The organism is Aeromonas sp. sif0611 (assembly GCF_019218845.1).
In the GTDB taxonomy this organism is placed as follows: Bacteria; Pseudomonadota; Gammaproteobacteria; order Enterobacterales; family Aeromonadaceae; genus Aeromonas; species Aeromonas media.
Genome location: NZ_JAHUWU010000013.1, coordinates 1 through 56,258, shown reverse-complemented (window position 1 = coordinate 56,258; position 56,258 = coordinate 1). Strand labels below are relative to the sequence as shown.

Annotated in this window: 51 protein-coding genes (1 of these 51 running past the window's edge); 27 read left to right on the top strand and 24 right to left on the bottom strand. The window is 61.7% G+C overall.

Going from position 1 to position 56,258, the window contains the following annotated elements:
* On the bottom strand, positions 1-1,420 hold the 5' portion of the coding sequence (gene gppA / locus KW824_RS20090; protein ID WP_005328890.1) for a guanosine-5'-triphosphate,3'-diphosphate diphosphatase. 71 nt of this gene lie to the left of the window's left edge; only the first 1,420 of its 1,491 coding nucleotides appear in the window; it begins with the start codon at positions 1,418-1,420; its stop codon lies off the left edge, out of view.
* 13 nt (positions 1,421-1,433) lie between these two features.
* Positions 1,434-2,723, bottom strand: coding sequence for an ATP-dependent RNA helicase RhlB (gene rhlB / locus KW824_RS20085; RefSeq protein ID WP_042648688.1), 1,290 nt, complete (start codon positions 2,721-2,723; stop codon positions 1,434-1,436).
* Between the two features lie 113 nt (positions 2,724-2,836).
* Between rhlB and trxA the strand changes: the two genes are divergently transcribed.
* The 5 genes from trxA to fre all read left to right on the top strand — a co-directional run bounded on the left by trxA (position 2,837) and on the right by fre (position 8,107).
* Positions 2,837-3,163, top strand: a complete 327-nt coding sequence (gene trxA / locus KW824_RS20080) for a thioredoxin TrxA (protein ID WP_025328829.1) — start codon at positions 2,837-2,839, stop codon at positions 3,161-3,163.
* Positions 3,164-3,369: 206 nt separating this feature from the next.
* Positions 3,370-4,635, top strand: a complete 1,266-nt coding sequence (gene rho / locus KW824_RS20075) for a transcription termination factor Rho (protein WP_010672370.1) — start codon at positions 3,370-3,372, stop codon at positions 4,633-4,635.
* A gap of 107 nt (positions 4,636-4,742) precedes the next feature.
* Positions 4,743-5,750: a hypothetical protein gene (locus KW824_RS20070; RefSeq protein WP_218410832.1), complete on the top strand. Its 1,008-nt coding sequence runs from the start codon at positions 4,743-4,745 to the stop codon at positions 5,748-5,750.
* Between the two features lie 33 nt (positions 5,751-5,783).
* On the top strand, positions 5,784-7,253 hold the full coding sequence (gene ubiD, locus KW824_RS20065; protein ID WP_005328898.1) for a 4-hydroxy-3-polyprenylbenzoate decarboxylase: 1,470 nt from the start codon (positions 5,784-5,786) through the stop codon (positions 7,251-7,253).
* 155 nt (positions 7,254-7,408) lie between these two features.
* On the top strand, positions 7,409-8,107 hold the full coding sequence (gene fre, locus KW824_RS20060) for an NAD(P)H-flavin reductase (RefSeq protein ID WP_218410831.1): 699 nt from the start codon (positions 7,409-7,411) through the stop codon (positions 8,105-8,107).
* Positions 8,108-8,210: 103 nt separating this feature from the next.
* Here fre and KW824_RS20055 read toward each other — a convergent pair whose 3' ends face one another.
* Positions 8,211-8,468: an accessory factor UbiK family protein gene (locus KW824_RS20055; RefSeq protein ID WP_041206692.1), complete on the bottom strand. Its 258-nt coding sequence runs from the start codon at positions 8,466-8,468 to the stop codon at positions 8,211-8,213.
* Positions 8,469-8,769: 301 nt separating this feature from the next.
* On the opposite strand from KW824_RS20055, the gene KW824_RS20050 reads away from it, so the two are divergent.
* Positions 8,770-11,187 (top strand): VolA/Pla-1 family phospholipase, encoded by a 2,418-nt coding sequence (locus KW824_RS20050; protein WP_218410830.1) that lies wholly within the window; start codon positions 8,770-8,772, stop codon positions 11,185-11,187.
* Positions 11,188-11,298: 111 nt separating this feature from the next.
* Here KW824_RS20050 and glpG read toward each other — a convergent pair whose 3' ends face one another.
* Both glpG and glpE read right to left on the bottom strand, forming a co-directional pair.
* The gene (gene glpG / locus KW824_RS20045) at positions 11,299-12,132 is read right to left on the bottom strand and encodes a rhomboid family intramembrane serine protease GlpG (RefSeq protein ID WP_218410842.1); all 834 of its coding nucleotides are present in this window, start codon (positions 12,130-12,132) and stop codon (positions 11,299-11,301) included.
* Between the two features lie 29 nt (positions 12,133-12,161).
* Positions 12,162-12,485: a thiosulfate sulfurtransferase GlpE gene (glpE, locus tag KW824_RS20040; protein ID WP_005330007.1), complete on the bottom strand. Its 324-nt coding sequence runs from the start codon at positions 12,483-12,485 to the stop codon at positions 12,162-12,164.
* A gap of 167 nt (positions 12,486-12,652) precedes the next feature.
* Between glpE and KW824_RS20035 the strand changes: the two genes are divergently transcribed.
* Positions 12,653-13,246: a LysE family translocator gene (locus tag KW824_RS20035; RefSeq protein WP_256351439.1), complete on the top strand. Its 594-nt coding sequence runs from the start codon at positions 12,653-12,655 to the stop codon at positions 13,244-13,246.
* Here KW824_RS20035 and KW824_RS20030 read toward each other — a convergent pair.
* The 6 genes from KW824_RS20030 to KW824_RS20005 all read right to left on the bottom strand — a co-directional run bounded on the left by KW824_RS20030 (position 13,225) and on the right by KW824_RS20005 (position 18,944).
* Positions 13,225-14,070, bottom strand: a complete 846-nt coding sequence (locus KW824_RS20030) for an AraC family transcriptional regulator (protein ID WP_218410829.1) — start codon at positions 14,068-14,070, stop codon at positions 13,225-13,227. The two genes, KW824_RS20035 and KW824_RS20030, sit on opposite strands and share 22 nt — an antisense overlap.
* A 2-nt stretch (positions 14,071-14,072) precedes the next feature.
* A complete protein-coding gene (locus KW824_RS20025; protein WP_005330014.1) occupies positions 14,073-14,774 on the bottom strand; it encodes an ABC transporter ATP-binding protein in 702 nt (233 codons plus the stop codon).
* Between the two features lie 10 nt (positions 14,775-14,784).
* Positions 14,785-15,570: a high-affinity branched-chain amino acid ABC transporter ATP-binding protein LivG gene (livG, locus tag KW824_RS20020; protein WP_043132444.1), complete on the bottom strand. Its 786-nt coding sequence runs from the start codon at positions 15,568-15,570 to the stop codon at positions 14,785-14,787.
* Positions 15,567-16,835, bottom strand: coding sequence for a high-affinity branched-chain amino acid ABC transporter permease LivM (locus KW824_RS20015; protein ID WP_005330027.1), 1,269 nt, complete (start codon positions 16,833-16,835; stop codon positions 15,567-15,569). Before KW824_RS20015 ends, livG begins: the two co-directional genes overlap by 4 nt.
* A complete protein-coding gene (livH, locus tag KW824_RS20010) occupies positions 16,832-17,758 on the bottom strand; it encodes a high-affinity branched-chain amino acid ABC transporter permease LivH (RefSeq protein WP_005330030.1) in 927 nt (308 codons plus the stop codon). The genes KW824_RS20015 and livH overlap by 4 nt, the downstream gene beginning before the upstream one ends.
* Before the next feature lie 64 nt (positions 17,759-17,822).
* On the bottom strand, positions 17,823-18,944 hold the full coding sequence (locus KW824_RS20005) for a branched-chain amino acid ABC transporter substrate-binding protein (protein ID WP_041206698.1): 1,122 nt from the start codon (positions 18,942-18,944) through the stop codon (positions 17,823-17,825).
* Positions 18,945-19,379: 435 nt separating this feature from the next.
* On the opposite strand from KW824_RS20005, the gene KW824_RS20000 reads away from it, so the two are divergent.
* Positions 19,380-20,384: a substrate-binding domain-containing protein gene (locus KW824_RS20000; RefSeq protein ID WP_005330032.1), complete on the top strand. Its 1,005-nt coding sequence runs from the start codon at positions 19,380-19,382 to the stop codon at positions 20,382-20,384.
* Positions 20,385-20,456: 72 nt separating this feature from the next.
* On the opposite strand, the gene norR is transcribed toward KW824_RS20000, so the two are convergent.
* On the bottom strand, positions 20,457-21,980 hold the full coding sequence (gene norR / locus KW824_RS19995; protein ID WP_263685590.1) for a nitric oxide reductase transcriptional regulator NorR: 1,524 nt from the start codon (positions 21,978-21,980) through the stop codon (positions 20,457-20,459).
* A 171-nt stretch (positions 21,981-22,151) separates the two neighbouring features.
* Here norR and norV point away from each other — a divergent pair, with 171 nt between their 5' ends.
* The 9 genes from norV (at position 22,152) to KW824_RS19950 (ending at position 32,608) form a co-directional block, all read left to right on the top strand.
* The gene (gene norV / locus KW824_RS19990; RefSeq protein ID WP_218410828.1) at positions 22,152-23,633 is read left to right on the top strand and encodes an anaerobic nitric oxide reductase flavorubredoxin; all 1,482 of its coding nucleotides are present in this window, start codon (positions 22,152-22,154) and stop codon (positions 23,631-23,633) included.
* Positions 23,630-24,796 (top strand): NADH:flavorubredoxin reductase NorW, encoded by a 1,167-nt coding sequence (gene norW, locus KW824_RS19985; protein ID WP_218410827.1) that lies wholly within the window; start codon positions 23,630-23,632, stop codon positions 24,794-24,796. Before norV ends, norW begins: the two co-directional genes overlap by 4 nt.
* Before the next feature lie 51 nt (positions 24,797-24,847).
* Positions 24,848-25,189 carry a DUF1971 domain-containing protein gene (locus KW824_RS19980; RefSeq protein ID WP_139750861.1) on the top strand — a complete coding sequence of 114 codons (342 nt, stop codon included), beginning with the start codon at positions 24,848-24,850 and terminating at the stop codon, positions 25,187-25,189.
* Between the two features lie 117 nt (positions 25,190-25,306).
* On the top strand, positions 25,307-26,524 hold the full coding sequence (locus tag KW824_RS19975; protein ID WP_218410826.1) for a 4Fe-4S binding protein: 1,218 nt from the start codon (positions 25,307-25,309) through the stop codon (positions 26,522-26,524).
* A 139-nt stretch (positions 26,525-26,663) separates the two neighbouring features.
* Complete coding sequence (gene tnaC, locus KW824_RS19970; RefSeq protein ID WP_081805816.1) at positions 26,664-26,771, top strand: tryptophanase leader peptide; 108 nt, start codon at positions 26,664-26,666, stop codon at positions 26,769-26,771.
* A 203-nt stretch (positions 26,772-26,974) separates the two neighbouring features.
* On the top strand, positions 26,975-28,441 hold the full coding sequence (tnaA, locus tag KW824_RS19965) for a tryptophanase (RefSeq protein WP_139750935.1): 1,467 nt from the start codon (positions 26,975-26,977) through the stop codon (positions 28,439-28,441).
* A 69-nt stretch (positions 28,442-28,510) separates the two neighbouring features.
* Complete coding sequence (locus KW824_RS19960) at positions 28,511-29,725, top strand: aromatic amino acid transporter (protein ID WP_218410825.1); 1,215 nt, start codon at positions 28,511-28,513, stop codon at positions 29,723-29,725.
* 449 nt (positions 29,726-30,174) lie between these two features.
* Positions 30,175-31,398, top strand: coding sequence for an aromatic amino acid transporter (locus KW824_RS19955; RefSeq protein ID WP_218410824.1), 1,224 nt, complete (start codon positions 30,175-30,177; stop codon positions 31,396-31,398).
* Positions 31,399-32,041: 643 nt separating this feature from the next.
* Positions 32,042-32,608: a hypothetical protein gene (locus tag KW824_RS19950; protein ID WP_256351438.1), complete on the top strand. Its 567-nt coding sequence runs from the start codon at positions 32,042-32,044 to the stop codon at positions 32,606-32,608.
* A 329-nt stretch (positions 32,609-32,937) separates the two neighbouring features.
* On the opposite strand, the gene KW824_RS19945 is transcribed toward KW824_RS19950, so the two are convergent.
* The gene (locus tag KW824_RS19945; protein WP_218410823.1) at positions 32,938-33,888 is read right to left on the bottom strand and encodes a transposase; all 951 of its coding nucleotides are present in this window, start codon (positions 33,886-33,888) and stop codon (positions 32,938-32,940) included.
* A 355-nt stretch (positions 33,889-34,243) separates the two neighbouring features.
* Here KW824_RS19945 and KW824_RS19940 point away from each other — a divergent pair, with 355 nt between their 5' ends.
* Entirely contained in the window at positions 34,244-34,930 is a 687-nt protein-coding gene (locus KW824_RS19940) for a hypothetical protein (protein WP_218410822.1), read from the top strand.
* Between the two features lie 157 nt (positions 34,931-35,087).
* Here the strand turns inward: KW824_RS19940 and glyS are convergent, their stop codons facing one another.
* Together glyS and glyQ are read right to left on the bottom strand one after the other, a co-directional pair.
* The gene (gene glyS, locus KW824_RS19935; RefSeq protein WP_218410821.1) at positions 35,088-37,157 is read right to left on the bottom strand and encodes a glycine--tRNA ligase subunit beta; all 2,070 of its coding nucleotides are present in this window, start codon (positions 37,155-37,157) and stop codon (positions 35,088-35,090) included.
* 9 nt (positions 37,158-37,166) lie between these two features.
* Positions 37,167-38,096, bottom strand: a complete 930-nt coding sequence (gene glyQ / locus KW824_RS19930; protein ID WP_218410820.1) for a glycine--tRNA ligase subunit alpha — start codon at positions 38,094-38,096, stop codon at positions 37,167-37,169.
* Between the two features lie 189 nt (positions 38,097-38,285).
* Here glyQ and KW824_RS19925 point away from each other — a divergent pair, with 189 nt between their 5' ends.
* A complete protein-coding gene (locus KW824_RS19925; RefSeq protein ID WP_218410819.1) occupies positions 38,286-38,858 on the top strand; it encodes a DNA-3-methyladenine glycosylase I in 573 nt (190 codons plus the stop codon).
* A gap of 57 nt (positions 38,859-38,915) precedes the next feature.
* On the opposite strand, the gene KW824_RS19920 is transcribed toward KW824_RS19925, so the two are convergent.
* Positions 38,916-39,476, bottom strand: a complete 561-nt coding sequence (locus tag KW824_RS19920; RefSeq protein WP_218410818.1) for a cysteine hydrolase family protein — start codon at positions 39,474-39,476, stop codon at positions 38,916-38,918.
* Positions 39,477-39,789: 313 nt separating this feature from the next.
* Between KW824_RS19920 and KW824_RS19915 the strand changes: the two genes are divergently transcribed.
* From KW824_RS19915 to KW824_RS19905, 3 genes are all read left to right on the top strand, one after another.
* Entirely contained in the window at positions 39,790-40,050 is a 261-nt protein-coding gene (locus KW824_RS19915; protein ID WP_218410817.1) for a hypothetical protein, read from the top strand.
* A 121-nt stretch (positions 40,051-40,171) separates the two neighbouring features.
* On the top strand, positions 40,172-40,414 hold the full coding sequence (locus KW824_RS19910) for a hypothetical protein (protein WP_218410816.1): 243 nt from the start codon (positions 40,172-40,174) through the stop codon (positions 40,412-40,414).
* Between the two features lie 165 nt (positions 40,415-40,579).
* Positions 40,580-41,236 (top strand): OmpA family lipoprotein, encoded by a 657-nt coding sequence (locus tag KW824_RS19905; protein WP_218410815.1) that lies wholly within the window; start codon positions 40,580-40,582, stop codon positions 41,234-41,236.
* Between the two features lie 145 nt (positions 41,237-41,381).
* Here KW824_RS19905 and KW824_RS19900 read toward each other — a convergent pair whose 3' ends face one another.
* Both KW824_RS19900 and tusA read right to left on the bottom strand, forming a co-directional pair.
* Complete coding sequence (locus KW824_RS19900; RefSeq protein ID WP_139751730.1) at positions 41,382-41,726, bottom strand: RidA family protein; 345 nt, start codon at positions 41,724-41,726, stop codon at positions 41,382-41,384.
* Positions 41,727-41,747: 21 nt separating this feature from the next.
* Positions 41,748-41,993, bottom strand: a complete 246-nt coding sequence (gene tusA / locus KW824_RS19895; RefSeq protein ID WP_218410814.1) for a sulfurtransferase TusA — start codon at positions 41,991-41,993, stop codon at positions 41,748-41,750.
* Positions 41,994-42,274: 281 nt separating this feature from the next.
* On the opposite strand from tusA, the gene KW824_RS19885 reads away from it, so the two are divergent.
* On the top strand, positions 42,275-42,466 hold the full coding sequence (locus tag KW824_RS19885) for a hypothetical protein (protein ID WP_005323922.1): 192 nt from the start codon (positions 42,275-42,277) through the stop codon (positions 42,464-42,466).
* Positions 42,467-42,511: 45 nt separating this feature from the next.
* Here the strand turns inward: KW824_RS19885 and KW824_RS19880 are convergent, their stop codons facing one another.
* The 6 genes from KW824_RS19880 to KW824_RS19855 all read right to left on the bottom strand — a co-directional run bounded on the left by KW824_RS19880 (position 42,512) and on the right by KW824_RS19855 (position 51,770).
* Entirely contained in the window at positions 42,512-43,768 is a 1,257-nt protein-coding gene (locus KW824_RS19880; protein WP_218410813.1) for an ABC transporter substrate-binding protein, read from the bottom strand.
* A 5-nt stretch (positions 43,769-43,773) separates the two neighbouring features.
* Positions 43,774-45,219, bottom strand: a complete 1,446-nt coding sequence (locus KW824_RS19875; protein WP_218410812.1) for an ATP-binding protein — start codon at positions 45,217-45,219, stop codon at positions 43,774-43,776.
* A gap of 70 nt (positions 45,220-45,289) precedes the next feature.
* Positions 45,290-46,012, bottom strand: a complete 723-nt coding sequence (locus tag KW824_RS19870) for a response regulator (protein WP_005323928.1) — start codon at positions 46,010-46,012, stop codon at positions 45,290-45,292.
* A 283-nt stretch (positions 46,013-46,295) separates the two neighbouring features.
* A complete protein-coding gene (gene fadA, locus KW824_RS19865) occupies positions 46,296-47,459 on the bottom strand; it encodes an acetyl-CoA C-acyltransferase FadA (protein ID WP_041206712.1) in 1,164 nt (387 codons plus the stop codon).
* Between the two features lie 21 nt (positions 47,460-47,480).
* A complete protein-coding gene (gene fadB / locus KW824_RS19860) occupies positions 47,481-49,628 on the bottom strand; it encodes a fatty acid oxidation complex subunit alpha FadB (RefSeq protein WP_218410811.1) in 2,148 nt (715 codons plus the stop codon).
* A 204-nt stretch (positions 49,629-49,832) separates the two neighbouring features.
* Positions 49,833-51,770, bottom strand: coding sequence for an acetoacetate--CoA ligase (locus KW824_RS19855; protein ID WP_218410810.1), 1,938 nt, complete (start codon positions 51,768-51,770; stop codon positions 49,833-49,835).
* A 196-nt stretch (positions 51,771-51,966) separates the two neighbouring features.
* On the opposite strand from KW824_RS19855, the gene pepQ reads away from it, so the two are divergent.
* Genes pepQ through hemG form a run of 4 tightly spaced genes read left to right on the top strand, consistent with a single transcriptional unit; the run spans position 51,967 to position 55,932 of the window.
* Positions 51,967-53,289 (top strand): Xaa-Pro dipeptidase, encoded by a 1,323-nt coding sequence (gene pepQ, locus KW824_RS19850; RefSeq protein ID WP_218410809.1) that lies wholly within the window; start codon positions 51,967-51,969, stop codon positions 53,287-53,289.
* The gene (locus KW824_RS19845) at positions 53,289-53,906 is read left to right on the top strand and encodes a YigZ family protein (RefSeq protein ID WP_218410808.1); all 618 of its coding nucleotides are present in this window, start codon (positions 53,289-53,291) and stop codon (positions 53,904-53,906) included. The genes pepQ and KW824_RS19845 overlap by 1 nt, the downstream gene beginning before the upstream one ends.
* A 36-nt stretch (positions 53,907-53,942) precedes the next feature.
* On the top strand, positions 53,943-55,400 hold the full coding sequence (locus KW824_RS19840; RefSeq protein WP_043128965.1) for a TrkH family potassium uptake protein: 1,458 nt from the start codon (positions 53,943-53,945) through the stop codon (positions 55,398-55,400).
* Between the two features lie 7 nt (positions 55,401-55,407).
* Positions 55,408-55,932, top strand: coding sequence for a menaquinone-dependent protoporphyrinogen IX dehydrogenase (hemG, locus tag KW824_RS19835; protein ID WP_218410807.1), 525 nt, complete (start codon positions 55,408-55,410; stop codon positions 55,930-55,932).
* Positions 55,933-56,258 lie beyond the last annotated feature (326 nt).

The window sequence follows — 56,258 nt, the reverse complement described above, 5'->3', positions numbered from 1 at the left end:
CGCGCAGGTAATGTTCGTCCATCCATCCCTTGGGCAGAGTCAGAGTCAGTGACTCCTCCTCGGCCTGCAGGGTGAAGCTGGGCACAGTGCCCTGGGTGCGGCGCATGCAGAGGATCAGCGCGATGCGCAGGATGCGGGCCAGCCGGATCGCCTGGCGACCGGTGACGGCGCCCTGTTTTTCCAGGGTATCCAGCTTGAAGTCGTCCCGCTGGTTGAACAGCAGGGCCGACAGCAGCTTCTTCTGCGCGGGGGTGAAGCCCGGCATGTCGATGTTGTCGATGATGTAGGCAGCGTGTTGCGGCGCCTTCTTGTACTCGATGCAGAGGCCGATCTCGTGCAGCAGAGCCGCATAACGCAGGATCGGGCGTCCGTAACGCTTGGAGAGACGCCAGGCCGGCTGTAACTGGGTGAAAGCCAGGACGGCGGTGTCGCGCACCCGCTCGGCGTGCTCTTTATCCAGCTGATAGCGGCTGATCAGGCTGTCGGCGGTTCTGTCCCGGGCATCACAGTCGTGATTGTTGCCGAGCAGACCGTAGATCAGGCCTTCCCGCAGGGCGCCGCCCGCCAGGGTCATGCTCTCTATCCCCAAGGTCTCGAAGATGGCGATCAGGATGGCGAGGCCGGAGGGGAACACGGTCAGCCGCTCGGCCGCCAGCCCTTCCAGCTGAAGTTGATCCAGCTTGCCACAGGCGATGGCCTGACCCATCAGCTCCTGCAACTTCGGCAGGGTGACCCGCTCGCTCTTCCCTTGCGCCAGCATGATCTCCTGCAGCGCTTGCACCGTGCCTGAGGCGCCGACGCAGGTGCGCCAGCCGAGGGCACGGTAATCTTCCGCCACCTTCTCCAGCACCGCCTTGGCGGCGGCAATGGCCTGCTGGAAACGGGCCTCGGAGAGCTCACCGTCACCGAAGTGATTGTTGAGCCAGGTGACGCAGCCCATGTGCAGGCTGTTGAGCAGTTTTGCTTCGCTGTGCTCGCCGATCACCAGTTCGGTACTGGCACCGCCGATGTCGATCACCAGCCGGTTGCCTTCCCCTGCAGAGGTCCAGGAGACCCCTTCATAGATGGTCTTGGCCTCTTCCTCGCCCGAGATGATCTCGATGCTGTGGTTGAGTACCCGTTCCGCTTCGCTGAGGAACTCATCGACGTTGGTGGCGAGGCGCAAGGTGGCGGTACCCACCACCCGGATGTTGTCAGACGGAATGTCCTGCAACTGCTCGGAGAACAGGCGCAGACAGTCCCAGCCCCGCTCCATGGCGGCACGGCTGAGACGAAATTCCGGATCGAGACCGGCGGCGAGGCGAACCTTGCGCTTGACCTTGGTGACGGTGCGCAGGGCACCGGCGACCTCGCGCACCACCAGCATGTGAAAGCTGTTGGAGCCGAGGTCGATGGCGGCATAGAGAGGCGAGTTGTGCAACTGGGCCAGTCCCTCAGTTCTTGCGTGGCGGACGGCGGCGGTTGTTGCTGTTGCCACCACCCTGGCGATCCCGCATGTTGCGGTTCACCGGCTGGCGGTTGCGGAACACCCGTTTCGGGGCGGTTACGTCATCCAGCAGGGATTCACGATCGTACTTGCTGACCGGGATGGGGTGGTGGATGTACTCCTCGATGGCCGGCAGGTTGAAGGCATAGTCTTCACAGGCCAGGCTGATGGAGTGACCGCTCTTGCCGGCACGACCGGTACGACCGATGCGGTGTACATAGTCTTCGGCGTCGTCGGGCAGGTCGTAGTTGAAGACATGGGTCACGTCGGGGATGTGCAGACCACGGGCAGCCACGTCGGTGGCGACCAGGATGTCCAGCGTCCCCTTGGTGAAGTCTTCCAGGATCTTCATCCGCTTCTTCTGCGGCACGTCACCGGTCAGCAGGCCGACGCGATGGCCGTCGTTCTCCAGCCACGCATGCACGTCTTCGCAGACATGCTTGGTGTTGGCGAAGACGATGGCTTTTTCCGGCCACTCCTCTTCCATCAGGGAGAGCAACAGCAGCATCTTGTCTTCGTTGGAGGGGTAGAACAGCTCCTCCTTGATCCGCACGCCCGTCATCTGTTCCGGCTCGATCTGCACGTGTTCCGGGTGGTTCATGTGCTCGTAGGCCAGCTCCTGCACCCGCAGGGAGAGGGTGGCGGAGAACAGCATGCTCAGACGCTCGGTGGCGGGCGGCATGCGGCGGAACAGGAAGCGGATGTCCTTGATGAAGCCGAGATCGAACATGCGATCCGCTTCATCCAGCACCACGACCTGGATGTTGCCCAGATCGATCACATTGGACTTGAAGTAGTCGATGATGCGGCCCGTGGTGCCGATCAGGATGTCGACACCCTGTTCCAGCACGGCCAGCTGCTTGTCATAGCCTTCGCCACCATAGGCGAGGCCGAGCTTGAGCCCGGTGGAGGCGGACATGCCTTCTGCATCGTTGTAGATCTGGACCGCCAGCTCCCGGGTCGGGGCCATGATGATGGCGCGGGGCTGGTTGACGAGGCGCGGCCTGGTCAGCGGATGGGTCAATAGATAGTTGAAGGTCGCGGCCAGGAAGGCAAGGGTTTTGCCGGTCCCCGTCTGGGCCTGACCGGCGAGGTCATGGCCTTCTACCAGCAGCGGCAGAGACAGTGCCTGGATGGGCGTACAATAGTGAAATCCCTTTGATTCCAGACCAGCCAGAACTTCGGGTTCGAGGCCCATTTGGGCGAATTTTTCGGTCGTTAGATGTGTTTTGCTCATGGCGGTAGGTTATCAGGTTAGGCTTGCAATAATAAACAGGATCATTTCAAATAGGGCAACTATTGCCTTTGTTGAACCATCAATAAAGCCTTAATTACTGACTGGAGTTGGAGATGAGTGACAAGATTGTTCAGCTGAGCGATGCCAGCTTCGAGGCCGATGTAATCAAAGCCGACAGCCCCGTTCTGGTCGATTTCTGGGCTGAATGGTGCGGTCCGTGCAAGATGATTGCCCCGATCCTGAACGAAGTCGCCCAAGAATATGCCGGTCGCGTGACCGTGGCGAAATTGAACATCGATCATAACGCCGACACTCCGCCCAAGTATGGCATTCGCGGTATCCCGACCCTCTTGCTGTTCAAGAATGGCGAAGTGGCAGCGACCAAGGTCGGCGCCCTGTCCAAGACTCAGCTGAAAGAGTTCCTGGACGGTAACCTGTAATAATCAAGAAGGAGCGCATTGCAATAATGCGCTCCTTGTGTTTTATCACCTAGACGCTCATCCCGATTGGTGCTAGTTTATCGCTCGTTTGCTAACCTTTTTGCCTGACTCCTTGCTTAACAGCAGCCTGGCAAGTCAAATCCGATCAGCATCAATCCAGCAGACTGTCTCCTCATTTCAATCCTTGCTTACAGACTTTCACCACTATGAATCTGACTGAATTAAAGAACACTCCTGTGTCCGAGCTGGTACAGCTTGGCGAATCCATGGGGTTGGAAAATCTGGCTCGGGCGCACAAGAAAGACATCATCTTCGCGATCCTCAAGGCGCACGCCAAGGGTGGCGAGGATATCTTTGGCGACGGTGTGCTGGAAATCCTGACCGACGGCTTTGGCTTCCTGCGCAGCGCAGACGGCTCCTATCTGGCAGGCCCGGATGACATCTATGTCTCCCCGAGCCAGATCCGCCGCTTCAACCTGCGTACCGGTGATACCATCTCCGGCAAGATCCGGCCACCGAAAGAGGGTGAACGCTACTTCGCCCTGCTCAAGGTCAATGACGTCAACTACGACCGTCCGGAAAACTCCCGCAACAAGATCCTGTTCGAAAACCTGACTCCCCTGCACGCCAACGAGCGTCTGCGCATGGAGCGTGGCAACGGTTCTACCGAAGACATCACCGCTCGTGTGCTGGATCTGGCTTCCCCGATTGGTAAAGGCCAGCGTGGCCTGATCGTCGCACCGCCCAAGGCCGGTAAGACCATGCTGCTGCAGAACATCGCCCAGAGCATCGCTTACAACCACCCGGACTGCGAACTGATCGTTCTGCTCATCGACGAGCGTCCCGAAGAAGTGACCGAGATGCAGCGCATGGTGAAGGGTGAAGTGATCGCTTCCACCTTCGACGAGCCTGCCTCCCGTCACGTCCAGGTTGCCGAGATGGTGATCGAGAAGGCCAAGCGCCTGGTCGAGCACAAGAAGGACGTGGTGATCCTGCTGGACTCCATCACCCGTCTGGCGCGCGCCTACAACACCGTCATCCCGTCATCGGGCAAGGTGCTGACCGGTGGTGTGGACGCCAACGCCCTGCATCGTCCGAAGCGCTTCTTCGGTGCGGCCCGTAACGTCGAGGAAGGCGGCAGCCTGACCATCATCGCCACCGCGCTGATCGATACCGGCTCCAAGATGGATGAAGTCATCTACGAAGAGTTCAAGGGTACTGGCAACATGGAACTGCACCTCTCGCGCAAGATTGCCGAGAAGCGCGTCTACCCGGCCATCGACATCACCCGCTCCGGCACCCGCAAGGAAGAGCTGCTGACCGCGCCGGACGAGCTGCAGAAGATGTGGATACTGCGCAAGATCATTCACCCCATGGGCGAGATCGACAGCATCGAGTTCCTCATCGACAAACTGGCAGCCACCAAGACCAACGACGAATTCTTCGACTCCATGAAGCGTCAGCAGAAATAACTGCATCTTGGAATGACAGAACCGCGGCCCAGGTCGCGGTTTTTGTTTATCTATTTCACGGCTGGCTTAGTAGTATGTAGCCTCGATGTCACAAGGAAAGGGACGTCATGAAGCTGGTGTTGTTCATATGGATGGGTTGGTTGTGGCTGGTTGCCCCGGCGCATGCCGATACCCCGCCGCAATTGCAGGCTCCCCTGGTGGCGGACGAGGGACTGGAGGGGCACCGGGCGTACCTGGACGGCCGCATGGCGCTCGGGCAGTTTGATGCCATGGACTCGTTGCTCGAGACCCTGTCGGTGGGGCAGCGGGAGTATTTGCTGCATCAGTTGTTGAGCGGGCTCAAGTCCTCGAATGCCCCCAGTCCCGCCCTGCTGGCCTGGGTGCGGGCGCAGGCCGCCAAGGCGCCGCAATGGCTAGTGGAGGGGGAGGTGGACGGTTTCCTGGTCCAGCTGCCCGCCTATGATTTTGCCGCCGAGGCCCGGCTGGTGCTCAGCCACTGGCAGCAACTGGCCTGGCAGGACAACTACCGCCAACTGCTGGAGCAGAACCGCTTCGATTACAAGCAGCTCTACTACAGCCGCAACCCTGAGCTGGCCCGGCAGCAACAGGCGCTGCTGGCCGTGCTCGATGACCAGCCCGTTCCAGTGCTGCGGCGCGAGGCCGGCCGACTCGCCTCCCTCAATCTCTTCCTGCCTGACAACCAGTTGCTGCTGCACCTCATCGAACGGACGGGCGACACCGCACTGTATCTGAAGCTGTGGCGCCAGCCCGTGGATCACGACAGCCTGGCGGCCCTGCACTCCATTTCCCGCTTCCATACCGGCCAGGAGGCGAGCGATCTGCTGATCGCCGCCAGCCGCAACGGGCGGCTGATGATCCCCGCCTTGCAGCAGCTCAGCCGGCTTTCACCGCTGCCGGACGGTGCCCAGCAATATCTGCTGGCGGAGCTCGGCAAGCATCAATATGGCGGCCTGGTGGCCGGTCTCTTGTTGCAGATGGACGAGCCCAGGTTGCTGGGCCAGCTGGCAGACAGGCTTACCCGGCAGGAGCGACGTCACACCTCGTCCGTGATGCTGCCCGATACGGGTACACCGGATGCGCGGCCAGGGTTATAATGCGGAACCTCCTGATCCCGCTAGGGTACCTGCATGAAATACAAGGACTTGCGTGATTTCATCGCGCAGCTGGAACAAACCGGACAGCTCAAGCGCATCAGCCGCGAGATAGACCCCTATCTGGAGATGACCGAGATCAGCGACCGCACCCTGCGTGCGGGCGGCCCGGCCCTGCTGTTCGAGAATCCCAAAGGTTACTCCATGCCGGTGCTGACCAACCTGTTCGGCACCCCGGATCGGGTCGCCATGGGCATGGGCCAGCCCAACGTCGGTGCCTTGCGCCAGGTCGGGGTCTGGCTCTCCTACCTGAAAGAGCCAGAGCCGCCCCGCGGCCTCAAGGAGCTGATGGAGAAGCTGCCCATCTTCAAGCAGGTGCTCAACATGCCGACCAAGCGGCTCTCCTCGGCCCCCTGTCAGCAGGTGGTGCTGGAGGGGGATGCGGTGGATCTGGACCAGATCCCGATCCAGCACTGCTGGCCTGGCGATGTGGCGCCCCTGGTGACCTGGGGCCTGACCATCACCCGTGGCCCCTACAAGAAGCGCCAGAACCTCGGCATCTACCGCCAGCAGAAGATCGGCAAGAACAAGCTGATCATGCGCTGGCTGGATCACCGCGGCGGCGCCATCGATTTTCGCGAGTGGCAGGAGGCCCACCCGGGTGAGCGTTTCCCGGTGGCGGTGGCCCTCGGCGCCGACCCTGCGACCATACTCGGCGCGGTGACGCCGGTGCCTGATTCCCTCTCCGAATATGCGTTTGCCGGCCTGCTGCGCGGCAGCCGCACCGAGGTAGTGAAGGCCCTGAGCTGCGAGCTCGAGGTGCCCGCCAGCGCCGAAATCGTGCTGGAAGGCTATCTGGAACCGGGCGAGATGGCGCCCGAGGGCCCCTATGGGGATCACACCGGCTACTACAACGAGGTGGACGAGTTCCCGGTGTTCACCATCACCCACATGACCATGCGTCGTGACGCCATCTATCACAGCACCTACACCGGCCGTCCACCCGATGAGCCGGCGGTGCTCGGAGTGGCATTGAACGAGGTGTTCGTGCCGCTGCTGCAGAAGCAGTTCCCCGAAATCGTGGACTTCTACCTGCCACCGGAAGGCTGTTCCTACCGGATGGCGGTGGTGACCATCAAGAAGCGTTATCCCGGCCATGCCAAGCGGGTGATGCTGGGGGTCTGGTCCTTCCTGCGCCAGTTCATGTACACCAAGTTCGTGATCGTCTGCGACGACGACATCAACGCCCGGGACTGGAAGGACGTGATCTGGGCCATCACCACCCGGATGGACCCGGCGCGGGACACCACCCTGATCGAACACACCCCCATCGACTACCTCGACTTCGCCTCGCCGGTCTCGGGGCTCGGCTCCAAGATGGGGCTGGATGCCACCAACAAGTGGCCGGGGGAGAGCAACCGTGAGTGGGGTCAGCCCATCGTCCAGGACGAGGCGGTGAAGCAGAAGATCGACGGGATCTGGGACGAGTTGAAGATCCTCGACTGAGCGATCCACCCGGGCTGGCGGCCATACCGACGCAAAAGTGCGGTATTGCCGTGCCGAATTGGGTATGCTCGACTGACTTGACCACCAACTGGTCGCCATAAAAACAGTGAAACCATGAGCGAAGCGGGCCGGGCAGGCCCCTCACAAGGACAAGAATGCAACGTATCAAGTGCCGCGTAGAGGAACTGCGCGAATATGTCAACACCATCTGGCACGTGGCCCTGACGCCGCAGCAAGCGGTGAGCTTCAAGCCTGGCCAGTATCTGCTGGTGGTGATGAGCGATTCGGACAAGCGCCCCTTCTCCATCGCCAACTCGCCGACCCGCTCCGGTGTGCTGGAGCTGCAGATCGGTGCCACCCCGGAAAATGCCTACGCCGGTCAGGTGCTGGCCCGCATGCGCGAGCAGGGAGAAATCGAGATCGAACTGGCGGCGGGCAAGGCGTTCCTGCGTGACGAATCGCCACGCCCCCTGATCCTGATGGCAGGCGGCACCGGCTTCTCCTACGCCCGTGCCATCCTGGAGTATCTGATCGATACCGGCAGCAAGCGCCCTGTGTTCCTCTACTGGGGCGTGCGCCAGGCGCACTGGCTCTATGAGCAGGGGCAGATGCAGCAGTGGGAACGCGATTATGCGCCGCTGACCTTCATCCCCGTGGTACAGGAGCCTGAGGCGGACTGGACCGGCAAGACCGGCCTGGTGCACAAGGCCATCATGGATGACTTCGTCAGTCTGCATGACTACGACATCTATGTGGCCGGTCGCTTCGAGATGGCGGGTGCCGCTCGTGAGGAGTTCAAGGTGCTGGGTGCCGAGCCCGAGCGCATCTTCGGCGACGCCTACGAATTTATCTGAGCGCTAGCCGAGGGCGATTCACCAGTCTCTTCGGTGAGCCAGAAACAACAAACCCCAGCCAGGCTGGGGTTTGTCTTATGTGCCGACGGGACGTCGAGCCGGATTACTCGCCCTTGGCGCCGAGCTGCTGCTCGAGCTGGGCCAGCTTGGCCTCGAGGGCGGCCAGCTTCTCCCGGGTGCGCAGCAGCACCTTGGTCTGCACGTCGAACTCCTCGCGGCTGACCAGATCCAGCTTGCCCAGCTGGGCCTGCAGCACCTGACGGGTCTTCTTCTCCACCTCTTCACCCATGCTGCGAATGCCGGGCGGCAGGGCGTTGTGTATCTGTTTGGCGATCTCTTCCAGTTTTTTCGGGTCGATCATGGGGTTCTCCTTGAGCAATGGCGCCATTCTACCGACAAATCCCTCTCTTTGCCGAGATCGGGGCGGCTTTTTGCGCCACTGGCCCTGAAAGGCTCTGGTCGGGTCTGGCGATAACAGTAAGGCTGCTACCCTTTCTCGTCGGGGTTCAATTCCAGTTCCTTGATGTTGTACACAAAAAAATCAGATCAGATGACCGACCAGAGGCTTATTAATTGTTGCGTTGCTGTTAATATGACTCGGTCGGGTTTGGACCCTACCCCGTCAGGCTCATCATGGATAACAACATAAAAGAGATAAGGATATGAAAAAGAAGCTAATTTACGCGGCCGTCGTCAGTGCGCTGCTGAGCGGTTGTGGTGGCAGTGACGACAACAAAGGCGATACCTCAAGCTATCTCGATTATCTGCTGAGCGGCACCAATGCGGCGCGCCCCAGCGCCCTGGCCGCCCGTGCCAGTGACGGCACCCTGAAGTTCTCGACCGAAACGGCCGATCTCTCCAATCCAGTCTCCGCCCTCTCCACCCTGGATGGCTGGTCCACTACCCAGGCGATCCAGATAGTGCCCGTGACGGCCTCAGGCATCACGGTCAAGGCGCCGTCCGCCGCCGAATTCGGTGCCTCGGTGGCCCCGCTCTACCTGCTGGAGCTGGAGTTCGACAGCGCCGCCCTGCGCCCGAGTGGCGTAAAGAAGGTGCTGACCTACGGGGTGGACTTCGTGGTCGCCGAGTCGGCGGGCAAGCTGAACCTGGTGCCGCTCAAGCCGCTCAATCCGGCTTCCTACTACATGATAGTGGCGACCGATTCGCTCAAGGACAGCAGCGGCAACCCCCTGCGACCGGGTAGCGACTACAGCAACTACAAGACCAGCACCGGCAGCAATGCCCAGGAGCAGACCATCAGCGGCCTGATCGCGCTGCAGGAAGGGCTGTTCAAGGCTGCCACCGGCATCACCAGCGACCACGTGATCTTCTCCGACTGGTTCGGTACCCAGTCCGGTGCCGACGTGCTGGTGGCGGTGAAGGGTGCGGCCGCTTCCGTACTCAAGAGCCCGACCCTGGACGCTGCCGCCCTGTGGAAGCAGGATGCCCTGGGCAACACCAGCCTGCCCGGCACCTACACCCTGGGGGTGACGGCAAACGCCGCCTTCCTGACCCAGCTGGAAGCCGAGCAGTTCCTGCCCCAGGAGCAGAAGGATGCCATTGCCGCCGCCTTTGGCCCAGGCACCCCGCTCAACGGCCTGGCGCAGGCTGCCAAGGTTTATAGCGGCACCGTCAAGCTGCCCTACTTCCTCTCCTCCCCGGCCACCGCCGGCTCCTGGGACAAGGCCAGGACCCAGTCCTGGCACGGCGCCATCCCCAGCCTCTATGCCATCGCCAATGCGCTGAAGGCACAGGATGCCGAGGTGATCGGCGGCCTGGTGGGCGCCGGTGTGGATCCGGCCCTGCTGGGCGAGCTCATCGCCGATCCGAGCCGTCAGGCCGAGCTGCTGGCGGAGGCGAGCAAGCTGATCGGGGTGACCCTCACCTCCGGCGGCCAGCCACTGGATCCCGAGATGAACATAGGCCGCTTCAACCCGCTGCCAGCGCTGGAAGAGGTGCAGTCCGTGCCGATGCGGATCTTCGCCGCCGCGCCGCTGACAGCCATCACAGACGTGATCATCTATCAGCACGGCGTCACCTCGGTGAAGGAGAACGCCTACGCCCTGGCGCTTGGCCAGATCGGTGCCGGCGCCCAGGCGAGCAAGAACGTGGCCGTGGTGGTGATCGACCATCCGCTGCACGGTGAGCGCGGCTTCGCCCTGACCGGCAGCATGGACTCGGTCACCACGGATAAGAACCCGACCCCCTATCTGAACCTGAGCTACCTGACGGTGGCGCGCGACAACCTGAAACAGAGCGTGGCGGATCTGCTGGGCCTGCGTCTGGCGGTGGGGCTGGCCAATGCCAAGGGAGCCATCGGCACCGCAGGCAGCCTCAAGGTGCACTTCCTGGGTCACTCCCTGGGTGCCATCGCGGGCGCCAACCTGCTGGCGGTGGCCAACCAGTCCATCGGCAATCCCCAGGCCGATGCCCTGTTCAAGTTCGACACCGGCGGTCTGGCGATGCCGGGGGGCGGCATCGCCCCGCTACTGCTGAACTCGCCGACCTTTGGCCCGACCATCCAGATGAGCGTGCTCACCGGTAGCAGTGCCGCCCTGAAGACGGCCTTCACCGCCTATGCGCCGAACTGCAAGACCGCGGTGCCGACCTGCTTCGTCAACGAGTTCCTGCCGAGCCTGGATGCAACCACTCAGGCGAGCGCGGCCGGTACCCTGCAGAGCTACAGCTTTGCAGCTCAGTCGGTGCTGGATTCGGCGGATCCGATCAACCTTGGTCGCGGCATAGCGGCGGACTTCCCGCTGTTCGCCACCGAGATTGTCGGAGACGGCGCCCTGAGCCTGTCGGATCGGGTGATCCCGAACAGCATTGCCACCGCCCCCCTGGGTGGCACCGAGCCGCTGTTCAAGGTACTGGCCCTGCAACCCCTGAGCGCGACCGGCGCGGCCAACCACCACGCTGCCCGCTTCCTGGCGGGGGGACACAGCTCGCTGCTGGCACCGGACGAGAACTTCGATCCTACCGGCGCCGTCACCACCGAGATGCAGACCCAGTTCGGCAGCTTCTTCGCGAGCGATGGCGCCATGGTCAAGGTGACCGACGCCAGCCTGCTCAAGCAGTAAGCCTGTCGGCCAATAACAACGCCGCCCCTGGGGGCGGCGTTTTGTTTTCTGGCGAAACACTGTGGCAGCAGGCTGCGGCACATTGCTGGACACCCTGCCGACAACAACGCTTCAAACGGGCCTGTGATGCCTGTCCAGCCAGCCTTGCAGCAGGCCGACCAGCAGACCCACCAGATGGGCCATATTGGCGGTGGGGGTGCCTAGCATGTCGAAGAAGCCGAGTACCAGCCAGATCAGCATGAAACCCATCAGGGCCGGCGGCATGGTGAGGCCGCAGGCGGGCTGCAGTCTGGCACGCAGCCAGCTGTAGCCGAGCAGGGCATAGACCACCCCGGAGAGGCCGCCAAAGCGCGGGCCGCTCACGAAGAACTCGGCGATATTGGGCAGCGCGGCCCCGACCAGCAGCAGGATAAACAGCTTGCCGCTGCCGAGCCGCTGCTCGATTTGGCCGCCGAGATACCACCACCACAGCAGGTTGAACACCAGGTGCAGCACCGAGAAGTGGATGAAGGCCGGGGTGACGTAGCGCCAGGCCTGCCAGTCGGTGAACTGGGCCAGGGTCGGGTGGAACGCCAGCTCATCGAAGATGGGCAGGCCTATGGCATCCAGGGCATAGATGGCCAGGCAGGCGATGATGACCACCAGGGTCAGGGGGCCCGCCTGATGCAGAAAATCGGTGACCGGATCCGTCATCCCCTTGCTGTAGTCGATGCGGGCATCCGCCCGGCCGGACTGCCAGGAGGCCTCCATGTAGCGGGGGTGATTGGGCTCGGCGAGGAAGCGCTTCACCTCCTGCTGGGCCTGGGCGAGGCGCCGCTCGTCCGCCAGCCAGACCGAGACGCCGAGCTCGGACTGGGTCAGCTCGCACGGGATGCCGAGGGTCGCGAGGTAGTCCACCAGCGCCTGGGCCATGCGGGCGTCCCCTAGCACCAGCAGCTGGATCATGCCGGCCGGGGAGGAGTGGCCCCCCCCTGTCATGCGTCGCCTGCCTGGATCGGGAACTCCCTGCGCCAGGCCTCGAAGCCACCATCCAGGCTGTAGACGGCGTCATAGCCCTGTTGCAGCAGGTATTGGGCCGCCCCCTGGCTGCTGTTGCCGTGATAGCACATCACGATCACCGGGGTGTCGAAGTCCACCTCGTTCATGAAGCGAACCAGGGTGCCATTGGTGAGGTGGAAGGCGCCGACCGCGTGGGCCGTCTCGAAGGATTGGGGATCGCGAATGTCCACGAGACGGGCCTCACCGGCCTCCAGCTTCTGGTGGGCATCCTGGGCGCTGATATGGGCAAACTGGTCCATTGAGATGTCCTGCAAATAGATGATTGAGGGCCAGTTTACCGCAAGCCGGGGCCGGCGCTAAGTCCGCAATGTGCCTTGCCATGTGCCGCAGGATCGCAATTTCCTTCAATATCGGCTTGGGCGGGCCGGATAGGCTGGTGGCTCAATCCTTTGCGTGAGCATCATCCATGGAAATCAGTCTGTTGTTGTCCATGTCCGGGTTTGCCCTGGCCATGTCCATCTCCCCCGGTCCGGTCAACCTGGTCGCCCTCGGCACCGGCGCCCGTTACGGCTTCCCGGCCAGCCTGCGCCACGTGGTGGGGGCGACCCTCGGCTTCATTTTCCTGCTCTTGCTGATGGGGTTGGGCCTCGGCGGTGCCCTGTCCCGCTGGCCGGTAGCGGCGGACGCCATACACTGGGGCGGCGTGCTCTTTCTCTGTTACATGGCCTGGCAACTGCTGGTGGACAGGGGGCAACTGGAGCGGGTCGAGGGGGCGCCCCCCGCCTTCTGGTACGGGGCCCTGATGCAGTGGCTCAATCCCAAGGCCTGGCTGGCGGCCAGCATGGGCATGGGGGCCTATGGGGTCGCGGGCGGGGTGGAGCAGATCGCCCTGTTTACCGCTATTTATCTGGTGATCTGCCTCGGCTCCATCGCCTGCTGGGCCTATGCCGGCAGTTGCATGCAAGGGCTGCTGCTCGTGCCTCGCCGACTGCGCTGGTTCAACCGGGCCATGGCGCTCTTGTTGCTGCTCAGCGCCGCCTATCTGGTGCGTTCAGCCTGACGGGTGAGCTGGGTCCTGTACTGGCCCGGGGTGGCGGCGACCCGACGTTTGAACTGGCGCTGGAAGTGGGCCTGATCCGCGAAGCCGCTGGCCAGGGCGACCTCGACCAGGGGCTGCCCCTGCCTGAGCAGGGTGCGGGCGTGGCGGATGCGTCTATCCAGCAGATAGGCGTGGGGGGTCATGCCGTAATGCTGGCTGAAGGCGCGCACGAAGTGGGAGGGGGTGAGCCCGGCCACCGCGCTCAGCTGTGACAGGCTGAGGGGGCTGGCGCTGTCGTCCTGCATCAGCTCGGCAGCCCGTTGCAGGTGCTGGGGCGGGCGATCGTCCCAGCGTGCTGGGGTGAGCCTGGCCAGCAACTGGCGACTGAACAGGTGGCAGGCCACCTCGCGGGCCAGGGGATCCGGCCCTTGCACCAGCTGGTGATGGAGGTGCTGCAAACCCTGGTAGAGCAGGGGATCCCGGCTTGCCGTCATGTCGAAGGGCCTGAACTCGCTGCCAAGTCCCGCTTCCTCCTGCTGGCTGCGCAGCCAGTCGGTATCGAGGTAGAACATCAGATAGGACCAGGGCTGATCCGCGATGGGGTTGCAGGCGTGCACCTCTTCCGGGTTCATCAGCACCAGGGAGCCTGGGCCGACCTCCTGCCTGCTGCGCTGATTGAGGTAGTGGCTGTGGCCGCCGGTGATGGCACCGATGGAGAAGTGGGGGTGGCTGTGCTTGTCGTAGCAGACGTGGCGGCCATCCTGCACCGCCCGCGCCTCGATGAAGGGCAGGGCAGGGTCGTGCCAGAAACTGTGTCTGTCCGGCGCTTTCTCTGCCCTGCTCATGATCAGCCGCCGAGATAGGCCTGGCGCACTGCCGGGTTGGCGAGCAGGGCCGCCCCGGTGTCCTGCAGCACCACCCGGCCGTTTTCCAGCACATAGCCCCGATCCGCCAGCTTGAGCGCCTGGTTCGCGTTCTGCTCCACCAGGAAGATGGTCATCCCCTTCTGGCGCAGCTGCTCTATGGTGTCGAAGATCTGCTGGATGATGATGGGGGCCAGCCCCAGGGAGGGTTCGTCCAGCAGCAGCAGGCGCGGCTTGCTCATCAGGGCGCGGCCGATGGCCAGCATCTGCTGTTCGCCGCCGGACATGGTGCCAGCGCGTTGCTCCAGCCGCTCGTGCAGGCGCGGGAACAGGGTGAATACCTGATCCAGCAGGCCGTGTTGCTCGGCCTTGTCGACGAAGAAGGCACCCATCAGCAGGTTCTCCTGCACCGTCAGGCGGGCGAAGATGCGGCGCCCCTCCGGCACCACGGCGATGTCCTTGCGCATGATGCGGGCCGTGCTGAGGGTGTTGATCTGTTCCCCCTCGAACCAGATGCTGCCGCTGCTGGGCTTGGGTTCGCCGCACAGTGTCATCAGCAAGGTGGTCTTGCCGGCGCCGTTGGCGCCGATCAGGGTGACGATTTCCCCCTCTTTTACTTCGACGCTGACGTCGTGCAGCGCCTGGATCTTGCCGTAGTGGGTCGATACGTTGCGAAGTTCTAACATCTTTTTGTCCTTACGACTCGCCCAGATAGGCCTTGATCACGGCCGGATTGTTGCGGATTTCATCCGGCTTGCCGTGGGCCAGCGGGGTGCCCTGGTTCACCACGAAGATGCGGTTGGAGATCTCCATCACCAGCTTCATGTCGTGCTCGATGAGCAACACCGAGACGCCAAACTCGTCCCTCAGGTTGGAGATGAGTTCGTTGAGCTCGTCGGTCTCGTGCGGGTTGAGACCGGCGGCCGGCTCGTCCAGCATCAGCAGCTCGGGCCGGGTCGCCATGCAGCGGGCGATCTCGAGACGGCGCTGCTGGCCATAGGCCAGGTTGCCGGCGGCGCGGTTCGCGAGATCCTTGAGGCCCACCTTCTCCAACCAGAAGGCGGACTGCTCCAGCCCCTCCCGCTCGGCACGGCGGAAGGCCGGGGTCTTGAACAGGCCGGCGATGAAGCCGGTATTGAGATGCCTGTGCTGGGCCACCAGCAGGTTCTCCACCGCCGTCATCTCCTTGAACAGGCGTACATGCTGGAAGGTGCGCACTATGCCCTTGCGGGCGATGAGATGGCCGGGCAATCCCTGGATCTCCTCGCCACGGTAGCGGATGGTGCCGCCGGTCGGGCGATAGAAACCGGTCAGGCAGTTGAAGATGGTGGTCTTGCCCGCCCCGTTGGGGCCTATGATGGAGATCACCTCGCCCTTGTCCACATCCAGCTTGACGCCGTTGACCGCCAGCAAGCCGCCGAAGCGCATCGACAGATCGGAGACATCGAGCAATTTGTTGTTGGTATTGTTCAGCTTGCTCATTTGCGCAGCTCCATATGGGGTCGGCTCATGGGCAGCAGTCCCTGCGGCCGCCAAATCATCATGAACACCATCAAGAGGCCGAACATCAGCATGCGGTACTCGTTGAACTCACGGGCCAGCTCAGGCAGCACCGTCATGACGATGGCTGCCAGTACCACCCCGATCTGGGAGCCCATGCCGCCCAGCACCACAATCGCAAGGACGATGGCCGACTCGATGAAGACGAAGGACTCCGGACTGATGAAGCCCTGGCGCGAGGCGAAGAAGCTGCCGGCGAAGCCCGCGAAGCAGGCGCCTATGGTGAAGGCGGTCAGCTTGATGATGGTGGGGTTGAGCCCCAGTGACTTGCAGGCGATCTCGTCTTCCCGCAGCGCCTCCCAGGCACGGCCGAGCGGCATGCGCAGCAGGCGGTTGATGACGAACAGGGTCGCCACCACCAGCACCAGCGCCATCAGGTAGAGGAAGATCACCTTGTGGTTCGCGTTGTAGGCGATGCCGAAGAACTCGTGGAAGGTCTCGAAGCCCCCGTCCTTGACGGTACGGTTGAACTCCAGGCCGCCCAGGGTCGGCTTGGGAATGCCGGAGATCCCGTTCGGGCCGCCGGTCAGAGTGGTCATGTTGTTGAGCAGGATGCGGATGATCTCGCCAAAGCCCAGGGTGACTATGGCCAGATAGTCCCCCCGCAGCCGCAACACCGGGAAGCCGAGCAGGAAGCCGAAGGTGGCCGCCATCAGGCCGGCGATGGGCAGGCACTCCCAGAAGCTCAGGCCGAAGTAGGTATTGAGCAGGGCGTAGCTGTAGGCGCCGACCGCGTAGAAGCCGACGTAACCGAGATCCAGCAGGCCGGCGAGGCCCACCACCACGTTCAGGCCCAGGCCCAGCATGATATAGATGAGGGCCAGGGTGGCCAGATCGATGGCACCGCGCGAGGCCATGAAGGGCCAGCTGACCGCAAACAGCAGCACCAGGATGGCGGTGATGTTATAGAGCTTGGGCGCCTCCTCCGGGCTCGGCAGTACCAGCTTGGTGAAGCCGACGGAGAAGCCGCTGATGGAGGCCTGGAACAGGCGACTGATTTGGCCGCGCATCAGCTGGAACCAGAACACCAGGGCGGCGCCCCCCAGCAGCCAGGCCAGGGAGACATCGAGCCGGCTCACCACCAGCAGGCGGGAGCCATCGGTCTCCAGCTTGAAGCCAAGCAGCCAGAAGGAGAGCACCAGCAGCATCAGGCTGGCGATACAGGCATGGATAAATTGTTTTTTCATACCTTCTCGACCTCCGGACGACCCAGGATGCCGGTGGGCATAAAGAGGAGCACAAAGATGAGCAGGGCGAAGGCCATCACATCCTTGTATTCGGTGCTGAGGTAACCGGCGGTGAGCGCCTCGACCACACCGAGCAGCAGGCCGCCGATCACGGCGCCAGGAATGCTGCCGATGCCACCCAATACGGCCGCGGTAAAGGCCTTCAGGCCGGCCATGAAGCCGAGGTAGGGGTTGATGACACCGTAATACATGCCGAGCAGCACGCCCGCGACGGCGGCCAGGGCGGCCCCCAGCACGAAGGTGATGGAGATGACCACATGGGTATCTATGCCCAGCAGATTGGCCATCTTGATGTCTTCCGAACAGGCGCGGCAGGCGCGGCCCATGCGGGATCGGTTGATGAACTGGGTCAGCGCCAGCATGGTGATGAAGGTCACCACGAAGATGATGAGCTGCATGTAGGAGAGACTGGCCTGGAAGCCGTCCTCACCACCCAGGGTCCAGCCCCCGGAGATCAGGGTGGGCATGGCGATATCGCGCGAGCCCTGTGCCATCCGCATCATGTTCTGCAGGAAGATCGACATGCCGATGGCGGAGATGAGGGGGATGAGGCGGTTGCCGCCCCGCAGTGGACGATAGGCCACCCGCTCTATGGACCAGCCATAGCTGCCAGTGATGATGATGCTCACCAGGAAGGCGCCGCCCAGCAGCAGCACAGTGCTGTCGATGCCCATCATCGTGAGCCCCGCCATCACCATGAAGGCGACATAGGAACCGATCATGTAGACCTCGCCGTGGGCGAAGTTGATCATGCCGATGATGCCGTAGACCATGGTGTAGCCGATGGCGATCAACGCATAGGTGCTGCCTATGGTCAATCCGTTCAGCAACTGCTGAACCAGATAAAGAAGGTGTTCGGACATACCGCGTTCCCTGTACTTGCCCGCAAAGAAAGGAGGGGTGACTCATGTCACCCCGACCGGCAGATTATTTGACTTGAGTGGAGGTACCGTCGGCGTGCCACTGGAAGACACCGAATTCGAAGCCCTTGAGGTCACCGTTCGGTGCCCAGCTCAGGGGGCCCATGACGGTGTCGACCGGTGCGGCCTTGATGGCGGCAGCCACGGCAGCCGGATCATCCTCACCCGCCTTGGCGATGCCGGCCGCCAGGGTCTGTACCGCTGCATAGGTGGTCCAGACGAAGGGACCTGAAGAGTCCTGACCCTTGGCCTTGAACGCTTCTACGATGGAGGCGTTGGCAGGCAGCAGATCGTACTTGTTCGGCAGGGTGACCAGCAGGCCTTCGGACGCCGGGCCGCCGATGGCGGAGATGTCCTTGTTACCCACCCCTTCCGGACCCATGAACTTGGCCTTCAGACCCTTCTCGCCGGCCTGGCGCAGGATCAGCCCCAGTTCCGGGTGGTAGCCGCCGTAGTAGACGAAATCGACGTTCTCTTTCTGCAGCTTGGCGATCAGGGCGGAGAAGTCCTTGTCCCCGGCGGTGATGCCTTCAAAGGCCACTACCTTGACGCCCGCCTTGTCCAGCGCCGCCTTGACGCTGGAGGCGATGCCTTCACCGTACTGCTTCTTGTCGTGGATGACGGCCACGCGCTGGGGTTTGACCTGCTCGATGATGTACTTGGCGGCGGTCGGGCCCTGGTCGCTGTCCAGACCGATGGTGCGCATGGTCAGCTGGTAGCCACGCTCGGTGATCTTGGGGTTGGTGGACGCCGGGGTCACCATCAGCACGCCTTCATCTTCATAGATGTCGGAGGCGGGCAGGGTGTTGTCTGAGCAGAGGTGGCCGACCACGAACTTGACGCCGTCGTTGATCACCTTGTTGGCGATGGCCACGGCCTGCTTGGGATCGCAGGCGTCGTCATAGATGACGGCTTCGATCTGCTTGCCCTTGATGCCGCCCGCCTTGTTGATCTGCTCGACCGCCATCTTGCCACCGGTGAACTGCATGTCACCGTACTGGGCGACCGGGCCGGTCAGGGGGCCGGCGATGCCGATCTTGATGGTATCGGCCGCATTGGCCATGGAGACTGATCCAAACAGAGCCAAAGAAACCGCTGCCCTGACTGCCATTTTGCTCAAGTTATTCATTGATTCGTCCCTTAATCAGTGGATTGTTTCATTTTCCGTGTGTCATTCCGAGCCTGTGTCCCGCCAGCCCGGCAATAGATAAGGTTCTATCATTCCTCGCCGTGCAATAACAAGATGTTAAAGATACTAACCATGCGGGGGTGGTAAGCCATTTTATGAAACAAATGCCCTGCCGTTTCACTATTGATAGAGTTTAATTTTGTTTTTGTCGGTTAACATCTTCACAACAAGAGGTGTGTGCGGAAAAAATCAGAGTAAAAAACTGACGATATTTCATTCTGCGTCCGCTCTCATTTTGACCAAATTCCGTTTGCGCAAAAAGAAATGACCGCCTAGATTAGCCAAGATTGACAATTCACTGGCAGCTCTCGTTAAAACCAAGCCTTTATTCGGGAAATCTGCTACTGTTCCGCCTTTGTTATTCAGGAGACAGAGATGGCCACTATCAAGGATGTCGCCTCCCGGGCAGGCGTATCCATCTCCACCGTCTCACATGTACTCAATCACACCCGTCGGGTCAGCGAAGATGCAACCCAGAAAGTGCTTGAGGCGGTGGCAGAACTCAACTACGCGCCCAATTCGGTAGCGCGCAGCCTCAAGATCAATTCAACCAAGACCATCGGCATGCTGGTCACCACCAGTGCCAACCCCTTCTTCGCGGAAGTGGTGCAAGGGGTGGAAGCCTATTGCTTCGAGCAGGGTTATAGCCTGATCCTGTGCAACACCGAGAACCAGCCCCCCCGTCAGCAGCATTATCTGCGCATGTTGATGGAGAAGCGGGTCGACGGCTTGCTGGTGCTGGGGACCGACATCGACACCCCGCTGCGCGACATGCTGCGCATCCACAAGAACGTGCCTCAAGTGGTGCTGGACTGGGGAACCGAGTGTGATTTTGCCAACGTCATCAACGACAACGCCCGCATCGGTGCGCGCCTGGCCGTGCGCCATCTGCTGGAGCAAGGTCACACCAGCATCGTCTGCATCACGGGCCAGATCGACAAGCCGACCACCCAGCAACGGCTGGACGGGGTGCGTGACGCCCTGGGCGAGCAGGGGCTGACCCTGAAGGATGAGCAGATCTTCGAAGGGGATTACGAGAGCCAGAGCGGCTACGATGCCATGCAGCGGATCCTGGCCCTCACGCCTCGCCCGACGGCGGTGTTTGCCTTTGACGATCCCATGGCCATCGGTGCCATCTGCGCCGCCTGGGAAGCCGGAGTCAAGGTGCCTGACGACATCTCCATGATCGGCTACGACGACGTGGAGATGGCGCGCTTCTCCAGCCCGCCGCTCACCACCATTCGCCACCCCAAGGCCGAACTCGGCCTGCTGGCGGTGCAGCAACTGGTGAGCCGGATCCGCAACAAGGCGTTGGAAGTCGAGTCCATGACGGTCCAGCCCGAGCTGATCGTTCGCCGCTCGGTCAAGTCCCTGCGCTGATCGCCACTGCGGTTGCCTCCAAACCCCCTCCCTCGCGAGGGGGTTTTTGTTTATGGGGCTCGTCTCAGTGCCTCAGGGCTTGAGGCCGAGCCGTTTGGCGAGCCGGTGCAGGTTGCCGCCGTCCAGCTCCAGTGCCCGGGCGGTGGCGGCCCAGTTGCCCTGGTGAGCCGCCAGGGTCTGCTCGATCAGCGCGAGCTGGAAGGCGTCGGTGGCGGCCCGCAGGCCAGGGCCGCCGGGCAAGGGGGCAACTGGCGCGATGGTGGGGCTGGTGGAGGGGGGCAGAGGACCGGCCGCCAGGTTGAAGTGATGGCTGGCAAGGGTCGGGGCCTGGCTGCCCTGTTCGGCCCGCGCCAGCACGGCGGCGCGGTGGATGGCGTGCTCGAGTTCCCGCACGTTGCCGGGCCAGTCGTGGCGTTCGAGCAGTTGCAGTACACCGGGCAGGATGCGCAGCCGCTCCAGCCCCAGGCTGACCCGGCAGCGTTCGCAAAAATAGCCGGCCAGCAAGGGGATGTCGCCGGGGCGCTCCCGCAGCGCCGGGGCCTGGATCGGGAACACGCTCAGGCGGTGGTAGAGATCGGCCCTGAACTGCCCCTCCACCACCGCCTGCTTCAGATCCCGGTTGGTGGCGGCCAGGATGCGCACATTGACCTTGAGGGGGGTGTCGTCACCGATGCGTTGCAGATCGCCGTATTGCAGCACCCGCAGCAGCTTGGCCTGCAGCGGCAGAGAGAGCTCGCCGATCTCGTCGAGAAACAGGGTGCCCTTGTCCGCAAGCTCGAACTTGCCTGCCCTGTGGTGAATGGCGCCGGTGAAGGCCCCCTTCACATGGCCGAACAGCTCGCTCTCCGCCACCGATTCCGGCAGGGCGGCGCAGTTGAGATAGACAAGGGGCGCCTTGGCTCGGGGTGAACCCTGATGCACCGCCTTGGCGATCAGCTCCTTGCCGACCCCGGTCTCCCCCAAAATCAGCACGTTCAGCTCCGAGCTCGCCACCACGTCTATCTCGTGGCGCAGCCGTGCCATGGCGGGGGAGCGGCCTATCATTTCCGGCTGGCCCTCGGCATGGGGGGTCGAGGCGAGCGGCTCGCTGCTCTGGCGGGCGAGCCGCTCCAGCAGCAGGGCGTTGCTGAGGGCGGCGGCGGCCAGGGCGCCCACCAGCCGCAGCTCCTCGTCGCTGATGCCGTCGAACTGGGCCGGATTCATGCCGTCTATGGTCAGGGCGCCGATCAGCGTCTGATCCGAGAACAGCGGCAGGCCGACGCAGGCGTGCACCTTGAAGTCGTCGTGATCCGGCAGCAGGCCGTCATAAGGGTCTGGCAGGCTGCTGTCGGCGGGGAAGCGCACCACGTCGCCGGCGCGGGCGATGGCCTCCATGCGCGGGTGATCCCGCAAGGCGAAGCGGCGACCCAGCACGTCCTGCATCAGGCCGTCGATGGCCAGTGGAATGAACTGGCCCCCCTCGTAGCGCAGCAGGGCCGAGGCATCCGAGTGCAGCAGGCTGCGCACGCTCTGGATCAGGCGGTGGAATCTGTCCTGATGGGAGATGCCGAGTTGCAGGTCGAGGGCGATGCGCGCCAGGCGGTCGGTCGAGATCACGATGATTGTCCAAATGACAGTTTATTTGTGAATATGACTATATAGAGTGGCTGTCCAAATGACAATTTTGGTTTTTTGTTCTCATTAAAAACAATATGTTACGAGTTGGCACGTCCGCTGCAATAGGGAATTCAGTCACACATTCACTATTGCCTGCTGAGGAACTGCCTGATGAGCATTCACGTCAAAAACAACATCCACTGGGTCGGCCAACGGGACTGGGAGGTACGCGACTTCCACGGCACCGAGTACAAGACCCACAAGGGCACCAGCTACAACAGCTACCTCATCCGCGAAGGGAAGAACGTGCTGATCGACACCGTCGATCACAAGTTCAGCCGCGAGTTCGTGCAGAACCTGGCGGCAGAGATCGATCTCGCCTCCATCGACTTTGTGGTGATCAACCACGCCGAGGAGGATCACGCCGGCGCCCTGACCGAGCTGATGGCCCGCATCCCCGGCACCCCTATCTACTGCACCCACAACGCCATCGACTCCATCACCGGCCACCACCACCACCCTGAGTGGAACTTCCAGCCGGTCAAGACCGGCGACAGCCTGGACATCGGCAACGGCAAGCAGCTGGTATTCATCGAAACTCCCATGCTGCACTGGCCCGACAGCATGATGACCTACATGACCGAGGATGCGGTGCTGTTTTCCAACGACGCCTTCGGCCAGCACTATTGCGACGAACACCTGTTCAACGACGAGGTGGATCAGACCGAGTTGATGGAGCAGTGCCAGCGTTACTACGCCAACATCCTCACCCCCTTCAGCCCGCTGGTGACCGCCAAGATCAAGGAAGTGCTCGGCTTCAACCTGCCGGTGAGCATGGTGGCCACCTCCCACGGCATCGTCTGGCGCGAGGATCCCACCCAGATCATCCTCAAATACCTGGAGTGGGCCGATCACTATCAGGAGGATCGCATCACATTGTTCTACGACTCCATGTCCAACAACACCCGCATGATGGCCGACGCCATCGCCCAGGGCATCCACGAGGTGGATCCGGGCGTGGCGGTGAAGATCTTCAACGTGGCACGCCACGACAAGAACGAGATCCTGACCCAGGTGTTCCGCTCCAAGGGGATACTGGTGGGCTCCTCCACCATGAACAACGTCATGATGCCCAAGGTGGCGGGCATGCTCGAAGAGATCACCGGCCTGCGTTTTCGCAACAAGCGCGCCGCCGCTTTCGGCAGCTACGGCTGGACCGGCGGCGCGGTGGATCGCATCCAGACCCGGCTGATGGACGCGGGCTTTGACATCAGCCTCTCCCTCAAGGCCAAGTGGCGCCCGGATGGTTCGGCCCTGGCCGAGTGCCGCGAGCACGGTCGCCAGCTCGCCCGTCAGTGGGCGCTGCATCCGCTTGAGGCATCCCGCCCGATCACCACAACCCAGACGGCGGTGACGCCTGCCCCGGTGATCGCCAAGGCGCCGCAAGCCGCACCGGCCGCCGGTGAATGGGACGATGACCAGCCCATGCTCTGCACCGTCTGCCAGTGGGTCTATGACCCGGCTCTCGGCGAGCCGGATCAGTTGGTGGCACCTGGCACCCCCTGGGCCCAGGTACCTGACAGCTTCCTCTGCCCGGGCTGCGGCATCGGCAAGGAGGTATTTGAACCCTGTGGGGCGGAGGCCTGTGTATGAATGCAGCAACCCTGAGTGACGCCGGTGCCAGCCGGGAGATCGTGGTGATCGGCAGCGGCTTTGCCGCCCAGCAGCTGGTCAAGAGTTTGCGCAAGCTGGATGGGGAGCAGCCCATCCGTCTCATCACCGCCGACAGCGGTGACGAGTACAACAAGCCGGATCTCAGCCACGTGGTGAGCCGGGGCTGCGCCGCCGCCGCCATGACCCGCCAGAGCGGCAGCGACTTTGCCGAGCAGCAGCGCGTCACGCTGCTGCCCCACTGTCCGGTACTGAGCATAGATCCCGCCCGGCGGGTGGTGCTGACCGGACAGGGAGAGTTCCCTTACGGCCAGCTGGTGCTGGCCACCGGTGCCAGCGCGGCGCGACCCGACCTGCCGGGCAGCGAGCATCTGGTCACCCTCAACAGCCAGCAGGAGTACGCCGCCGCCGAGGGAGCAATCCAGCATGCCCGCCGCATCCTGGTGCTGGGGGCCGGTCTCATTGGCTGCGAGCTGGCGATGGACATGGCGAGCGATGGCCGCGAGGTCACCCTGCTGGATCTGGCCGACAGCCCGCTCAGTGCCCTGCTGCCCGCCACCCTGACCCAGCCGCTGCAACAGGCGCTGCGCTGCCAGGGCGTCACTCTGCAGTTCGGGCTGGGCATCGCCAGGATAGACGCCCAGCCCGGCGATGGCTGGCGCGTCACCCTGACCGATGGCCGCGTCAGCGAACAGGATCTGGTGATCGCCGCGATCGGCCTTAGGCCGAACCTGACCCTGGCCCGGCAGGCCGGGCTGGAGGTGGAGCGCGGCATCCTGGTCGACGATCGGCTGCAGACCAGCGATCCCCATATCTTCGCGCTGGGGGATTGTGTGCAGTGGCAGGGTCAGCTGCTCCCCTTCCTGCAACCAATCGTGCTGGGAGCCAATGCGCTGGCGCGCACCCTGCTCGGCACGCCGACCCCCCTGACCCTGCCGCCCATGCTGGTGAAGGTGAAGACCCCGCGCTACCCGCTGCAACTGGCGGGCCGCACCCGGGGTGAGGATCTCGCCTGGCAGTGCCGCTGGAACAGCCACGGCATGGTGGCCGAGGCGCACGATGAAGCCGGCGAGCTGTGCGGCTTCGTGGTGGGGGGCGATCAGATGAGCGCCGCCTTCCCGCTGCTGCGTCAGCTGCCCCGTTAATCCTTTTCATTGCACCGGCCGGGTCGACCCGGCCACTCGAGGAGAACTGATATGTCCATGCAACTGATCCCGTCTCACTGGGTGGTGCGTCGTTCCACCCCCTTCTTCACCCGCGAGAATGTGCCCCAGGCCCTGCTCACCCACCACAACACCGCGGCTGGCGTGTTCGGCCAGCTCTGCGTGATGGAGGGGTCCGTGACCTACCACGGTTTTGCCGACGAACAGGCCGAGGAGCCGGAACTGAGCCTGGTGATCCGGGCCGGGGAGTTTGCCACCAGCCCGCCCCGGTACTGGCACAGGGTCGAGCTGTCGGAGGATGCCCGCTTCAACATCCACTTCTGGGCCGAGCAGGCCGAGTCCGATCAACCCCTGTTCAACAGCCGCAAAGGATGAGCGTCGGCGGGGGACAATCCTGTGGAATGCCCCCTCTGCCCATGCAGATCAAAACAATCAACTCAGATGTTCGTTATCCTGCCACCCTTATCCGAATGAGTCCCATGAGGGAGAGGCATGAGCCTGATTGAAGCCATGACCATGGCCGCCGGCCTGGTCTATCTGGTGCTGCTGGCGTGGCAGGCGCGATCCGGTTGGCCGTGGCGCCTCGCCCTCGGCCTGTTGTTCCTGCTCTGGCTGGTGGCGACGGACAGCCTGCTCTGGCTCGCGTTGGGGCTGGTGGCCGCCGCGCTTGCCCTGTGGCACAGATACAGACCGCAGCCGGCACTCGGCGAGCTCGGCAGCCAGCCGCTGCGGGCCTGGGCCCGCCATCTGCTGCTGCTCTGCTGGGGGCTGGTGGCGGTGCAATATGGTCTGCATGTCTGGCAGCTGGGTCAGGGGACGAGTCCCTGGTTGGTTCGCCCGGACGTGGTGGACGGCTTCCTGCCCATCGCCGGCGGGCTCGGGCTGCGGGCCTGGCTTGGGCAGGGGCTGGTGGATCCGCACCATCCGGCGGCCACCATTACGGTGCTGGTGCTCAGTCTGTCGGCCCTGCTGCTGGGGCGGGCGTTCTGCGCCTGGTTCTGCCCCCTGGGGGTGGTGGGGGAGTGGCTACACGGCCTGCGCAACCGCCTGCTGCCGGGGGAGTGGACGCCGCCGCGCTGGCTGGATTGGCTGCTGCGGGCCCAGAAATTCCTGGTGCTCGGCTTTTTGCTCTTCATCATATTGCTGGCGGTGCCCGCCGCAGCCCTGCCCGGCTATCTCGCCAGCCCTTACCATCAGGCCGCAGACATGAAGATGGGGGCCTTCTTCTTCAACCTGTCCCTGGTCTCCGGCCTCTGCCTTGGCTGGGTGCTGCTGCTCACCGCTACCTTCCGCCAGGGCTTCTGCCGTTATCTCTGTCCCTATGGCGCCTGGCTCGCTCTGCTCGGTCTGCTGACGCCCCTGCGCATTCGCCGTGACCCGGTCCGCTGCCTGCGAAGTTCCGGTCACGACTGCGACAAGTGCAGCCGGGCCTGCCCGTCACGCATTCAGGTGCACCAGCTCATCGCGGTGCGAAGCCTGGAGTGCACCAGTTGTCTGAGCTGCGTCGCCGCCTGCCCCAGGCGGGCCGATGCGCTGCACCTTGGCACACCACACCGCCGGCTCAGCCCCCGGCGGTTGCTGGGGCTGCTCTGCCTGTTGCTGCTGGTGTTGCCGCTGCTCTCCTACGGCCTGCTGGATATCTGGGTCGGCCAGACACCGCTTGCCGACCGTCATGACTTGCTGCAGCGGTTGCCCTGGCTGAATCATTGAGCCATCGGCCAGGGAGAGTGCGCGTCAGGGGGCGCGAGCCGGGGTGTATAAAAATCCCCCGTCAAACTGTTAGCGCCATCCCAAATTGCTCATGTTGCAATTGATCATATGCAAGGGCTCACCATAATGGACCCTGTTAATGGGCGTTGTTAATTCCAACCAGATGAGCAACAACATGCATATCAAGGTCAGCTATCCCAAGTGGTTTACCCTGGACCATAAAATCGCGTTCTTCTTCCCGCTGTAATATCCCCCGCGGTGCTTGTGCATTTATCTGGATGCAACGAGTCCGTCTGAATACCTAATCTGAAATAATCTGCACCTTCATTCACCTTGTTTATTGGCGAGGCGATGTCGTGCACCCGATCTCATTATTTGCTACCTGCCAACTGCTTATTGATGGCGGGTGATGAGATTCATCCTGAATATTTAAAGCAAGGGTGTCTATCCATGGAAAACTTCAAGCATCTTCCCGAACCGTTCCGCATTCGTGTCATCGAGCCGGTCAAGCGTACCACCCGTGCCTACCGGGAAGAGGCCATCGTCCGGGCGGGCATGAACCCCTTCCTGCTGGACAGTGAAGACGTCTTCATCGACCTGCTGACCGACAGTGGCACCGGCGCCATCACCCAGGACATGCAGGCTGCCATGCTGCGCGGCGACGAGGCCTACAGCGGCAGCCGCAGCTACTACGCCCTGCAGCGGGCGGTGCAGGAGATCTTCGGTTATTCCCTTACCATCCCTACCCACCAGGGGCGCGGCGCCGAGCAGATCTACATCCCGGTGCTGATCAAGAAGCGGGAGCAGGAGAAGGGGCTGGATCGCAAGAAGATGGTGGCGCTCTCCAACTACTTCTTTGACACCACCCAGGGTCACACCCAGATCAACTGCTGCGTGGCGAAGAACGTCTACACCAAGGAAGCGTTCGACACCTCGGTCACCGCCGACTTCAAGGGCAACTTCGATCTGGTCAAGCTGGAGGAGGCCATCCTGGAGGCGGGTCCCGCCAACGTGCCCTACATCGTCAGCACCATCACCTGCAACTCCGCCGGTGGCCAGCCGGTCTCCATCGCCAACCTGAAGGCGGTGTACGCCATCGCCCGCAAGTACGACATTCCGGTCATCATGGACTCGGCCCGCTTCGCCGAGAACGCCTACTTCATCCAGCAGCGCGAGCCCGGCTACGCCGACTGGAGCATAGAGGCGATCACCCTGGAGTCCTACAAGTACGCCGACGGCCTCGCCATGTCGGCGAAGAAGGATGCCATGGTGCAGATGGGGGGGCTGCTCTGCTTCAAGGACGACAGCATGCTGGACGTCTACACCGAGTGCCGCACCCTGTGCGTGGTGCAGGAGGGCTTCCCGACCTACGGCGGTCTGGAGGGCGGCGCCATGGAACGGCTCGCGGTGGGCTTGCGGGACGGCATGCGCCAGGACTGGCTGGCCTATCGCATCGGTCAGGTGCAGTACCTGGTGGATGGTCTCGAGGCCATCGGCGTGGTGTGCCAGCAGGCGGGGGGCCACGCGGCCTTCGTGGATGCGGGCAAGCTGCTGCCCCATATCCCGGCGGATCAGTTCCCGGCCCACGCCCTGGCGTGCGAGCTATACAAGGTCGCGGGCATCCGTGCGGTGGAGATCGGCTCCCTGTTGCTGGGACGGGATCCCGCTACCGGCAAGCAGCACCCCTGTCCGGCGGAGCTGCTGCGTCTCACCATACCGCGTGCCACCTATACCCAGACCCACATGGACTTCGTCATCGAGGCATTTGGCGAGGTGAAGAAGAACGCCCATCGGGTGAAGGGTCTGGACTTTATCTATGAGCCGGCGGTACTGCGCCATTTCACCGCCAGACTGAAAGAGGTCGACAATAACAAGCAAGCGACCAGCAACAAGAATGAAAAATTAATAGAAGCATAACGAGTCAGGGGCACTTTATCGGGTGCCCCTTTTTTTCGCAGCTCTGTGAAATTTCGGGAGTGACAACACATGACATCGAAACCATCCGTGACGGGAGGGGCCTGCATTATTGCCAGCGTCTGTGTCGGCGCCGGCATGCTGGGATTGCCGAGTGCGGGGGCGGGCGCCTGGACCAGCTGGTCATCGCTGGCCATTATTCTCACCATGATCATCATGACGGTCTCCGGCTGGATGTTGCTGGAAGCCTTCAAGCCCTATGAATTGACCGCCTCTTTTAATTCGGTGACCAAGGATCTGCTCGGTCACAAAATAAATGTCTTCAACAATCTGACTGTCTATTTCGTCGGCGGCATTCTGCTGTACGCCTATATCACCTCCTCGGGTCTGATCCTGAGCGGCCTGCTCGGCATCAATAGCCAGTTCGCCTCCGTGCTGTTCGTGCTGGTGTTCTCCTGCTTCGTCTGGCATTCGACCCGGGCGGTGGATCGGATTTCGGTCGTCTTGATCGCCTTTATGGTGCTGAGCTTCGTGTTCGGGGTATCGGGCCTTGCCGCCAACATAGACGCGACCAGGCTGTTCCACTCCCTCACCGAGGAGCTGGGTCAGGCGCCCTATGCCCTGGCCATGTTGCCGGTGGCGCTGACGTCCTTCGGCTACCACCACTCGGTGGCGTCGATGCGGGCCTATTACGGCGAGGAGCAGAAGGCCAAACAGGCGATCCTGGGGGGCACCCTGATAGCCCTGGCGCTCTACCTGCTGTGGCTGCTGAGCATCTTCGGCAACCTGCCCCGCAGTGCCTTCGGCCCCGTTATCGCCAAGGGGGGCGACGTCGATGTGCTGCTCGGGGCGCTGGCCTCGGTGATCGAATCCAAGCGGGTATCCAACGCCATCAACCTCTTCTCCATGGCGGCCATCCTCTCCTCCTTCATCGGGGTCGGGCTCGGGGTATTCGACTATCTGGCGGATCTGTTCAAGTTCGACAACAGCCGCGCCGGCCGTGCCAAGTCCTGGGGTGTGACCTTCCTTCCACCGCTGCTGCTCTCCTTGCTGTTCCCCTTCGGTTTCGTGGTGGCCATCGGTTATGCCGGGGCCGCGGCGACCGTCTGGGCCTGCATCATTCCAGCCCTGCTGGCGAAAAAGTCCCGGGAGCTGACGCCACAAGGGGGCGGTTTCAAGGCGCCCGGCGGCCAGCCCATGGTGGTGGCCGTCATCGTCTTCGGGGTGCTGACGGCGGCCTTTCACCTGATGGCGATGGCGGGCATGTTGCCCATCTATACGGGATAACCTGGATCCTCCGGGAAACCGACACGGGGCGCCTGCGGGCGCCCTTGTCGTGTCCGGGGCCTGAGACGCCCCAAACTTGGGGTTAACGGCCGGACATCGCCCCCATTTCCCGTCAATTCGCCCCCGGATTTGATACCTGAGGGGGAGCAGGGTAAAGTCACACCCCCAACATGGCCGCCTTGCTGCCATGTTGGGATCGGTAGCTAGCCTCAGCCACGTCTTGCCTCGCTGACGCAGAAGCAAGTGGCCAGGGCGTCGATAGCACAGCTTCTGCCGCCGATGCAGCAGCAAGCGGCTGGGCGTCGATAGCACAGCTTCTGCCGCCGATGCAGCAGCAAGCGGCTGGGCACCGATAGCACAGATGAGCGCGATCTTACGATGACAACCGGCGTAGCAGATGCAACGGTCCGCGGTCGCGACCAGATCAACAATCGTCTTTGGGGAAGTAAATGGAACATAAACCATCGTTGGTGGGCGGGGCATGCATCATTGCCGGCGTCTGTGTGGGAGCTGGCATGCTAGGCCTGCCGAGTGCGGGTGCGGGGGCCTGGAGCCTCTGGTCCATGCTCGCGGTGGCGCTGACCATGGTGGTGATGACGATCTCTGGCTGGATGCTGCTCGAATCCTACAAGGGTTATCCGCTACGCGTCTCCTTCGATACCGTTACCCGGGATCTGCTGGGGGAGAAGGTCAATGCCCTCAACAATCTCAGCGTCTATTTCGTCGGCGGCATCCTGCTCTACGCCTACATCACCTCGGCCGGTCTTATCATAGATGGCATGACGGGGATGGGCAGCCACTGGTCCTCGGTGCTGTTCACCCTGGTCTTCTCGGTGCTGGTGTGGCACTCCACCCGGGCGGTAGACCGCATCTCGGTGCTGCTGGTGATCCTGATGGGATTGAGCTTTGTTTTTGGCATCTCCGGCCTGTCGATGAACATTCGCCTCGACCTGCTGCTCGATCGAGTCGGCAGTGAGACCCACTACGCCCAATATGCCCTGGTGATGCTGCCGGTGGCGCTCACCTCGTTCGGCTATCACCACTCGGTGTCGTCCATGCGGGCCTACTATGGCGAGGAGCGCCGCGCCAGCCGCGCCATTCTGGGGGGGACTGTCATCGCCCTGACCTTCTACCTCATCTGGCTGGCCAGCGTGTTCGGCAACCTGCCGCGCAGCGAGTTTGGCCCGGTGATCGCAGAGGGGGGCAATGTGGATGCCCTGCTCAAGACCCTGGGCTCGGTGATCGAATCCCAGGCGGTGGCCAATGCCCTCAACGCCTTCTCCATGGCGGCCATCCTCTCCTCCTTCATCGGGGTTGGCCTGGGGGTGTTCGACTATCTGGCGGATCTGTTCAAGTTCGACAACAGCCGCGCCGGTCGCGCCAAGTCCTGGGGCGTCACCTTCCTGCCGCCTCTGGTGCTCTCCTTGTTGTTCCCGTTCGGCTTTCTGATGGCCATCGGCTATGCGGGCGCAGTGGCCACCCTGTGGACCTGCATCATACCGCCCCTGCTGGCCTGGAAGGTGCGCAAGGCGGCGCGTAATGGCAACCAGGGCGAGGGCTTCCGTGCGCCCGGCGGTATCTTGATGATCGTCTTGGTGATCCTGTTCGGCGTGCTGACCGCCGCCTTCCATCTGCTCAACATGGCGGGGTTGCTGCCCGCCTATACCGGCTGATCGGCATCCCTTGCGATCCGATGTAGAAAAAACGGCGCCTCCGGGCGCCGTTTTGCTGTGGTCAGCATGGGTAGCTGAGGGCTGACACTTCGTCCGCCATCGACGCGCTGCCTTGGCAGTGCCATTACTCTGCAGGCTCTTGTTACCAACGGATAAAGTTGGGACATCCACCGAGAGTTGATATCGATGAGGGAAAATAGGGTGTACAGCGATGGGTGTCCTGGAATGGTTTCTTGTTCAGATCTCGGCGAAAGGTGCCGTTAAAGCTTGCCTGCTGCTGATTGGCCGCCGCACTGTTCAGTGCTTGGTGCGGATGGAGCGATCAGTATGGGCAGGGTATAGATGCCGGCGGCAAAGCACGCCGTCCCCACCAGTAGGGGGCCAGCAGCTGGGCCAGGGTCTTGCGCTGCATAACGCCTCGGTCGTCACGACGTGATGGCTCCACGACAGCGCATCGGTGCAGGGGTCTGTAGGGGCTATAGTCAGACAGATGGCGCCCGCGAGTCACTGTCTCCGGGCTGCCAGCTTGCGATCACCCCGTCCATCCACCAGACAGCTGCGCCCGGCAGCACGGCCGCCATGGTAGCCAGGCCGTGCGTGATCTTGTTTTGCATCGTATTCACCCAATTGGGAGAGAGATGTTATGTGCAAACACCTATTGGCCCTGAGCGTGCTCGCGGCCATCACCCTGATCACACCGGCCCAGGCCGAAGAGGCTGCCAGCATGCCAGCCATGACAGATGAGGCGATGATCACCAGCGCCATGGCGGCGGCCCCCGTCAAAGTCGGTGCCGGCGCTACCATAGTGGCCATGGACGCCGATGGTAAGATGCATACCCTGCGTGAGGGCAGCAACGGCTTCACTTGCATGCCCGACAACCCGGCCACACCGGGTCCGGATCCCATGTGCATGGACGCGGCGGCGATGGCCTGGGCTCACGCCTGGATCAGCCACGAGATGCCGCCGAAGGGCAAGATCGGCTTCATGTATATGCTCAAGGGCGGCACCGATGCCAGCAACATCGACCCCTACGCGACCCAGCCCACCACCAGCAACAACTGGTTGCAGACCGGGCCCCATGTGATGATCGTCGGGGCGGATGATGCCTTTTACGATATGTATCCGAAGGGTGCAGATCCGGACACGTCGGCCCCCTACATCATGTGGTCTGGCACCCCTTATCAGCACCTGATGGCGCCAGTGGAGTAAGAGGTTCCGTGCAGTCGAGTCGGCGTCGTTCGCCGCTGCCGATCATCAAAAGGCGCCCTCTGGCGCCTTTTGTATTGGGTTCGCAGTAAATTAGGACACCCATCGGATAGGGGCCCTAAACTAGGACACCCATCAATTGGAAATGGTGGATAACTTGAAAGTCCCGCTCATGTGCAGACTGATTCGAAGGTATGAAACGGTGGTGGTAGTGCTAGCTGTGAGGTTGAACGAGCGTCAGTGGCTGCCAGTGGGCAATCAGTGCCCGTGCAACGCCAAAGAGGGCCGTTGTCATCGATGAATTGGTGGTGAACTCGCGAGTTTTTCAGGTCTCAAGGTCTGGGTTGGTAACATCGAGTCTGGCCACAATGGATCGCGTAGCGCTGGCAGCAACGCTTGTCGCCAATCGCCCGGATACCGTGACGCCGAAACAGGGTGACTTGCCCCAACCATTGCCCCTCTTCTATGCCCAGGCGCTGGAGCACAGGTGCGAGATGATGCGGGATGTTGCCTCGTTTATCTAAGCGAATGGCTCGCCCTGTCCAATCCACCAGCGCCAGATAATCGGCAAAATAGCAGGGAAGTGCCTCTGGTTTTCCTTCTCTTGCAAAAGGCAGCAGCAAGGGGGCCGGTGTGACAAAATAAGCTACTTTATCAATACGTTGCTTAATGCTGGTGAAGTCGCTCTCATCCGGTGTGGCGGCAATGCCAGCCCGTATGGGATTGAGGTCGACATAGACCATGCAGGCCAGCAGGGCCGACTCGGTGAGCAGCGCCTGGCTTTTGAAGCGGCCCTCCCAGAAGTGGCCTTTGCAGCCATCTTCCTGATTGGCCTGGCGGGCCAGCGACTCGTTCAGCAGACGCACCAGCCAGCTGATGGAATAGAGACGCTCCCGCCACTGGACGATCAGCTGGTGTACAACGTCCAGCTCGGGTTCTATCAGTTCATCTCCCTGATACCAGCGCCGCACCAGCAAGGGCCACTGAAACAGACGTAACCAGCGTTCCGCCACCTCCCGTTCACTCCACTCATTAGCCATGTCGGCCTGCACCTTGAGTACCAGATGATAGTGATTGCTCATCACGGCATAGGCGCAGATACCGATGGCAAAGACCTGTGACAGCTGGCCCAGTTTGTCGGCAACCCATTGGCGCCTGTGCTCGTAGCTTTGGCCGGAGTGATCATCCTGGCCGCAAAGAAAGGCCCGCCGGACACAGCGGCTGACCACGTGGTAGTAAGGCGTATCGGCGAGGCTGATCTGGCGTGAACGGGCGATGGTCATGGCGGCTCTCTCCTCGGGTCTCTCGGTGTAAGGAAAGTGGAGGGGGAGTGAGTTGTCAACGCTGGGGTTAGGTGGGTGTCCCAGCTTTTGCTGGCTCAAATGATAACAGCTCATCTCTCCCGAGAGGGGTAATTCCGGTGATCGGGTCGGGATCGGGGATAAGATTGCGCCCATCTCCCGCCAGTGTTTAAAACCGGCCTGCACCGCTGGCGTGATTTACGCGAACGTCCGATTACGCCTGACGGCTAATCGAACCTACGGGCTGCTCGGATGAGAGAAAAATTGGTGGGTGTCACATTTTTTAATTGTGTTAATGTGTTTTTATTAAATCTATTTAGGGATGTGAGTAGTAATTATGGATATTGTAGAATTTATAAGGCAATTCTTTGTTGAGTTATCAGAACAATTAAAAACATCAAACTTATACCTCACGATCTTTGCTGCTTTATTAGGTGCGTTGGTCGGAGTAATACTTACGATACTTGTATCGCTTCTCTCGGGATTTTTTAATAAATTAAGCTATAACAAATCGGCTAGAATGCAAATCCATCATCTAACCGAATCTAATATAATGCGATGTCAAGTTAATATAGGTGTTCTAAATAATGAAATTGATGGGTTATCTTCTCGTGGGAAATTCACATTGAATGGTCTTGCTTTGCTTCAAGATTACGAAAATACGTTACTTTATACACCAGCAAAATTTAGACCTACAGAGCTTTTTTTAATCCGAATGCAAACCACTGCATTGAACTCGCATCATGCGCAACTTGCGTCAATGCTAGAACAAAGAGCCATGCTAGATATAGAGATTAGAAAAGCCTCCCAAGGTGAGCAGGAGTGGGAATTAACAGGGCTAAGGCTCGAATATGATAGGCACCTTAAAAATAAGTTTTCTGAAATACAAGAGTTTACAAAATCCCTTAGAGATTATATTGACCTTGGATGTTTCAAACGATTCGTTATGAATTTCACTCCACTAAGAGTGATTAAAAGCCAGTCAATGGAAGTTGTCATGGAGACACCAACTCAGACAAACTAACTGGCACTCTACATCACATTGGAGGACCAATTAGGTAGTTCTATTAATTATTTCTTCACAATTAAACCGCCTTTTTTATTAGTGAATGTATTGGTAAGGACTCAATAAAAAACGGCGCCTTACGGCGCCGTTTTTAATATCACTGACTCAACCAGAATCACTGCAGCAGGGAGATATCCGCTACTTGCAGGAACAGGTTGCGCAGGTTGTTCAGCAGTGCCAGACGGTTGGCCTTGAGGGCTTCGTCATCGGCCATCACCATGACTTCGTTGAAGAAGGTGTCGACCGGCTCGCGCAGGGCGGCCAGACGGGTGAGAGCAGCCTGATAGTCACCGGCGGCGAACAGCGGGGCCAGTTCGGCTTGCAGTTCGGCAACCTGGGTGGCCAGCGCCTTCTCGGCGGCATCGACCAGCAGTTCCGGTTTGACGGCAGTCGGCAGTTCGCCTTCGACCTTGGCCAGAATGTTGCTCACGCGCTTGTTGGCGGCAGCCAGAGCCAGTGCGGCATCCAGCGTGCGGAAGTGGCTGACGGCCTTGACGCGACGATCGAAGTCGAGCGGACGGGTCGGGCGGCGGGCCAGTACGGCCAGCACCACGTCGGCACCGATGCCTTCGTCCTGATAGGCGGCGCGGAAGCGGCCCAGCATAAAGTCGACCACGTCGGTGACGACGGTTTTGTTGGTCAATTTGCCTTCGTAGACGCGTACCGCTTCTTCAACCAGTTCAACCAGATCCAGATCCAGCTGCTTCTCGGTCATGATGCGCAGGGCACCGATGGCGGCGCGACGCAGGGCGAACGGGTCCTTGTCACCCTTCGGCAGCATGCCGATGCCGAAGATACCGGCCAGGGTGTCGAACTTATCGGCCAGCGCGACGGCGCAGGCAACCAGACCGGACGGCAGGGCATCGCCGGCAAAGCGCGGCATGTACTGCTCGTTGAGGGCCACGGCAACCGCTTCGTCTTCGCCATCGTGACGGGCGTAGTGCATCCCCATGACACCCTGGGTGTCGGTGAACTCGCCGACCATGTTGGTCATCAGATCACACTTGGAGAGCAGACCGGCACGCTTGGCCTGAGCCACGTCGGCGCCGATGCGCTCGGCGATAAAGCCGGCGACGGTCTCGATACGCTCGACCTTGGCCTTGACGGTGCCCAGCTGTTGCTGGAACAGCACGGTTTCAAGGCGCGGCAGGCGGGAGGCCAGGGTCTGCTTGAGGTCGGTCTTGAAGAAGAACTCGGCGTCTGAGAGACGGGGGCGAACCACCTTCTCGTTGCCGCTGATGATCTGGCTCGGGTCTTTGGACTCGATGTTGGTGACGAAGATAAACTTCGGCAGCAGCTTGCCGTTCTTGTCGTAGACCGGGAAGTACTTCTGGTCACCCTTCATGGTGTGAACCAGTGCTTCAGCGGGAACGGCCAGGAACTTCTCTTCGAAGTTGGCGGTCAGCACTACCGGCCACTCGACCAGTGCGGTGACCTCTTCCAGCAGGGCGTCGTCCAGATCGGCTACGCCACCAAAGGCGGCAGCGGCCGCTTCGGCGTCAGCCTTGATCTTGGCCTTGCGCGCCATGAAGTCGGCAATCACCATGCCGCGCTCCTGCAGGATCTGCGGGTACTGGCTGGCGTTGTCGATGGTGAACTCGCTCTCGCCCATGAAGCGGTGACCGCGAATGGTGCGGGCAGAGTCGATACCCAGAATGTGAGCGGGCACCAGATCCCCATCCAGCAGCAGGGTCACGGTGAAGACCGGACGCACGAACTGGATGGTCTTGTCGCCCCAGCGCATCATCTTCGGGATCGGCAGTTTGGCCAGTGCTTGGCTAACCAGCTCGCCCAGCAGATCTTTGGCCGGACGGCCTTCAACCTTGGCGGTGTGAACCAGCCACTCGCCCTTGTCGGTGACCAGACGCTCGGCCTGCTCAACGGTGATGCCGTTGCCACGGGCCCAGCCTTCGGCTGCCTTGGTCGGCTTGCCTTCGGCATCGAACGCCTGAGCCACGGCCGGGCCGCGTTTCTCGACGCTCTTGCTCGGCTGTTCGCCGGCCAGCGCGTGCACCTTCAGCGCCAGGCGGCGCGGAGAGGCAAACCACTCGACGTCGCCGAAGGCCAGATCGGCCTTGGCCAGTTCGCTTTTGAGGTTGTCGGCAAAGGCTTCGGCCAGGGAGCGCAGGGCTTTGGGCGGCAGCTCAGCAGTACCGATCTCTACCAGAAATGTATGTTGTGCCATGTCCGTTCCTTAACCTTGCTTGTTCTCGTCGCTGCCGCGTTGGCACATCGGGAAGCCCAGCGCTTCGCGGGAGGCGTAGTAGGCTTCCGCCACGGCCTTGGTCAGGGTGCGAATGCGCAGGATGTAGCGCTGACGCTCGGTGACCGAGATGGCCTTGCGGGCATCCAGCAGGTTGAAGGAGTGAGCGGCTTTGAGGATGCGCTCGTAGGCAGGCAGCGGCAGCGGTTTTTCCAGTGCCAGCAGATTCTGGGCTTCCTTCTCGTACTGCTCGAAGCAGTGGAACAGGAACTCCACGTCTGCGTGTTCGAAGTTGTAGGTGGATTGCTCCACTTCGTTCTGGTGGAACACGTCGCCGTAGGTGGTCTTGCCCAGCGGGCCGTCAGACCAGACCAGATCGTAGACGCTGTCTACGCCCTGAATGTACATGGCCAGACGCTCGAGACCGTAGGTGATCTCGCCAGTGACCGGCTTGCACTCGAGGCCGCCAACCTGCTGGAAGTAGGTGAACTGGGTCACTTCCATGCCGTTCAGCCACACTTCCCAACCCAGACCCCAGGCACCCAGTGTCGGGTTTTCCCAGTTGTCTTCGACGAAGCGGATGTCATGGATTTCAGGATCCATGCCCAGCTCTTTCAGGGAGCCCAGATAGAGTTCCTGAATGTTGTCGGGGGAAGGCTTGATGATCACCTGGAACTGGTAGTAGTGCTGCAGGCGGTTCGGGTTTTCACCGTAGCGGCCGTCGGTCGGACGGCGGGACGGTTGCACGTAGGCGCAGGCGATGGGCTCCGGGCCCAGGGCACGCAGACAGGTCATGGGGTGGGAAGTACCGGCACCCACTTCCATATCCAGCGGCTGAATGATGGTACAGCCCTGGCGGGACCAATAGTCCTGCAGCTGCAGGATCAGGCCCTGAAAGGTTTTGACATCGAATTTTTGCATAATTTTTTTCGCGCGAAGTGAAAATCAGAGCAAGATTTGCTGAATGTGAACCGAGGGAGTATACCGTCTGGCATGGTCGGATAATAGGCGAAATTACAGGGGATTAGTGGGGCTATGCTGCCGTTTGCCCTATGATGTCGCCGACGGAAGCGGCCTGCCGATGGCCGATGAAATGACAAGGGAGAGGAAATGGAACTGCGCTGTGCCTGGGTGACCAAGGACCCGGAATACATCGAATACCATGACAAGCAGTGGGGCAGGCCGGTCCGTGACCCGCGGGAGCTGTTTGCCAAGCTCTGCCTCGACGGTCAGCAGGCGGGGCTGTCGTGGATCACCATCCTCAAGCGTACCGAGAGCTACCATCGCGCCTATGCCGACTTCGATCCGGTGCGCATAGTGCGGTTCGACGAGCAGGATGTGGAGCGGCTGATGCAGGACACCGGCATCATCCGCAACCGGCTCAAGGTGCAGTCGATCATCAAAAATGCCCGCGCCTATCTGGCGCTGGAGGCCGAGGGCATCGACTTTGTCGATTATCTGTGGGGCTTTGTGGGCGGCGCCCCCATCGTCAACCAGCGCCAGGGCAACGGTGACATTCCGGCGACTTCACCGGAGTCGGATGCCATGTCCAAGGCGCTCAAGAAGCGCGGCTTCACCTTCGTCGGCAGCACCATCTGCTACGCCTTTATGCAGGCGGTGGGCATGGTGAACGATCATCTGGTGACCTGCCCCTGCCACGCCGAGTGCCAGCAGCAGGGGTAGATCGGGCGAATGTCAAAGAAAAGGGAGGCTAAGGCCTCCCTTTTCTTTGGTCCTGAATCAGTAGGGCTGAAGGGTGTGGGTCAGCGTGTCACACACCTCGTCGCTGCTCATCAGCCGCACGAAGGGGCCGGCCAGGGTGGCATTGTGGTGGGCGATGATCTGGGCGGCGGTCAGTTGCGGCGTGTCCATGCAGGTGTGGGCATCGCTCACCAGCACTACGGCGTAGCCGAGATCTGCCGCCGCCCGGCAGGTGCTGTCTATGCAGTATTGGGTCTTCATGCCGGTGACGATCAGGGTCTGCACTTTGTCCTCCTTCAGCCAGCCGTCGAGGCCGGTGCCATGAAAGGCGCTGGGACGCTGCTTGTCGAACACCCGGTCGGCCTCGTCGACAACCAGTTCAGGTGCCAGTTGCCAGAGCGGGCTGCCAGCGGCGATGGGGCTGCCGGCCGGACCTGTGTGGCGTACCGCCAGCACAGGGGCCCCGGCGGCGCGGGCCGCCTGGCTCAGGCGGTTGATGTTGGCCAGGGTCTTGGCACTGGCATGGGGTGCCTCCGGGCCGTGAAGAAGACCGATCTGGATGTCGATGACGAGCAGGGCGGGGTGGGGCAGGGATGACATGGGCATGGCTCCGTGAAGAATGTCCCCCACTCTGGGGTTATTGGCCGTCGAGCAGCAACCCCGTATCTGGGGGGGCAAGCACTTCCGACATTGCCCCGTCTGTCGTGGCGACGGGGCCGCGGCAGCACTATCCGTCATGCCGTCATGCCGTCATGCTGTCATGCCGGTGGCTGACATGATGAGCGATCATCAACCCTCTGGCTTCTGTCACGCCGAGTGTCAGCTGGGGTAGGCACCCTTATTCACCGTCCGGTACAGCTGGCATACAGTCACTCCTGCTCAAAATTGGGACATCCATCACGAGGATTTACCTATGTCACTGAATTCATTCCGCACCCGTACCCGTACCCTCGGCAGCCTGATGCTGACGGCCTGCTCCCTGCTGGCGACCCTGCCCGCCCAGGCGACCGATCGCCAGGACTCCCGTGACGTGCGTCAGGAAGTTCGTCCGGAAATCCGTGATGCCAAGCAGGATTGCCGCGAGAATGACCAGAAAGACAACTACGAGTGCCGTCAGGACAAGCGTGAAGTGAAGCAGGACGTGCGCGAGAAGGCCCGCGACGTCAAATATTGATCTCGCAAGAGGCCGGTCTGCCACCGAGGCTCCCGGCCCTCCCTGTATCACCGGCCTGTGGCCCCGATTCTATAATTAGGAACGCCAGACCGGTCTATTTTGTCCAGCCAAGGAGCCATTTATGAAGAAGTCCGTATTCGTGCTGCTTGCAGCCACCGCCTTGTTGGCTGCCCTGCCGGCACAGGCCACCAAACAGGCCCAGGAGCGTCGCGAAGCGCGCGATGTGCGTCAGGATACCCGTCAGGAATCCCGCGACGCCAAGCAGGAGTGCCGCGAAGGCCTGGTGGGCAATGCCGATTGCCGTCAGGAGCATCGCGACAACAAGCAGGAAGGGCGTGACGAGGCGCGCGACATCAAATATTGATGTCCGGCCTGCCCGGGCAGGCAGTACCCATGCCGTTCACGGCATGACACAGGGGGGCTTTGGCCCCCTTGTTCATATCCGCAATGTGCGCGTCACACTCTGGCGCCTCTCTGGGTTAGAATGCGCGGCCATCGGCTAGAGTCGTTCTTTTTCAGAGGTTTTTTCATGCATTTCAAGAAACTGGTTCCTGCACTTGCCCTGACCGTCGCCATGACTGGCTGCACCACCAATCCCTATACCGGTGAATCCCAGACCTCCAAGGGGGCCTGGGGCGCACTGGCCGGTGCCGCGACTGGCGCCGCCGTGGGGGCTCTCTCTTCCAGCAAGGGTGACCGCAAGAAGGGCATCCTGACCGGCGTGGCCGCCGGCGCCGCCCTGGGTGGCGGTATCGGTTACTACATGGACGTGCAGGAAGCCAAGCTGCGCGAGAAGCTGCAGGGTACCGGCGTCAGTGTGACCCGCAATGGCGATCAGCTGATCCTCAACATGCCGAACAACGTCACCTTCGACAGCGCCAGCGCCCAGCTCAAAGCCGCCGGTGCCAACACCCTGTCCGGCGTGGCCATGGTGGTTGCCGAGTTCGACAAGACTCGCCTGAATGTGGTCGGCCACACCGACAGCACCGGCTCCCGCGAGCTGAACATGAAGCTCTCCGCCCAGCGTGCCGATGCCGTCGCCGCCCAGCTGATCGGTCAGGGCGTGACTGGCAGTCGCATTTCCACCAGTGGTGTGGGCCCGGATCAGCCGGTAGCCACCAACAGCACCGCTGAAGGCAAGGCCCAGAACCGTCGGGTGACCATCACCCTGACCCCGACCGCCTAAGTCGTTCAGGTTTTGGTAACGAAAAGGCCCCGCCAGTGATGGTGGGGCCTTTTGCTATGGGTGCCGTGGCCCTATGATATCGGCGCTCTTGTCGCCCTTCTCCCCTCGCGGGAGAAGGGCCGGGGATGAGGGGGCGAACCGTGTCTCAGACCGCAGCGGTCAGCTGCACTTCTACCTTGTAGCCTTCGTGAGCCAGGCGGGCCTGCACGCAGGCGCGGACCGGTGCGGTGCCAGCCGGGATCCAGGCGTCCCACTGTTCGTTGAAGGCGGCGATGTCGCCAATGTCCTTGAGATAGATGTTGGCCATCAGGATCTTGTCGACTCCGGAACCGTTGGCTTCCAGCAGGCGCTGCAGGCTGGTCAGTACTTCGCGGGTCTGCTGGTGGATGTCGGCCTCGTCGGTGGCGGGGACTTCCACCACATAGAGGGTGCCGTTGTGGATGACAACATCAGACCAGCGGGCCGTGGTGCCGATTCGGGTAATCGTCATGGATTGCTCCGGTACAGGGGCTTATTGACCCTTGCGGATCAGATAGCGATAGGGAACCTGTTCTGTCTCGCTGGCGATCAGGGTGTGATCCATGAAGCGGCAGAAACTGGGGATGTCGCGGGTAGTTGAGGGGTCGTCGGCACTGACCAGCAGGGTCTCGCCATCCGCCATCAGCCGCACTTTCTTGCGGACCATCATCACGGGTTCAGGGCAACGAAGCCCGATTGCGTTCAACTCATGAGTCGCATCGCAGAATAAAGTACTCATCAATAATCAACCTTCAGCCGCACTTTCTTGCGCGCTATCGTCATGGGTTCAGGGTAACGAAGCCCGATTGCGTCCAACTCATGAGTCGCATTGCAGAATAAAGCACTCATCAATAATCAACCTTCAACCAATTCAGCTGCCAATGATACTCAAGGCGAAAAAATAATCAAATATCAGGGTGCTCTGCCAGCATATGTAACCAAAGTGTGATCCGGCTCTATCCAGACCTTGCCCGATGAGTAATATAAAAATTGAACCATATTCAACAAGGAGGTGTGAATATGCAGGTCTCCTACGGCAGATTGCAAGCCTACGCAGGCATGGGGTTCCTGTCGTTCGCCATGATAGTGCTGGGCAGCCCGATCGGAAATACCGGTACCTGGTTCGGATCCATGGTGATGATAGGGCTGGGGCTCTGGATCGAGCTCAGCGACTACTACGACGAGGATGAGGACGAGAACGATAAATCCTGAATCGGATGACGATTCACCCACAAAGGCGGAGCAATTCCGCCTTTGTCATTTCTGCTCCACGCCTGAGCGGGTCGAGCGCATGGCGCGTTCCAGTTGCAGCGCCGTCTGTTCGGGATTGGCCCTGGCGTCGTTGAAGAAGCTGCTCAGCACATCCATGATCCCCTGGCGCATGTTGGTCGGAACCGCCATGCCCTCCGCCATGCTGGGCAGCAGATTGCCGTCCCGCTCCGCCCGCTGGAAATCATGGTAGGAGCGGATGGCGCAGCGATCGAACTTGCTCATGTCAGGCTGGGTGAGCGCCGGGATGGAGCCTTTCACCCGGTTGAACTCCTCCTGGAATTTGGGGGTCATCAGCAACCTGGCCAGCTCGCCCTGAGCTTGCAGCTGGGCGGGATCCCGCTGCTTGAACATGGCGATGGAATCGAGGTTGTAGCTGAACAATCCCTGGCTGCCCGGGCTTGGCAGGCAGTCGATGTCATCCCCGGGTCGGTAGTTGCCGGCGCTCAGCTCCCCCTTCACCCAGTCCCCCATGATCTGCATGGCAGCACCACCGCTCTCCAGCAGGTTGGTGGCCTGGTGCCACTTCAGGCCGGCGTATTTTTCCGGTACATAGGCGCGCAACTGCTGGAAGCGCGTCAGCACCCGCACCATGTCGGGGCCGGTCAGGGTGGCGCTGTCTTGCTCCAGGAACGCCTTGCGATAGAAGGTCTTGCCGCCTTCGCCGAGCGCCACCGTCTCGAACAGCACCGCCAGCTGCCAGGGCTCGTTGCCGATGGCCAGCGGCGTGACGCCCTGTGCCTTGAGCTGCTCCGCCACCGTCATGAACTGGTGCCAGTCGGTGGGGGGCGTCAGTCCCAGCCGCTCGAACAGCTTGCGGTTGAGCCACAGCCAGTTGACGCGGTGGATGCCGGTGGGCACCGCCATCAGGGCACCGTTCTGGCTGAGGGTGTCACGGACCATGGGGGAGAGTTGCGGGTACCAGCCGAGGTGTTCGGCCATGGGGCTGAGGTCGCGCAGGAAACCCAGGCTGGCCCACTCGTGCAGCTCATAGCCCTTGAGGTGCGCCGCCTCCGGCGGGTTGGCCGCCAGTGCCCGGCTTTTCAGCACCGTCATGGCGCTCTTGCCGCCGCCGCCCTGCACCGCGAAGTCGTTCCACTGGTTGCCCTGTTCGGCCCACTCCGACTTGAGTACCTCCACCGCCTTGGCCTCGCCGCCGGAGGTCCACCAGTGCAACACCTCGACTTGGGAGGCGCCGACGGGCAGGGACAACAGGGCGATGACAGGAAACGACAACCACTTCATAAGCTTTACTGCCTTGGTAGGGAGAGGGTGGCCTGCAGGCCGCCCTGAGGGCGATTTTCCAGCACCAGATCGCCGCCGTGGGCGTGGGCTATGTTGCGGGCTATGCCCAGACCCAGTCCGGTTCCGGCGGAATCCGTGCTGAGGCGGTAGTAGGGCTCGAAGATGCGTTCGAACTGATCCTCCGGCAGACCGGGGCCCTCGTCCATGATGAAGAGGATCAGCATCTCCTCGTCATCCATGAGGATGACGCGGACCCGATGGCCGTACTTGATGCCGTTGTCCACCAGGTTGCCGATGCAGCGCTTGAGGGCCAGCAGCTTGCCGCGATAGGGCCACTTGCAGTGTCCCTCTATGGTGAGCAGATCCTCGTGCAGGTTCATGGCTTCCGCCATCTGCTCCAGCAGGGCATTGATGTCGATGAGCTCGAGGTTCTCGTGAATGTCGGTCTCTTTCACCGTCTGCAGCGCCCCCTTCACCATCAGCTCCAGCTCGTCCAGATCCTTGTTGAACTTGGCGATCTGGGCTTCGTCGTCGAGCAGTTCGACCCGCAGTCGCAGCCGGGTGATGGGGGTCTTGAGATCGTGGGAGATGGAGCTGAACAACCGCTCCCTGTCGTCTATGAAGCGGCGGATGCGCTGCTGCATGATGTTGAAGGCACGGGTCGCCGCCACGATTTCCGACGCCCCCTCCTCTTTGAGTGACGGCTGGTCGATGTCCTTGCCGAGGTTGACCGCCGCCTTGGCCAGCCGACGCAGGGGCCGGGTCTGCCAGCGCACCAGCATGAAGGTGAAGAAGCAGAGGAAGACAGTCATCAGGGCGATGAAGCGCACCTGGTTGCTCGGCATGACGGTGTCATCCAGCGTCATGTAGGGGGCGGGCAGCAGGGCCGCCAGATAGAGCCACTCCCCCGGTTCGATCTCTATCTGGGTGACCAGCACCGGCGGATTGATGGGCTCGAGGGACAGGGTGTAGCGGGCCCAGGAGGAGGGCAGATCCGCCAGCAGGGTGTCGTTGTTGAAGACATGCAGCTCCTCGGGTCGCGAGAAGTCCACCTTGATCGCCATGGCGTCGGATAGCTTGCGGGTCAGCACCTCCTGCACCTCCTTCAGCACCAGCGTCTTGCGCTCGCTGTCGGGGATGGCGCTGATGTGGATCTCCTCCTCGTTCAGCGACACGAAGAAGCGGCTGCCCCCCATGTTGCGCAGCTGGTCCAGCGCGATGTGGCGGTACTGCAGTGGCAGGGACTTGAAGAAGCTGACGGTGGAGGCAGCGGAGAGCGCCAGGTTGCGGGTGGTGCTGAGCATGCCCTCCAGCTCCCGCTTCTGGATCTGCTGCATCCAGATGCCGGTGAGTATGGTCTGGGAGAGCAGGATGGCGAGCAGCAACAGCAGCAGCATCCGTGACAGCAGGGAGCGGGGTACCAGTGCTTGCCAGAATCGCCGACTTCTCATGGGATTGCGTGCCTCTTGTCAGTCAGCATGTAGCCGCCAAGGCGACACTGTGCCGCTTGCCTCTCCCCTTTCACGGGATCTCGTGGACTTCCGCGATCAGCATGTAGCCGCTGCCGCGTATGGTCTTGATGATGCGCGGGCTCTTGCCGTTGTCACCCAGCTTCTGGCGCAGACGGCTGATCTGCACGTCGATGCCGCGCTCCATCGGCAGGCTCTCGCGGCCCCGGGTGGCATCGGAGATGGTGTCTCTGTCCAGCACCACGCCCGGTTGTTGCAGGAACATGCCGAGCAGCAGGGCATCGCTGCCGGAGAGATCCAGCAGGCTGCCATCGTCGTGGGTCAGCTGGTGGCTCAGGGTGTCCAGGGTCCAGTCGGCGAAGCGCAGGCGGCGGCTCGGCTCCTTCTCTTTCTCCGGCTGGCGGAATTCGGCACGGCGCAGCAGCGCCTTGATGCGGGCCTGCAGTTCGCGCGGGCTGAACGGCTTGGCGATGTAGTCGTCGGCGCCGAGTTCCAGGCCGATCACCCGATCCGCCTCATCGGAGGCCGCGGTCAGCATGATGATGGGGACCTGGGAGTCGCGGCGGATCTGCTGACACAGGGTAAAGCCGTCGTCGCCGGGCATCATGATATCCAGAATGATGAGGTCCGGGCTGTGCTGGGCGAGTTGCTGGCGCATCTCGTTGCCCTCGGCTGCCGTCAATACCTGGAAACCCGCCCGGGTCAGGTATTCGTTGAGCAGCTCGCGGATCTCCTGATCGTCGTCGACGATAAGCAGTTGTTTGCTCGTTGACATATGTATGTGCATCCACCCATTTTTTTGTGCAGATTGAACCTGTCGGGGGAGCAAAAAGCAAGCAAGGCCCCCCTCTAATGTGAAGTTATGGGCAATATAGCCCCTGAATTGGCGCTGATCGGTAGAACAGAATAAAAAAGGCCGACCCAAACGGGCCGGCCAACACGCAGATTCCGACGGCAGGATCACACCCCGTGTGGCGTGCTCCACAGACTCGACAACGGGCCGGACCGGCCGACCCCAACAAGACAATGCTGGCTCACGTTCGCGTGAGCCGTTTAGATCACACCCGCTCGAACACGGTGGCGATACCCTGACCCAGGCCGATGCACATGGTGGCGACCCCCAGGGTGGCGTCCTTCTCCTCCATCAGATTGATCAGGGTGGTGGAGATGCGGGCACCGGAGCAGCCCAGCGGGTGGCCCAGGGCGATGGCGCCGCCGTTCAGGTTCACCTTCTCATCCACCACGTCCTGCAGACCCAAATCCTTCACGCAGGGCAGGGACTGGGCGGCAAACGCCTCGTTCAGCTCGAACAGGTCGATATCACCGACGGTCAGACCGGCACGCTTGAGCGCCTTCTGGGTCGCTGGCACCGGGCCGTACCCCATGATGGCGGCGTCGCAACCGGCGATGGCCATGGCCCGCACCTTGGCTCGGGGAGTCAGCCCCAGCGCCTTGGCTCTGTCCGCGCTCATCACCAGCATGGCGGCGGCGCCGTCGGACAGGGCCGAGGAGGTACCGGCGGTGACGGTGCCGTTGACCGGGTCAAACACCGGGCGCAGCTGGCTCAGGGTGTCGACCGTGGTCTCCGGGCGGATCACCTCGTCGTAGTCGTAGAAGAAGCGGGCGCCACTGGCGTCATGCCCTTCCAGCCCGACGATCTCTCTGGCGAAGCGCCCTTCCACGGTCGCGGCATAGGCGCGGCGGTGGGAGCGGGCGGCAAACTCGTCCTGCTGTGCTCGGCTGATGCCGTGCAGCTTGCCGAGCATTTCGGCGGTCAGCCCCATCATGCCGGAGGCTTTCGCCACGGATTTCGCCATGCCGGGGTGGAAGTCGACGCCATGGCTCATCGGCACATGGCCCATGTGCTCGACGCCGCCGATGATGAAGATATCCCCATCACCCACCTGGATGGCGCGGGAGGCATCGTGCAGCGCCTGCATGCTGGATCCGCACAGGCGGTTGACGGTGACCGCCCCCACCTGCTTCGGAATACCGGCCAGCAGGGCGGCGTTGCGGGCGATGTTGAAGCCCTGCTCCAGGGTCTGCTGCACGCAGCCCCAGTAGATGTCCTCGATCTCGTTCGGGTCGAGGTTGGGGTTGCGCAGCAGGATGGAGCTCATCAGGTGCGCGGACAAGTCTTCTGCACGCACGTTGCGGAAGGCGCCGCCCTTGGACCGGCCCATGGGGGTCCGGATACAGTCGACAATGACTACGTCTTTCATGAATGGATCTCCTTTCCGCAATCAGTAGAAGGTTTTGCCCTGGGCGGCCATCTCACGCAGCTTGTCGCTGACGCGGTAGAGCGGGCCCAGATCGGCATACTGGTCGGCCATGGCCACGTAACGATCCAGACCGATAGTGTCCAGATAGCGGAACACGCCACCACGGAAGGGAGGGAAGCCCAGACCGTAGACCAGTGCGATGTCGGCTTCGGCTGGCGTGGCGACAATGCCCTCTTCCAGACAGAGCACCACCTCGTTGATCATGGGGATCATCATGCGGGCGATGATGGCGTCCTTGTCGAACTCCTGCTTCGGCTTGGCAATGGGGGCCAGCAGCTCGTAAGCAGCGGCGTCGGCCACCTTCTTCGGCTTGCCCTTCTTGTCCTGCTCGTAGGCGTAGAAGCCTTTGCCGTTCTTCTGACCGAAGCGGCTCACTTCGTACATCACGTCGATGGCGGTGCGACCTTCCTTGCTCATGCGAACCGGGAAGCCCTGCGCCATGACGTCACCGGCATGGTGACCTGTATCGATGCCGACCACGTCCAGCAGGTAGGCGGGGCCCATCGGCCAGCCGAACTCCTTCTCCATCACCTTGTCGACGGCCGCAAAGTCGGCGCCATCGGCGACCAGCTTGTTGAAGCCGAAGAAGTAGGGGAAGAGCACGCGGTTGACGAAGAAGCCCGGGCAGTCGTTGACCACCACAGGGGACTTGCCCATGGCGGCGGCGTAGGCCACCACGCGGTTGATGGTGTCGTCCGACGTCTGCTCACCGCGGATGATCTCCACCAGGGGCATGCGGTGCACCGGGTTGAAGAAGTGCATGCCGCAGAAGTTCTCGGGGCGCTTCAGCCCCTTGGCCAGCAGGGAGATGGGGATGGTGGAGGTGTTGCTGGCGAGCACGGCGTCTTCGCCAATGATCCCTTCCACTTCGCCCAGCACGGCGGCCTTCACCTTGGGATTCTCGACCACGGCTTCGACCACCACATCCACATGCTTGACGTTGTCATAGCTGAGGGTCGGGGTGATGGCGGAGAGCACCTGGCCCATCTTGATGCCGTCGATGCGGCCCTTCTCGAGCTGGCCGTTGAGCAGCTTGGTGGCTTCGCCCATACCGAGTGCCAGCGCCTTCTCGTTGATGTCCTTCATCACCGCCGGGATGCCCTTGCTGGCAGACTGGTAGGCAATACCGCCCCCCATGATGCCGGCACCCAGCACGGCGGCGTGGCTTGTGACCTTAGCAGCCTGCTTGGCCGCCTTCTTGGCCAGCGCCTTGATGTGCTGATCGTTCAGGAAGATACCGACCAGCGCCTTGGCCACGTCGGTCTTGGCCAGCTTGATAAAGCCCTGTGCCTCGACGTTGAGCGCCTCGTCGCGGCTCATGCCGGCGGCGGCCTCAACGGTTTTGACTGCGGTCATCGGCGCCGGATAGTGTTTGCCCGCCACGGCGGCAACCATGCCGGCGGCGGTGCTGAAGCTCATCATGGCTTCCAGCTTGGAGAGGCGCAGCGGCGCCTTCTTGGCGGCGCGACGGCTCTGCCAGTCCAGCTTGCCCGCGATGGCGTCTCTCATCATCTGCACGGCGGCGCTCTGCAGCGCTGCGGGGGCGACCACGGCATCGATGGCACCCACCTTGAGGGCATCATCGGCACGGACATCCTTGCCTGTGGTGATCCACTCCAGCGCGTTGTCGGCGCCGATCACCCGCGGCAGACGGACAGTGCCGCCAAAGCCCGGCATGATGCCGAGTTTGGTCTCGGGCAGGCCGATTTTGGCGGTGGTATCAGCCAGACGGAAATCGGTGGAGAGGATGGTCTCGCAGCCGCCGCCCAGGGCGTGGCCCTTGATGGCAGAGAGAGTCGGTACCGGCAGATCTTCGATGGCGTTGAAGATGTCGTTGGCCTTTTTCAGCCAGCCGAGCAGATCTTCTTGCGGCAGATCGAACAGTTCCAGGAATTCGGTAATGTCGGCGCCGACGATGAAGGCGTCTTTGCCGGAGGTGAGGATCAGACCTTTTAGTTCACGTTCTTGTTTTAATGCGGCGATCGCTTCGCTCAGCGAGAGCAGGGTAGCGCGATCCAGCTTGTTGACTGAACCCGGGGCATCAAACCTCAGCTCGGCAATGCCGTGTTCGAGGTAGCTGACCGACAGGGTTTCGCCTTGGTAGATCATGAGAGTGTCTCCTTGTTCCCACGCGGTGGGGGGCTTTGCTCCTTTCTCCCCAGCAGGGGGCGAGGCTCACTATTGATCCAAAAGGAGACATTTTCAACACCTATTTAAAACATTTGTTTAACAGTTGTCGAGTAAAAGCTCTTCATCACGGAACGGGCAAAAGAGAGGCGCCTTGCGGCGCCTGCTCTTCAGATGAGTTGTTTGTCAACTGGCCAGCTCGGGGCGATCACGATACTGGTTCAGCACCTCGGGGTCGGCGAGGGCATGGGTGTTGTTGACGGGCCTGTTGTGCACCACTTCCCGCACCGCCAGCTCCACTATCTTGCCGGACTTGGTACGGGGGATGGCATCCACCTGCAGAATGCGGGCCGGCACGTGACGGGCGGTGCAGTGCTGCCTTACTTGCTGGCAGATGCGCTCGCGCAGGGGCTCGTCCAGCTTGCAGCCCGCCTTGAGCTTGACGAACAACACCACCCGCTCGTCCTGCTGCCACTGCTGGCCGATGACGATGCTCTCCTCTACCTCGTCGAGCTGCTCCACATAGCGGTAGATCTCGCTGGTGCCGATGCGCACGCCACCTGGGTTGAGAGTGGCGTCGGAGCGGCCGTAGAACAAGATGCCGCCGGTTTGGGTCAGCTCGATCCAGTCGCCGTGGCACCAGACGTTGTCGAACCGCTCGAAGTAGGCGGCGTGGTACTTTTCGCCGTTTTCGTCGCCCCAGAAGTAGATAGGCTGGGCCGGGAAGGGTTTGGTACAGACCAGCTCGCCCTTCTCCCCTTGCACCGGCTGGCCGGCCTCGTTGAATACCTGCACCGCGAGGCCGAGGCCGCGTCCCTGGCTCTCACCGCGATAGACGGGACTCAAGGGATTGCCGATGACGAAGCAGGAGCAGATGTCGGTGCCACCTGAGATGGAGCTGAGCTGCACATCCTGCTTGATCCCCTGATAGACGTAGTCAAATCCCTCCGGCGACAGCACGGAACCCGTGCTGCATATAAGTCGCAGCTGTGGCAACTCGTGGGTGTTGATAGGGGCATAACCCTGCTTGTGCAGGGCATCGAGATACTTGGCGGAGGTGCCAAACAGGGAAACTCCTTCATCGCGGGCGAGATCCCAGAGCGCATTGCCGTCCGGGTAGAAGGGGGAGCCGTCGTAGAGCACTAGGGTGGCGCCAGAGGCGAGGGCGCTCACCAGCCAGTTCCACATCATCCAGCCACAGGTGGTGAAGTAGAAGACGCGCTCCCCCGGCTTGATGTCGCAGTGCAGCTGGTGCTCTTTCAGGTGCTGCAGCAGGGTGCCGCCGATGCCGTGGACGATGCACTTGGGTTTGCCGGTGGTGCCTGAGGAGTAGAGGATATAGAGCGGATCGTTGAAGGCCATTGGCTCGAAGGTGAGCTGGGCACCGTGCTGGCTTGCCAGCAGCTGCAGCCAGTCGTGGCCGAGCTGCAGGGGATTGCCTAGCAGGGGGATCATCACCGTCTGCTCTATGCTGTCGATTTGGCTCACTATGCTGGCGACCTTGGCCTGAATGTCGATGGCTTTGCCCCCATAGCGATAGCCATCCACCGCGAACAGCACCCGGGGGCGGGTCTGGCCGAAGCGCTCCACCACGCTGGCCTCACCGAAATCGGGGCTGGTGGAGGTCCAGATAGCGCCGAGGCTGGTGGTGGCCAGCATGGCAACGACGGTTTGCGGGATGTTGGGCAGGTAGGCGGCCACCACGTCGCCACGGCCTATGCCCTGGCTGCGCAGCCACTGAGCCAGCCTGGCGACCTGATCTGCCAGCTCGGCCCAGCTCAGGGTCTGACTTGTGTCCCCTTCGAGGCGGGAGATGATGGCTGGGCTCTCGTCCTGGCGGCGCAGCAGGTTCTCGGCGAAGTTGAGCCGACTGTCGGGGAACCAGCGGGCGCGCTGCATCTCCTGGCGGTTCTCCGCCACTATGTTGCCGAGCTCTCCCTTGACACCGCAGTGCTGCCACACCAACGGCCAGAAACGGGTGGTCTTCTCCACCGACCATTGATAGAGGTCGGCGTAGCTGCGTAGTTGCAGGCCGTGGAAGTGGTTGACCTCGGCCATGAACTGGTGGAGGTTGGAGTGCTGCATCCTGTCTTGATCCGGTTTCCACAGACAAAGGTTTTGCATGAATCGTTCCTGACTGCTGATATCTACTGTCTGTGGGCAGTGTATTGAATTGTTCTTTATTTGTTAATTGTTGGTTTTCGTTTCATAACAAAAACCCCCTGACCTATGCGTTACCTCACGAAGCGAAAGCCTGGCGGCTCGAGCCTTGATTCGCTTGATGTTATGCTGAAGCCACATTCGCCCGGAGCAGGACGCCATGAGCACTTACAGCCAACTTTTTGCCCAGCATCTCGATACCCTTCAGCGGCGCACCCGCGACATACTGCAACAGCAGGGGCTCAGCGGACTGGCCATCCATTCCGGCCAGACCCACCGCATCTTCCTCGACGATCAGGATTACCCTTTCAAGGTGAACCCCCAGTTCAAGGCCTGGTTGCCGGTGCTGGACAACCCTCACTGCTGGTTGCTGGTGGACGGGGTGAGCAAGCCGGTGCTGCTGTTCTACCGGCCGGTGGATTTCTGGCACAAGGTGGCGGACCTGCCCAATGCCTTTTGGGTCGACTTCTTCGACATCCGCTTCCTGACCCGCCCTGAGCAGGTGGCGGATCACCTGCCTGCCGACAAGCAGGAGTGGGCCTATCTGGGTGGTCATCTCGAGGTGGCCCAGCTGGTGGGACTGGGGCAGCCCAACCCGGAGGCGGTGCTCAACTACCTGCACTATCACCGTGCCTACAAGACACCCTATGAGCTGGAGTGTCTGCGCGATGCGAACCGGCTCGGGGTGCGCGGTCACATCGCTGCCAAGGACTCCTTTATGGCGGGGGCGAGCGAATTCGAGATCAACCTCGCCTACATGAAGGCGGTCGGGCAGGGGGCCAATGAGGCGCCCTACGGCAACATAGTCGCCATCAACCGGAACGCGGCCATCCTCCATTACACTCATCTGTCGACCCAACGGGTACCGGATGCGGAGCGCCACTCCTTCCTGATCGATGCCGGGGTGGATTATCACGGCTATGCCTCCGACATCACCCGCACCTGGGCCTGGCGTCGGGGCGAGTTTGCCGATCTGATCGCGGCGCTGGATGCCCAGCAGCAGGAGATCATCGCGGAGATCAAACCGGGCCGCCGTTACAGCGAGCTGCATCTGCAGATGCATCACAGGTTGGCGCGTCTGCTGCAGGCCACCGAGCTGGTGGACATGTCGGTGGACGAGATGATCCACACCGGCGTCACCAATGTGTTCTTCCCCCATGGGCTCGGCCACTTCCTCGGCCTGCAGGTGCACGATGCCGGTGGCTTCATGCAGGACGAGCGGGGTACCCACCTGGCGGCGCCCGAGCAGTTCCCCTACCTGCGCTGCACCCGGGTGATGGAGGTGGGTCAGGTGTTCACCATAGAACCCGGCCTCTACTTCATCGACAGCCTGCTGGAGCCGCTACGCCGCGGCGAGCAGGGCAAGCGGGTCAACTGGAACAAGGTCGAGGCGCTGCGCCCCTTCGGTGGCATCCGGATTGAGGACAACGTGGTCCTGCATGGGGATGGGGTGGAGAACCTCACCCGGCAAGCAGGGCTCTGATGGTCGCAGACTACGCCATACCGGCCGCGCCGCTGGAGCTTTGCGAGGAGATCAAGAAGAGTCGCTTCATCACCCTGATTGTCCATGCGCCGACGGTCGAGGCCGCCAAGGCCTGGATCGGCGAGGTGAAGCGGCAGCACCCGACGGCCCGGCACCATTGCTGGGCCTTCGTCGCCGGGGCGCCTCAAGACAGCCAGGTCTATGGCTTCAGCGATGACGGCGAACCCTCGGGCACAGCGGGCAAGCCCATGCTGGCCCAGCTGATGGGGGCTGGCATCGGCGAGGTCGCGGCCGTGGTGGTGCGTTATTACGGTGGCGTTCTGCTCGGGACCGGCGGCCTGGTCAAGGCCTATGGCGGTGGCGTGGGGGCGGCGCTCAAGCGGCTCGAGACCCGCATCAAGCGCCAGCAAACTCCTTCCCTTATCTGTTGCGACTATGGCGACATGGGGGTGGTGGAAGCCCTGATCTCGGCCCATCAGGGCCAGTTACTGGCCGCCGATTATGGTCAGCAGGTTCGTTTGCAGGTTGCCTGGGATGCTGCCATCTGGAGTCAGGTGGATCAGGAAATGACAGACCGAACCCATGGCCGGGTATCTCTTCGCCCCTTAGATGGCTAGAATCCATCGCTCTTTTAGCCTGAAGGGGGAGCCGGAATGCAGATTCTGAGCATCATTCGTATCGTTGGTCTCTTGGTCGCGCTGTTCAGCTCGACCATGTTGCTGCCAGCGATGGTTGCTTTTGGGTATCGCGATGGTGGCGGTGCCGAGTTTGTGAACTCCTTCTTCATCGCCCTCCTGCTCGGTGCCCTGCTCTGGTTCCCCAATCGCCATCAGAAGAAAGACCTCAGATCCAAGGAAGGCTTCCTCATAGTGGTGCTGTTCTGGGTGGTGCTGGGCAGCGTGGGGGCCGTCCCCTTCATCATCAGCGACGTGCCGAACATGTCGGTCTCCGAAGCCTTCTTCGAATCATTCTCCGGCCTGACGACCACGGGGGCAACAGTGCTGACCGGGCTGGACAGCCTGCCGAAGGCCTTCCTCTTCTATCGCCAGCTGCTGCAATGGCTGGGAGGCATGGGGATCATCGTGCTGGCGGTGGCCGTTTTGCCCTTGCTCGGCATCGGGGGCATGCAGCTCTATCGCGCCGAGATCCCGGGGCCGGTCAAGGACAACAAGGTGACCCCGCGCATCGCCGAGACGGCCAAGGCGCTCTGGTTCATCTACCTGTTGCTGACCACCCTCTGTGCCCTGGCCTACTGGATGGCGGGGATGACGCTGTTCGATGCCATCTGCCACTCCTTCTCCACCTTGTCGGTGGGCGGCTTCTCGACTCACGATGCCAGCATAGGTTTCTTCAACAGCCCGGCCATCAACCTGATCACTGTGCTGTTCCTGCTGCTGGCCAGCGTCAACTTCGCCCTGCATTTCATGGTGTTCGCCCACAAGCCAGTGCGATTGAGCAGCTATCTGCGGGACTCCGAATTGAAGGTGTTCCTGGCCATCCAGGGCGTGCTGGTGCTGATCTGCTTCGTATCCCTGCTGTTCCACGGCCACTACGCCACCTGGCAGGAGGCGCTCAACCACGGCCTGTTCCAGGCGGTCTCTCTTGGCACGACCACGGGCTACAGCACGACCAGCTACGCCGACTGGCCCTCCTTTCTGCCCATGTTACTGATGTTCTCGGCCTTTATCGGCTGCTGTGCCGGTAGCACGGGGGGCGGCATCAAGGTGATGCGATTCATGATCCTGTTCCTGCAGGGGATGCGCGAGCTCAAGCGACTGGTGCACCCGCGGGCCATCTATACCCTGAAGCTGGGGCGGCGTGCGGTACCCGAGCGGATCGTCGAGGCGGTGTGGGGCTACTTCGCCACCTATATCATTCTGTTCTTTATCTTCATGCTGTTGTTGCTGATGACAGGGCTGAACGAGGTGACCGCGTTCACGGCAGTAGCGGCCGCCTTCACCAACGTGGGACCCGGGTTAGGTGAGGTATCCAGCAACTTTGGCAACATCTCGGCGACGGCACAGTGGATCCTGGTGGTCGCTATGCTGTTTGGCCGATTGGAAATCTTCACACTTCTGGTACTGTTTACTCCTGCATTCTGGCGTAGTTGAGGTTGGTATGGACAAGATTTTGGTGCTTTATTCTTCTCGGGACGGGCAAACGCGGAAAATTGTGGATGCCATGCTGGAGGAGATATCAGGATGCGAAGTGGTGATGCAGGATCTGCACACCCTGCCGATGTGCAATCTCAGCAAGTATGCCAAGGTATTGATCGGTGCCTCTATCCGCTATGGCAACTTTCACCCCAGCCTGCTCAGCTTTATTCATGCTCACCATGAACAACTGGAAGTGGCCAACGCCGCCTTCTTCTGTGTCAACCTGACGGCGCGCAAGCCCGAGAAGCAGACACCGCAGACCAATGCCTATATGAAGAAGTTTCTGCGTCTCTCGCCGTGGAAGCCGAAGACCCTGGGGGTGTTTGCCGGTGCGCTGCGATATTCTCGCTACAACTGGTGGCAGACTCGCATCATCCAGCTGATCATGACTATTACCGGTGGCAGTACGGATACCAGCCAGGACATCGAATTCACCGACTGGGAAAAGGTACGCGCCTTTGCCCGGGAGTTTTGGTCAAAAAGGTAGCAAATCCGCATCCTTTCTCGTTGACGCCCCGCTTATGCGGGGCGTTTTGTTTGATAAATAGGCGCTTGGGTCGCTAAACAGTAAAAAAGTGTCATTTTTTGTAGTTTTGCGCTTGCCATCCCGGCGTGGCTCCCTATAATGCGCCCCTACCAGCACGGCGGAACACGCCAAACTGATGAGCTAGCTTCCTTGTGAAGTGGGCGCCGAAAGAAAAGCGAAAACAACCGCTTGACTTTCGAAGTGAGGAGCGTAAGATGCGCCTCCTCAACGCGATAAGCGTGACGCTCTTTAACAATTTGAATCAAGCAATCTGTGTGGGCACTCAC

Excerpts from the sequence above, each read along its gene's own strand:
- rhlB (WP_042648688.1), bottom strand. The coding sequence starts at position 2,723 with ATGAGCAAAACACATCTAACGACCGAAAAATTCGCCCAAATGGGCCTC.
- trxA (WP_025328829.1), top strand. The coding sequence starts at position 2,837 with ATGAGTGACAAGATTGTTCAGCTGAGCGATGCCAGCTTCGAGGCCGAT.
- rho (WP_010672370.1), top strand. The coding sequence starts at position 3,370 with ATGAATCTGACTGAATTAAAGAACACTCCTGTGTCCGAGCTGGTACAG.
- KW824_RS20070 (WP_218410832.1), top strand. The coding sequence starts at position 4,743 with ATGAAGCTGGTGTTGTTCATATGGATGGGTTGGTTGTGGCTGGTTGCC.
- ubiD (WP_005328898.1), top strand. The coding sequence starts at position 5,784 with ATGAAATACAAGGACTTGCGTGATTTCATCGCGCAGCTGGAACAAACC.
- fre (WP_218410831.1), top strand. The coding sequence starts at position 7,409 with ATGCAACGTATCAAGTGCCGCGTAGAGGAACTGCGCGAATATGTCAAC.
- KW824_RS20055 (WP_041206692.1), bottom strand. The coding sequence starts at position 8,468 with ATGATCGACCCGAAAAAACTGGAAGAGATCGCCAAACAGATACACAAC.
- KW824_RS20050 (WP_218410830.1), top strand. The coding sequence starts at position 8,770 with ATGAAAAAGAAGCTAATTTACGCGGCCGTCGTCAGTGCGCTGCTGAGC.
- glpG (WP_218410842.1), bottom strand. The coding sequence starts at position 12,132 with ATGATCCAGCTGCTGGTGCTAGGGGACGCCCGCATGGCCCAGGCGCTG.
- glpE (WP_005330007.1), bottom strand. The coding sequence starts at position 12,485 with ATGGACCAGTTTGCCCATATCAGCGCCCAGGATGCCCACCAGAAGCTG.
- KW824_RS20035 (WP_256351439.1), top strand. The coding sequence starts at position 12,653 with ATGGAAATCAGTCTGTTGTTGTCCATGTCCGGGTTTGCCCTGGCCATG.
- KW824_RS20030 (WP_218410829.1), bottom strand. The coding sequence starts at position 14,070 with ATGAGCAGGGCAGAGAAAGCGCCGGACAGACACAGTTTCTGGCACGAC.
- KW824_RS20025 (WP_005330014.1), bottom strand. The coding sequence starts at position 14,774 with ATGTTAGAACTTCGCAACGTATCGACCCACTACGGCAAGATCCAGGCG.
- livG (WP_043132444.1), bottom strand. The coding sequence starts at position 15,570 with ATGAGCAAGCTGAACAATACCAACAACAAATTGCTCGATGTCTCCGAT.
- KW824_RS20015 (WP_005330027.1), bottom strand. The coding sequence starts at position 16,835 with ATGAAAAAACAATTTATCCATGCCTGTATCGCCAGCCTGATGCTGCTG.
- livH (WP_005330030.1), bottom strand. The coding sequence starts at position 17,758 with ATGTCCGAACACCTTCTTTATCTGGTTCAGCAGTTGCTGAACGGATTG.
- KW824_RS20005 (WP_041206698.1), bottom strand. The coding sequence starts at position 18,944 with ATGAATAACTTGAGCAAAATGGCAGTCAGGGCAGCGGTTTCTTTGGCT.
- KW824_RS20000 (WP_005330032.1), top strand. The coding sequence starts at position 19,380 with ATGGCCACTATCAAGGATGTCGCCTCCCGGGCAGGCGTATCCATCTCC.
- norV (WP_218410828.1), top strand. The coding sequence starts at position 22,152 with ATGAGCATTCACGTCAAAAACAACATCCACTGGGTCGGCCAACGGGAC.
- norW (WP_218410827.1), top strand. The coding sequence starts at position 23,630 with ATGAATGCAGCAACCCTGAGTGACGCCGGTGCCAGCCGGGAGATCGTG.
- KW824_RS19980 (WP_139750861.1), top strand. The coding sequence starts at position 24,848 with ATGTCCATGCAACTGATCCCGTCTCACTGGGTGGTGCGTCGTTCCACC.
- KW824_RS19975 (WP_218410826.1), top strand. The coding sequence starts at position 25,307 with ATGAGCCTGATTGAAGCCATGACCATGGCCGCCGGCCTGGTCTATCTG.
- tnaC (WP_081805816.1), top strand. The coding sequence starts at position 26,664 with ATGGGCGTTGTTAATTCCAACCAGATGAGCAACAACATGCATATCAAG.
- tnaA (WP_139750935.1), top strand. The coding sequence starts at position 26,975 with ATGGAAAACTTCAAGCATCTTCCCGAACCGTTCCGCATTCGTGTCATC.
- KW824_RS19960 (WP_218410825.1), top strand. The coding sequence starts at position 28,511 with ATGACATCGAAACCATCCGTGACGGGAGGGGCCTGCATTATTGCCAGC.
- KW824_RS19955 (WP_218410824.1), top strand. The coding sequence starts at position 30,175 with ATGGAACATAAACCATCGTTGGTGGGCGGGGCATGCATCATTGCCGGC.
- KW824_RS19950 (WP_256351438.1), top strand. The coding sequence starts at position 32,042 with ATGTGCAAACACCTATTGGCCCTGAGCGTGCTCGCGGCCATCACCCTG.
- KW824_RS19945 (WP_218410823.1), bottom strand. The coding sequence starts at position 33,888 with ATGACCATCGCCCGTTCACGCCAGATCAGCCTCGCCGATACGCCTTAC.
- KW824_RS19940 (WP_218410822.1), top strand. The coding sequence starts at position 34,244 with ATGGATATTGTAGAATTTATAAGGCAATTCTTTGTTGAGTTATCAGAA.
- glyS (WP_218410821.1), bottom strand. The coding sequence starts at position 37,157 with ATGGCACAACATACATTTCTGGTAGAGATCGGTACTGCTGAGCTGCCG.
- glyQ (WP_218410820.1), bottom strand. The coding sequence starts at position 38,096 with ATGCAAAAATTCGATGTCAAAACCTTTCAGGGCCTGATCCTGCAGCTG.
- KW824_RS19925 (WP_218410819.1), top strand. The coding sequence starts at position 38,286 with ATGGAACTGCGCTGTGCCTGGGTGACCAAGGACCCGGAATACATCGAA.
- KW824_RS19920 (WP_218410818.1), bottom strand. The coding sequence starts at position 39,476 with ATGTCATCCCTGCCCCACCCCGCCCTGCTCGTCATCGACATCCAGATC.
- KW824_RS19915 (WP_218410817.1), top strand. The coding sequence starts at position 39,790 with ATGTCACTGAATTCATTCCGCACCCGTACCCGTACCCTCGGCAGCCTG.
- KW824_RS19910 (WP_218410816.1), top strand. The coding sequence starts at position 40,172 with ATGAAGAAGTCCGTATTCGTGCTGCTTGCAGCCACCGCCTTGTTGGCT.
- KW824_RS19905 (WP_218410815.1), top strand. The coding sequence starts at position 40,580 with ATGCATTTCAAGAAACTGGTTCCTGCACTTGCCCTGACCGTCGCCATG.
- KW824_RS19900 (WP_139751730.1), bottom strand. The coding sequence starts at position 41,726 with ATGACGATTACCCGAATCGGCACCACGGCCCGCTGGTCTGATGTTGTC.
- tusA (WP_218410814.1), bottom strand. The coding sequence starts at position 41,993 with ATGAGTACTTTATTCTGCGATGCGACTCATGAGTTGAACGCAATCGGG.
- KW824_RS19885 (WP_005323922.1), top strand. The coding sequence starts at position 42,275 with ATGCAGGTCTCCTACGGCAGATTGCAAGCCTACGCAGGCATGGGGTTC.
- KW824_RS19880 (WP_218410813.1), bottom strand. The coding sequence starts at position 43,768 with ATGAAGTGGTTGTCGTTTCCTGTCATCGCCCTGTTGTCCCTGCCCGTC.
- KW824_RS19875 (WP_218410812.1), bottom strand. The coding sequence starts at position 45,219 with ATGAGAAGTCGGCGATTCTGGCAAGCACTGGTACCCCGCTCCCTGCTG.
- KW824_RS19870 (WP_005323928.1), bottom strand. The coding sequence starts at position 46,012 with ATGTCAACGAGCAAACAACTGCTTATCGTCGACGACGATCAGGAGATC.
- fadA (WP_041206712.1), bottom strand. The coding sequence starts at position 47,459 with ATGAAAGACGTAGTCATTGTCGACTGTATCCGGACCCCCATGGGCCGG.
- fadB (WP_218410811.1), bottom strand. The coding sequence starts at position 49,628 with ATGATCTACCAAGGCGAAACCCTGTCGGTCAGCTACCTCGAACACGGC.
- KW824_RS19855 (WP_218410810.1), bottom strand. The coding sequence starts at position 51,770 with ATGCAAAACCTTTGTCTGTGGAAACCGGATCAAGACAGGATGCAGCAC.
- pepQ (WP_218410809.1), top strand. The coding sequence starts at position 51,967 with ATGAGCACTTACAGCCAACTTTTTGCCCAGCATCTCGATACCCTTCAG.
- KW824_RS19845 (WP_218410808.1), top strand. The coding sequence starts at position 53,289 with ATGGTCGCAGACTACGCCATACCGGCCGCGCCGCTGGAGCTTTGCGAG.
- KW824_RS19840 (WP_043128965.1), top strand. The coding sequence starts at position 53,943 with ATGCAGATTCTGAGCATCATTCGTATCGTTGGTCTCTTGGTCGCGCTG.
- hemG (WP_218410807.1), top strand. The coding sequence starts at position 55,408 with ATGGACAAGATTTTGGTGCTTTATTCTTCTCGGGACGGGCAAACGCGG.